Annotated in this window: 51 protein-coding genes and 1 tRNA gene (1 of these 52 running past the window's edge); 22 read left to right on the top strand and 30 right to left on the bottom strand. The window is 59.9% G+C overall.

Annotation, left to right across the window (positions count from 1 at the left end; translation table 11 throughout):
* The 10 genes from purD to IEW18_RS21825 all read right to left on the bottom strand — a co-directional run.
* Positions 1–1234: the 5' portion of a phosphoribosylamine--glycine ligase gene (gene purD / locus IEW18_RS00250; protein ID WP_229728528.1), read on the bottom strand. 50 nt of this gene lie to the left of the window's left edge; only the first 1234 of its 1284 coding nucleotides appear in the window; the start codon lies at positions 1232–1234; the stop codon falls past the left edge of the window.
* Between the two features lie 12 nt (positions 1235–1246).
* The gene (locus tag IEW18_RS00245) at positions 1247–1624 is read right to left on the bottom strand and encodes a hypothetical protein (protein ID WP_188555822.1); all 378 of its coding nucleotides are present in this window, start codon (positions 1622–1624) and stop codon (positions 1247–1249) included.
* Between the two features lie 9 nt (positions 1625–1633).
* The gene (locus IEW18_RS00240; RefSeq protein ID WP_229728525.1) at positions 1634–2017 is read right to left on the bottom strand and encodes a nuclear transport factor 2 family protein; all 384 of its coding nucleotides are present in this window, start codon (positions 2015–2017) and stop codon (positions 1634–1636) included.
* Positions 2018–2953, bottom strand: coding sequence for a phosphoribosylaminoimidazolesuccinocarboxamide synthase (locus IEW18_RS00235; protein WP_188555821.1), 936 nt, complete (start codon positions 2951–2953; stop codon positions 2018–2020).
* A gap of 48 nt (positions 2954–3001) precedes the next feature.
* Positions 3002–4105 (bottom strand): phosphoribosylformylglycinamidine synthase subunit PurQ, encoded by a 1104-nt coding sequence (locus IEW18_RS00230; RefSeq protein ID WP_188555820.1) that lies wholly within the window; start codon positions 4103–4105, stop codon positions 3002–3004.
* A gap of 2 nt (positions 4106–4107) precedes the next feature.
* Positions 4108–7221, bottom strand: coding sequence for a phosphoribosylformylglycinamidine synthase subunit PurL (locus IEW18_RS00225; protein ID WP_188555819.1), 3114 nt, complete (start codon positions 7219–7221; stop codon positions 4108–4110).
* Positions 7222–7346: 125 nt separating this feature from the next.
* Positions 7347–7961, bottom strand: coding sequence for an orotate phosphoribosyltransferase (gene pyrE, locus IEW18_RS00220; protein ID WP_188555818.1), 615 nt, complete (start codon positions 7959–7961; stop codon positions 7347–7349).
* Between the two features lie 119 nt (positions 7962–8080).
* Positions 8081–8866: an orotidine-5'-phosphate decarboxylase gene (pyrF, locus tag IEW18_RS00215; protein WP_188555817.1), complete on the bottom strand. Its 786-nt coding sequence runs from the start codon at positions 8864–8866 to the stop codon at positions 8081–8083.
* A 111-nt stretch (positions 8867–8977) separates the two neighbouring features.
* Positions 8978–9823, bottom strand: a complete 846-nt coding sequence (locus IEW18_RS00210) for a dihydroorotate dehydrogenase (RefSeq protein ID WP_188555816.1) — start codon at positions 9821–9823, stop codon at positions 8978–8980.
* A 371-nt stretch (positions 9824–10194) separates the two neighbouring features.
* Entirely contained in the window at positions 10195–10329 is a 135-nt protein-coding gene (locus IEW18_RS21825; protein ID WP_262891875.1) for a hypothetical protein, read from the bottom strand.
* Positions 10330–11055: 726 nt separating this feature from the next.
* Between IEW18_RS21825 and IEW18_RS00205 the strand changes: the two genes are divergently transcribed.
* On the top strand, positions 11056–11625 hold the full coding sequence (locus IEW18_RS00205; RefSeq protein WP_188555815.1) for a DUF4468 domain-containing protein: 570 nt from the start codon (positions 11056–11058) through the stop codon (positions 11623–11625).
* Between the two features lie 640 nt (positions 11626–12265).
* Here IEW18_RS00205 and IEW18_RS00200 read toward each other — a convergent pair.
* Positions 12266–13147 (bottom strand): DNA/RNA non-specific endonuclease, encoded by an 882-nt coding sequence (locus IEW18_RS00200; protein WP_188555814.1) that lies wholly within the window; start codon positions 13145–13147, stop codon positions 12266–12268.
* Positions 13148–13422: 275 nt separating this feature from the next.
* Positions 13423–15651, bottom strand: a complete 2229-nt coding sequence (locus tag IEW18_RS00195) for a T9SS type A sorting domain-containing protein (RefSeq protein ID WP_188555813.1) — start codon at positions 15649–15651, stop codon at positions 13423–13425.
* A 341-nt stretch (positions 15652–15992) separates the two neighbouring features.
* Between IEW18_RS00195 and IEW18_RS00190 the strand changes: the two genes are divergently transcribed.
* The 3 genes from IEW18_RS00190 to IEW18_RS00180 are packed head-to-tail and all read left to right on the top strand — an operon-like array spanning position 15993 to position 22111.
* Complete coding sequence (locus IEW18_RS00190) at positions 15993–17360, top strand: sigma-54-dependent transcriptional regulator (RefSeq protein WP_188555812.1); 1368 nt, start codon at positions 15993–15995, stop codon at positions 17358–17360.
* 23 nt (positions 17361–17383) lie between these two features.
* Positions 17384–20971, top strand: coding sequence for a PAS domain S-box protein (locus IEW18_RS00185; RefSeq protein ID WP_188555811.1), 3588 nt, complete (start codon positions 17384–17386; stop codon positions 20969–20971).
* 60 nt (positions 20972–21031) lie between these two features.
* A complete protein-coding gene (locus IEW18_RS00180) occupies positions 21032–22111 on the top strand; it encodes a flavin-containing monooxygenase (RefSeq protein WP_188555810.1) in 1080 nt (359 codons plus the stop codon).
* A 393-nt stretch (positions 22112–22504) separates the two neighbouring features.
* Here the strand turns inward: IEW18_RS00180 and IEW18_RS00175 are convergent, their stop codons facing one another.
* A complete protein-coding gene (locus IEW18_RS00175; RefSeq protein WP_188555809.1) occupies positions 22505–22822 on the bottom strand; it encodes a T9SS type A sorting domain-containing protein in 318 nt (105 codons plus the stop codon).
* Between the two features lie 237 nt (positions 22823–23059).
* On the opposite strand from IEW18_RS00175, the gene IEW18_RS00170 reads away from it, so the two are divergent.
* The 3 genes from IEW18_RS00170 to IEW18_RS00160 all read left to right on the top strand — a co-directional run bounded on the left by IEW18_RS00170 (position 23060) and on the right by IEW18_RS00160 (position 26238).
* Positions 23060–24178: an NAD(P)/FAD-dependent oxidoreductase gene (locus tag IEW18_RS00170; protein WP_188555808.1), complete on the top strand. Its 1119-nt coding sequence runs from the start codon at positions 23060–23062 to the stop codon at positions 24176–24178.
* Positions 24179–24300: 122 nt separating this feature from the next.
* On the top strand, positions 24301–25479 hold the full coding sequence (locus IEW18_RS00165; protein WP_188555807.1) for a type III polyketide synthase: 1179 nt from the start codon (positions 24301–24303) through the stop codon (positions 25477–25479).
* A gap of 48 nt (positions 25480–25527) precedes the next feature.
* Positions 25528–26238, top strand: coding sequence for a methyltransferase domain-containing protein (locus IEW18_RS00160; protein ID WP_188555806.1), 711 nt, complete (start codon positions 25528–25530; stop codon positions 26236–26238).
* 55 nt (positions 26239–26293) lie between these two features.
* Here IEW18_RS00160 and IEW18_RS00155 read toward each other — a convergent pair whose 3' ends face one another.
* Both IEW18_RS00155 and IEW18_RS00150 read right to left on the bottom strand, forming a co-directional pair.
* Positions 26294–27202 carry a histone deacetylase family protein gene (locus IEW18_RS00155; RefSeq protein ID WP_188555805.1) on the bottom strand — a complete coding sequence of 303 codons (909 nt, stop codon included), beginning with the start codon at positions 27200–27202 and terminating at the stop codon, positions 26294–26296.
* A 109-nt stretch (positions 27203–27311) separates the two neighbouring features.
* Positions 27312–27386, bottom strand: a tRNA-Val gene (locus IEW18_RS00150).
* Positions 27387–27586: 200 nt separating this feature from the next.
* Here IEW18_RS00150 and IEW18_RS00145 point away from each other — a divergent pair.
* Both IEW18_RS00145 and IEW18_RS00140 read left to right on the top strand, forming a co-directional pair.
* Positions 27587–28306 (top strand): porin family protein, encoded by a 720-nt coding sequence (locus IEW18_RS00145; protein WP_188555804.1) that lies wholly within the window; start codon positions 27587–27589, stop codon positions 28304–28306.
* Between the two features lie 94 nt (positions 28307–28400).
* Positions 28401–28910, top strand: a complete 510-nt coding sequence (locus IEW18_RS00140; RefSeq protein WP_188555803.1) for a DUF6992 family protein — start codon at positions 28401–28403, stop codon at positions 28908–28910.
* 69 nt (positions 28911–28979) lie between these two features.
* Here IEW18_RS00140 and IEW18_RS00135 read toward each other — a convergent pair whose 3' ends face one another.
* The 7 genes from IEW18_RS00135 to IEW18_RS00105 all read right to left on the bottom strand — a co-directional run bounded on the left by IEW18_RS00135 (position 28980) and on the right by IEW18_RS00105 (position 36397).
* Positions 28980–29537, bottom strand: coding sequence for a type 1 glutamine amidotransferase domain-containing protein (locus tag IEW18_RS00135; protein ID WP_188555802.1), 558 nt, complete (start codon positions 29535–29537; stop codon positions 28980–28982).
* 110 nt (positions 29538–29647) lie between these two features.
* Positions 29648–30166: an acyl-CoA thioesterase gene (locus IEW18_RS00130; protein WP_188555801.1), complete on the bottom strand. Its 519-nt coding sequence runs from the start codon at positions 30164–30166 to the stop codon at positions 29648–29650.
* 69 nt (positions 30167–30235) lie between these two features.
* Positions 30236–31351: a DUF3616 domain-containing protein gene (locus tag IEW18_RS00125; RefSeq protein WP_188555800.1), complete on the bottom strand. Its 1116-nt coding sequence runs from the start codon at positions 31349–31351 to the stop codon at positions 30236–30238.
* 66 nt (positions 31352–31417) lie between these two features.
* A complete protein-coding gene (locus IEW18_RS00120) occupies positions 31418–31933 on the bottom strand; it encodes a hypothetical protein (protein ID WP_188555799.1) in 516 nt (171 codons plus the stop codon).
* Positions 31934–32218: 285 nt separating this feature from the next.
* Complete coding sequence (locus tag IEW18_RS00115; RefSeq protein ID WP_188555798.1) at positions 32219–32635, bottom strand: hypothetical protein; 417 nt, start codon at positions 32633–32635, stop codon at positions 32219–32221.
* Positions 32636–32692: 57 nt separating this feature from the next.
* Positions 32693–34753, bottom strand: coding sequence for an FAD-dependent oxidoreductase (locus IEW18_RS00110; protein WP_188555797.1), 2061 nt, complete (start codon positions 34751–34753; stop codon positions 32693–32695).
* A gap of 180 nt (positions 34754–34933) precedes the next feature.
* Positions 34934–36397, bottom strand: coding sequence for an aldehyde dehydrogenase family protein (locus IEW18_RS00105; protein WP_188555796.1), 1464 nt, complete (start codon positions 36395–36397; stop codon positions 34934–34936).
* Between the two features lie 150 nt (positions 36398–36547).
* On the opposite strand from IEW18_RS00105, the gene IEW18_RS00100 reads away from it, so the two are divergent.
* Positions 36548–37003 carry a DinB family protein gene (locus tag IEW18_RS00100; protein WP_188555795.1) on the top strand — a complete coding sequence of 152 codons (456 nt, stop codon included), beginning with the start codon at positions 36548–36550 and terminating at the stop codon, positions 37001–37003.
* A 65-nt stretch (positions 37004–37068) separates the two neighbouring features.
* Positions 37069–37878, top strand: coding sequence for a subclass B1 metallo-beta-lactamase (gene bla / locus IEW18_RS00095; RefSeq protein WP_188555794.1), 810 nt, complete (start codon positions 37069–37071; stop codon positions 37876–37878).
* 2 nt (positions 37879–37880) lie between these two features.
* Here the strand turns inward: bla and IEW18_RS00090 are convergent, their stop codons facing one another.
* From IEW18_RS00090 to IEW18_RS00080, 3 genes are all read right to left on the bottom strand, one after another.
* Positions 37881–38381, bottom strand: a complete 501-nt coding sequence (locus IEW18_RS00090) for a hypothetical protein (protein WP_188555793.1) — start codon at positions 38379–38381, stop codon at positions 37881–37883.
* Between the two features lie 224 nt (positions 38382–38605).
* The gene (locus tag IEW18_RS00085) at positions 38606–39838 is read right to left on the bottom strand and encodes a tetratricopeptide repeat protein (RefSeq protein WP_188555792.1); all 1233 of its coding nucleotides are present in this window, start codon (positions 39836–39838) and stop codon (positions 38606–38608) included.
* 220 nt (positions 39839–40058) lie between these two features.
* Positions 40059–40460 carry a hypothetical protein gene (locus IEW18_RS00080; protein WP_188555791.1) on the bottom strand — a complete coding sequence of 134 codons (402 nt, stop codon included), beginning with the start codon at positions 40458–40460 and terminating at the stop codon, positions 40059–40061.
* 141 nt (positions 40461–40601) lie between these two features.
* Between IEW18_RS00080 and IEW18_RS00075 the strand changes: the two genes are divergently transcribed.
* Together IEW18_RS00075 and IEW18_RS00070 are read left to right on the top strand one after the other, a co-directional pair.
* Positions 40602–41471 carry a helix-turn-helix domain-containing protein gene (locus IEW18_RS00075; protein ID WP_188555790.1) on the top strand — a complete coding sequence of 290 codons (870 nt, stop codon included), beginning with the start codon at positions 40602–40604 and terminating at the stop codon, positions 41469–41471.
* Positions 41472–41773: 302 nt separating this feature from the next.
* On the top strand, positions 41774–42886 hold the full coding sequence (locus IEW18_RS00070; RefSeq protein ID WP_188555789.1) for a lytic polysaccharide monooxygenase: 1113 nt from the start codon (positions 41774–41776) through the stop codon (positions 42884–42886).
* A 77-nt stretch (positions 42887–42963) separates the two neighbouring features.
* Here the strand turns inward: IEW18_RS00070 and IEW18_RS00065 are convergent, their stop codons facing one another.
* Positions 42964–43653: a T-complex 10 C-terminal domain-containing protein gene (locus IEW18_RS00065; RefSeq protein WP_188555788.1), complete on the bottom strand. Its 690-nt coding sequence runs from the start codon at positions 43651–43653 to the stop codon at positions 42964–42966.
* Positions 43654–43881: 228 nt separating this feature from the next.
* Here IEW18_RS00065 and IEW18_RS00060 point away from each other — a divergent pair, with 228 nt between their 5' ends.
* From IEW18_RS00060 to IEW18_RS00040, 5 genes are all read left to right on the top strand, one after another.
* On the top strand, positions 43882–44547 hold the full coding sequence (locus tag IEW18_RS00060; protein ID WP_188555787.1) for a head GIN domain-containing protein: 666 nt from the start codon (positions 43882–43884) through the stop codon (positions 44545–44547).
* Positions 44548–45196: 649 nt separating this feature from the next.
* Positions 45197–46348 (top strand): MFS transporter, encoded by a 1152-nt coding sequence (locus IEW18_RS00055; RefSeq protein WP_188555786.1) that lies wholly within the window; start codon positions 45197–45199, stop codon positions 46346–46348.
* A 197-nt stretch (positions 46349–46545) separates the two neighbouring features.
* Entirely contained in the window at positions 46546–47394 is an 849-nt protein-coding gene (locus IEW18_RS00050; protein WP_188555785.1) for a hypothetical protein, read from the top strand.
* Positions 47395–47453: 59 nt separating this feature from the next.
* The gene (locus IEW18_RS00045; protein ID WP_188555784.1) at positions 47454–48062 is read left to right on the top strand and encodes a pseudouridine synthase; all 609 of its coding nucleotides are present in this window, start codon (positions 47454–47456) and stop codon (positions 48060–48062) included.
* A gap of 531 nt (positions 48063–48593) precedes the next feature.
* The gene (locus IEW18_RS00040) at positions 48594–49052 is read left to right on the top strand and encodes a cold-shock protein (protein WP_188555783.1); all 459 of its coding nucleotides are present in this window, start codon (positions 48594–48596) and stop codon (positions 49050–49052) included.
* 244 nt (positions 49053–49296) lie between these two features.
* Here the strand turns inward: IEW18_RS00040 and IEW18_RS00035 are convergent, their stop codons facing one another.
* Positions 49297–50427, bottom strand: a complete 1131-nt coding sequence (locus IEW18_RS00035; RefSeq protein ID WP_188555782.1) for a putative sensor domain DACNV-containing protein — start codon at positions 50425–50427, stop codon at positions 49297–49299.
* Positions 50428–50705: 278 nt separating this feature from the next.
* Here IEW18_RS00035 and IEW18_RS00030 point away from each other — a divergent pair, with 278 nt between their 5' ends.
* A complete protein-coding gene (locus IEW18_RS00030; protein WP_188555781.1) occupies positions 50706–51560 on the top strand; it encodes a hypothetical protein in 855 nt (284 codons plus the stop codon).
* Between the two features lie 123 nt (positions 51561–51683).
* Here the strand turns inward: IEW18_RS00030 and IEW18_RS00025 are convergent, their stop codons facing one another.
* The 3 genes from IEW18_RS00025 to IEW18_RS00015 all read right to left on the bottom strand — a co-directional run bounded on the left by IEW18_RS00025 (position 51684) and on the right by IEW18_RS00015 (position 53072).
* Positions 51684–52142, bottom strand: coding sequence for a hypothetical protein (locus IEW18_RS00025; protein ID WP_188555780.1), 459 nt, complete (start codon positions 52140–52142; stop codon positions 51684–51686).
* Between the two features lie 87 nt (positions 52143–52229).
* Entirely contained in the window at positions 52230–52502 is a 273-nt protein-coding gene (locus tag IEW18_RS00020; RefSeq protein WP_188555779.1) for a hypothetical protein, read from the bottom strand.
* Positions 52503–52640: 138 nt separating this feature from the next.
* Complete coding sequence (locus tag IEW18_RS00015; protein WP_188555778.1) at positions 52641–53072, bottom strand: hypothetical protein; 432 nt, start codon at positions 53070–53072, stop codon at positions 52641–52643.
* A 378-nt stretch (positions 53073–53450) separates the two neighbouring features.
* Between IEW18_RS00015 and IEW18_RS00010 the strand changes: the two genes are divergently transcribed.
* From IEW18_RS00010 to IEW18_RS22075, 3 genes are all read left to right on the top strand, one after another.
* Complete coding sequence (locus IEW18_RS00010) at positions 53451–55127, top strand: vWA domain-containing protein (RefSeq protein ID WP_188555777.1); 1677 nt, start codon at positions 53451–53453, stop codon at positions 55125–55127.
* A gap of 313 nt (positions 55128–55440) precedes the next feature.
* The gene (locus IEW18_RS00005; protein ID WP_188555776.1) at positions 55441–56379 is read left to right on the top strand and encodes an SMEK domain-containing protein; all 939 of its coding nucleotides are present in this window, start codon (positions 55441–55443) and stop codon (positions 56377–56379) included.
* 242 nt (positions 56380–56621) lie between these two features.
* A partial coding sequence (locus IEW18_RS22075) for a transposase-like zinc-binding domain-containing protein (RefSeq protein WP_444542863.1) occupies positions 56622–56744 on the top strand: 123 nt, incomplete at its 3' end.

Genomic DNA, 56744 nt, shown 5'->3' with positions numbered 1-56744 from the left:
GGATGTACACATCCTGGAATGTAACTTTTTCAGCTTCCCGGTACACATGCGCTACGGCGTCCTCCAGCTCCTCGCCGTGGCCGACCAGCACCATCACGCGGCCGCCACTGGTTACTAGCTCACCTTCAGCGTTCCGCTTGGTGGCTCCATGAAACGCCAGGATGCTGGGGTGTAGCTGGTCCAGGCCAGTGATAGGGAAGCCGGTAGGAAATTGCGCGGCGGGGTAGCCACCCGAGGCTAGCACTACCCCTACGTAGCAGCCGCGGCGCTGCCGCACTACTGTTTGCTGCAATGTGCCGTTCAGGGTAGCCTCTATCAACTCCAACAGGCTACTCTCCAGCGCGGGCAACAACACTTCCGCTTCCGGGTCGCCGAGACGGACGTTGTATTCCAGCAGCTTCGGGCCCTGAGGCGTGAGCATGATGCCAAAGTAGAGGAAGCCGTTGAAATCGAATTGCTCGTTCTGCAGGCCACTTAGCGTGGGGTCCACGATGCTAGTGCGGATAGCTGCTAGCACGTTGTCGTCGCAGAACGGGACGGGGCAGTAGGCGCCCATACCTCCAGTATTGGGGCCCTGGTCGCCGGCCAGCAGCTGCTTGTGGTCCTGAGAAGGAGCCAGCAGCCGCACCCGGTTACCGTCCGTTACGCCAATGATGCTGATTTCGGGGCCAGTTAGCTTTTCTTCCAGCAGGAAGCTAAACCAGCCGGTGTGCTGCTGCTGCAAATCGTCTAGCGCAGCTTGCGCTTCATCAATAGACGAGCACACATACACGCCTTTGCCAGCCGCCAGGCCGTCGTACTTCACTACTACCTGCCCATCCAACTCCGTGGCTTTGGCACGGGCCTCGTCCAGCTTATCGCTGCGGTACTGCCACGACATAGCGGTTGCTACCCCATGCCGCCGCATAAAGTCCTTCGACCACACCTTGGAGCTTTCCAGCGTGGCGCCGGCCCGGCTGGGACCAAACACCCGGATGTCGGAACCAGTGAAGTAATCCGTCACGCCCGCCGCTAACGGAGCTTCGGGACCCACCACAATCAGCTTCACGCCGTTGGCTTCGCAGAAGCTCTGGATGGCTGGAAAGTCGGTAGCGCTGATTTCGGGGTGGCTGTTCGGAATGCCGGCGTTGCCGGGCAGCACGTGCACGGTGGCCCCGTCGCGGGTCAGCTTCCACGCCATAGCGTGTTCACGGGCCCCGCCGCCGAGGAGTACTATGGTTTTAGGAGTTGCCAAGGTCGTCAATGCTTAAAATCTGTCTTGTGTTACTCCTTCATCTATTTTCACTGACTTGGCCACTATTACCAAGTTATCTTCTTCGTGAGGCTCGCCGGAGTTACCATATGGGTCTAAGGATAGATACCACCGGTCATCCTCAATTCTTTTGAAGACGATATCCGAGTAACGAGGGGAAGCGAAATCTTCATTAAGGCGCAAACTCAGAATTTCATCCAACTCAATTTGCAGCACGCAAGGCATCCATGCATTGCGTGCTCTTTTGCGAATTAGAAGCTCCACAGAAGCTTGGCGCAGCACAGGCTCACTGTTGAAAGTATAGGCCGCATTTATCTTCAGCGAGATAATCTCCCCGTCGTTTAGCGCATAATCTTTCAACAATTTTTCCATCGTACAGGCCTAGCTGATATCGTCGATGGAAACTATCAGTCCATCAGTGAACTGAAAAACGGACTTGCCCTGCAGTTGTAGTTTGTCGCCAGCTTTCAGACCATTGGGAAAGTCCATAGCGGCAACGGCTATGTAGTCCAGAAGGGCTTCCACGCGGCTGTCGGCTACTTGCCAATTCGTGACGCGCTGCTCCCGTTGGGAGAAATATCGGGTGGCTTGTTCGGCCTGAGCTTGGAACTCCGCCTTACCGTGGGTGGTCAGGCTGATTTCTCCGCTGGCTATGTTCCGAAATGTTACCTCGTCGTGCAGCGGCGCCAGCATACCGGCCACATCGAAGCGGTTGTACGCTTCGATGTAGTTGGTTACCAGATTTTTTGCCTGCAAGGGCTCCATTTAGATGGCGTCTTTCATGATGCCGGCGCGCACCAAGTTCCCCACGAGGCGGACTTGTACGTCGTCGCCGGAGTTGGTTTCGTTGCTGGTGGGCAGCGGGCTGCCCGTGATTCGCTCGTAGATATCGAGGTAGCGGCGGCTGGCTTCGGCGGAAACTTCTGGGGTAAGGGCGCGGGGATATTGGCCGTCCTGCTTGTTGGCAATCAGCCACTGGCGCACGTACTCCTTGTCCATTTGCTCCACGGTCTCGGGGTTCTTGGCGTAGTCCTCGGCGCTCCAGAACCGCGACGAGTCGGGCGTGTGGATTTCGTCAATCAGGATCAGTTCCCCATCCAGCAAACCAAACTCATACTTGGTATCCACCAGGATAATGCCGCGCTCGGCCATCCACTTGGAGGCAAAGTTGAACAGCTCCAGGGACTTCACCCGCATCTGCTCGTAGAGCTCCGCCGTCACCCACCCTTCTGCCACTAGGTTCTCCGGTGTAATTTCGCGGTCCGACTCCTCCTTGGTAGTTGGCGTTACGATGGGCGCGGGGAACTGCTGGTGCTTGCGCAGGCCATCCGGCACGGTTACGCCCGAGAAGGTGCGCTGGCCTTGCTGGTAGCCGCGCCACATCGAGCCCGTGAGGTAGTGGCGCACCACCATTTCCACCCGAATCGGCTCGGCTTCCTTGGCCAGCGTCACGTTCGGGTCGAGCAGCGAAATCACGTGGTTCGGAATGATGTGCTGGGTTTTCTCGAACCAGAAAGCCGCCAGCCCGTTCAGCACCGCGCCTTTGTGAGCCACCGGCGTTTCCAGCACCGAGTCGAAGGCCGACAGCCGGTCAGTTACTACGATGAGCCGCTCACCGGAAGGCGCGCGGTACGAGTCCCGAACTTTGCCGCGGTGCAGGAGTTCGAGCTGAGGGGTATCGAAGTGGTTGAGGGTGTTCATACGACGAGGTAGCAGCCGGCACTAGGTCAGCGGCGGCAGGCGGGGTGTCTAGGATGAAAACTGGCGGGCTTCCTGAGGAACGGCGGCGGCTTGGCCCTGCACGCGCTCCACAATGTTCCGGAACAGGCGCAGGCCGTCGCCCTCTTCGCTCAGGCCAGGATTTAGGCGCTTGCGCCGGGCCCAGTCGGGGTGATTATAGAGCGAGAGGAAGGCCTCAGGGTGAGGCATCAGCCCAAACACCTGGCCGGTGGTGTCGGTCAGGCCGGCGCAGTTGAGGTCGGCGCCGTTGGGGTTGTGCGGGTACACGTCCGTCGGCGAGCCGTCGAAATCAGTGTAGGCCAGGCAGTTCAGGGCGCGGGTTTCGATTTCGGCCAGGGTTTCTTCGCCTTTGATAATCAGGCGGCCTTCGCCGTGGCGCACGGGTACCTCCAGCGTGTCGATGCCTTTGAGGAAAGGCGAGTTCGACTTGGGGTTGACTTTCAGGCGCACCCACCGGTCTTCGTAGCGGCCCGAGGCGTTGTGCGTGAGGGTTACTTCGGGCGTCACGTCGCCGCTCAGGTTGGGGAGCAGGCCGAGCTTCACCAGCACCTGGAAGCCGTTGCAAATGCCCATCACGAACTTGCCATTGGCCACGAACTGCTTGATTTCATCAAGCAAGGTGCGGCCCGCGGCGTTTTTGCGGTAGCGCAGTTTGTTGGCCAGTACTACGCCGGAGCCCAGGTCGTCGCCGAAGCTGAAGCCGCCGGGGAAGTTCAGGATGTCGTAGTCGTGGATGCTGACGTGGCCGTGCAGCACCTGGTTCAGGTGCACGATGGTGGGCTCGGCGCCGGCTAACTGGTAGGCGGCGGCAAACTCCTCTTCGCAGTTAATACCGAAGCCCGTCAGGATGAGCGCCTTGACTGATGATTGATTGGTGGTTGCTAGTTGTTGGCTGCTACCTTCCTGTGGCTGCTCCTCGTCCGCCTCTGCGTGTTCGGCTCCGGTTTGCTCCGCCGCGTGGCCTTTCAGGGGCTCGGTGGTTTCGTGGCCAGCGTCCACGCTTTTAAAGCCCAGCACGATGAGGTTGCCGTTGGCATCCGTGATGGGGCCGCCGTGGTCGAGCTGGGGCCGCGGGGGCGTATTCAGGTCTGGCAGTTTGGGTTGTTCGTCCATGCTTATTGTACGGTTTCGTGCTGGCCGAAGCCGATGATGCGGTTCACCGGGCCGTTGGTCCACTCGTAACGCAGGGCGGCGGTGCTGGCCGAAATGATGGTTTTGCCAGACTGCCGCACATGCAATTGACCGTTTTGCGTTACCCAACCGAGGCGGGTAGCACGAGTGCCAAAGTGCTGCTCAAACGCCACTACATCCTCAGGCGCCACCGTAGCCACGAACCGGGAGTGTGACTCCGAGAACAGCTGCACGTGCACTGGCAGGCCTTCCGGCAGCTCTACCTCCGCCCCAAAGCCGTGACCAAACGTGGCTTCGGCCAGGGCCACGGCCAAACCGCCATCCGACAAGTCGTGGCAGGATTGGATGAGGCCCTGGTCGTTGGCCTGGCCCATCAGCGTGTAGAGGGCTTTGGCTTCTTCGAACCGCACCTTGGGTACGTTGGCGCCCAGCTCGCCGAAGAGCTGGTAGAACTCCGAGCCGCCCAGCTCGTCGTAGGTTTCGCCCAGCAGGTACACCACGTCGTCGGCTTGCTTGAAGTCGGAGGTGATGGTGCGGCGGACGTCTTCGATTTTGGCGGTCATCGAGTACAAGACCGTCGGTGGAACGGAAATCTTCACGCCGTCGGCCTTGAAGTCGTTCTTCATCGAGTCCTTGCCCGAGGTGAGCGGGATGCAGTAGGCCGCCGTGGCATCGCGCAGGGCCTGGCACATGCGCACCAGCTTGGCCAGCTTGAGCTTGCCGTCGGGGTTGGTAGCGGGGTCGTACACCGAGTCGGGCACGCAGAAGTTGTCGTTCACGGACCAGAAGTTGCCGTCGCCGTAGCTGAGGTTGGGCAGCTTCCCCCCCACCGCTACAATCTGGCGCACGGCCTCGTCAAACGCCCCAGCCGACATATCATAGGCGTCCAGGTCGCCGAAGCGGGGCAGAATGCCATTGCTCACGGCTACCCCTTCCCAGCTCTCAAAGTTGAAACGCACCACGGCGGCATCCTGCGGGGCCTGCCCGGTAGCGCCCATGAGCGGCTTGATGATGGTGCGGCCCTTCACCTCGTGGTCGTACTGCCGAATTACCGACTCGCGGGAGCAGATGTTGAGGCTACCCAGCAGGCGGCTCAGCACGTCCGTTGTAGAGACGCAATATTTTGCGTCTTCCGTCTGCTGATAGTGTTTAAGTGAGTCGTTCAATGGGGAGACGCAAAATATTGCGTCTCTACCTTCCCAACGGAGCTCCACCTTGGGCTCCTGGGCCGCAGGCTTCTGCCACTCGGCTTCCAGCACTTTGCGCGGTACGCCGTTGTGCAGGAATTCCATGTCGAGGCGCGCCACCGACTCACCGTCGAAGCGCACGTCGAGGCTGCCATCGGAGGTGAAGTAGCCGATATCCGTCAACTCCACTTCCATTTCCTGGCCCAGGGCCATTAACTCGGTCATCTTGCTCGGTTCCACGGCCAGCGAAAACCGCTCCTGCGACTCCGACACGAAGATTTCCCAGGGGCGCAGACCGGGGTACTTTAGCGGCACTTTTTCCAGCTCCACCACGGCCCCGCCGCTGATAGTAGCCAGCTCCCCGATGCTCGACGACAAGCCGCCCGCGCCGTTATCGGTGCTGCACTTGATCAGGCCGCGGCGGGTAGCCAGGATCAGGAAGTCCATGGCCAGCTTCTGGGTGATGGGCGAGCCAATCTGCACGGCCGTGGCGGGTGAAGTTTCGTCCAGCTCAATGCTGGAGAAGGTAGCGCCGTGGATGCCGTCCTTGCCCACCCGGCCCCCGGCCATGATGATGCGGTCCTGGGCGTCAATGTTCTTTTCCCAGGAGTCGAGGCCGGCCAGCTGCATGGGCATCACGGCGCCGGTGCCGCAGTACACGAGCGGCTTACCCGCGTACCGGTCATCGAACACAATGGCCCCGTTCACTGTCGGCACGCCCGACTTGTTACCGCCATCCTCAATGCCTTTGCGGACTCCTTCAAAAATGCGGCGTGGGTGGAGCTGGTTGCTCAGCAAGGTGCCGTTGAACTCGGGGTTGCCGAAGCAGAGCACGTTGGTATTGAACAGCAGCTTCGCGCCCCCGATGCCAGTCGCCAGCGGGTCGCGGTTGTTGCCCAGGATGCCGGTAATGGCGCCGCCGTAGGGGTCGATGGCCGAGGGCGAATTGTGGGTTTCCACCTTCCACACGAACAACGACTCGGGGTTGATGCGCACGGCCCCGGCATTGTCGCTGAATACCTTAATCAGCCAGTCGTTGCCGTTGGCGCGCAGCTGGCGGTCTACCTCGGCGGTAGCGTTTTTGATGTAGGTCTTAAACAAGGAGTCGACTTCAAACTCCTCGCCCGTGTCTGCATCCCGATACTTAATAACGGCGCTGAACTCCTTGTGCTTGCAGTGCTCCGACCAGGTCTGGGCAATGATTTCCAGCTCGCAGTCGGTGGGGTCCGGGGGTAGGCCGGCGGCCCGGCGCTCCTCGGCCATGCTGGTGTAATGGTCGCGCACGGCGCGCATTTCCTCCAGGTTCAGGGCGTAGAGGTTGTCTTTCGACAGCTTCACCAGCTCTTCATCCGAGAGGCCAACGAGGCGCACGGTGTCCGTAATGGATTCGGCCCCACCGCCCGGCCGCGGCGTGTAGTCGCGAATCTGGGCGATGGGGCCGACCTCGAAGCGGTTAATCATTTTGTTGCCGAGCAGCTCTTCGGCCAGCTGGCGCAGACTACTCTCGGGCAGCTCGTGCTCCAGGAAGTAGAGCCGTTTGCTGAAGATGTGCTGGGTATGCGTATCCAGCGGCTGGTTCAGGAAGTCGCCGAGGGCGTTCTGCGCCGAAATGCCTTCGTCGTCGGTGACCCCGGGCAGCTTAGCGACGAGGATGTAGCTTTTGTAGTCGGCGCCGTGGCGGAACTCGTCGAGGGCCACGTCGTGCAGTACCGGATCCTGAAGGCAATGGGTGGCGAAGTCGCGCAGTTGCTCGCCCGTTACGGGGTAGCGCACCGTGTAGAGAGCGGTGCTTTGCACCCGGCCCGTGGTCAGGCCGAGGTGGCGGTGGGCAGCTTCGGCTACACGGTGGCCCTCACCATCATGTTGGCCGGGCTTGAGCAGAAGCTGAAAGGTTCTTTGGGTAGCGTCCAAAAGATGAGTGGTTATCTATTTTTCGGGTTCCCACGCCTAAGCCAGTCGCCTGCGTGAGGAAGCACACCTCGCGCGGAGGTACGCCGAAAATGCCTTGCCGCGGGCCGATTGCCACTGCGGTAGGTTTAAGAAAACGCTTTTTCCGGCCGAGAGCCGGGTTTCACCACCGGAATACCTGACCGGCAAAGCGGACAATCATCGGGTGCGTAGGTGGCCGCCGTAACCGGCAGCAGGGCAAAGTTCGGAAAACTTAGCTCAGCTTGGGCACCCGTGCGGTCAATTAAACTGGCCACGGCCAAAACTTTTGCGCCCAGCCCCTCCAACACCCGCGCTACTTCCTTGGTGCTCTTGCCAGTAGTCACGACGTCTTCGGCAATAACAATTTTCTGGCCCGGCTCCACCGTAAAGCCCCGCCGCAGGGTCATCTGCCCCGCATCGTCGCGCTCCGTGAAGATGCCGGGCACACCCAGCTGCCGGGCCAGCTCGTAGCCAATCACCACGCCGCCCATGGCCGGGCCTACCACTACGTCGGGCTGTAATCCGGCCTCCTGAATTAGTCGGGCCAACTCCGCCGCAGCCGGGGCCGCCAGGTCGGGGCGGCACAGGAACCGGGCGCATTGCACGTAGGTGTCGGAGTGCAGGCCGGAGGACAGGCGGAAGTGCCCGCGCAGCAGCGCGTCCTCCTGCAACAATTGCTGCTCCAGGGTTTCGGGGGTGAAGGTGGGTTGGGGGGAAGTCAAGGGTCTACTCTAGTATATAAGGTGTGAACGGAACGCTGTAGAGACGCAATATTTTGCGTCTCGTCGTTGCTGAGGTTGCTCTCTTAGGTAGAGCAGGTCCTGTTGTTCTAGCCGGCCGTTCAACGAGGAGACGCAATATGTTGCGTCTCTACGACCGGGCGGAATTGGTTGATCTGCTTGACTAGCTCCCGCGCGGCGGCGCCGGCGTCGGTTGCTTGCCACAGGGCGCGCGAGGTATTAATGAGAAGGCCGGAGCCGTCGGGCCGCAGGCCGGCTTTCAACGTGGCCTGCAGGTCGCCGCCCTGGGCGCCGACGCCGGGCACCAGGAACCACTGCTCCGGCGTAAGGCTGCGGATGCGCGCTACGGCTTCGGGGTTAGTGGCCCCTACGACCAGCCCGATGCCGCCGTGCTGCTCATCAAGCTTCCGGGTCACGCGGGCAGCGCAGTCTGAGAGGGTGCCGCCGCGGGTGAGGGCCACATCTTGCAGGGAATGCGCCGGTTTGTTGCTGGTTTTGGCCAGTACGAACACCAGCTTGCCGGGCCGGGCGAAAGGCACAATGGCATCGTCGCCCATGTAGGGATTCACCGTCACGCCGTCGGCCCCGATAACGTCGTAGGCGAAACGGGCGTAGTGGTCGGCGGTGTTGGCAATGTCGCCGAACTTACCGTCCAGAATCACCGGAATGCTTTCGGGAATGCGCTGCACGGTGTCCCGCAGCAGCTTCACCCCGTCTTCCCGACTCAGGAAAAACGCCAGGTTGGGTTTGAAAGCGGCGGCGTACTCGCTGGTCTGGTCGATGACCTCGGCCAGGCGGCGCGCCACCTGCGCGTCCTCCCCTACCGGGTCAAGCCCGACGCAAAGCAGGGAGTTGGCAGCTTGGGTGCGGGAAATAAGCTTTTGCATGGGGTGGGCAGGTGTAACGCGAAGTTGCACTTCGCGAGCGTAAGAACGACTACTCTATATACAGTGGCAGGTGCCGGTTAGCGCAAGTAATTCGCGAAGTACTGTTTCGTGTTACAAACTCGCTGGCACCAAGTGGCCGCACTCGGCGGCCAGCCGGGCTGAAATGCCGGGTTCCAGCCACTCGCCACTGGCAATTTGCACGGCACTGGCCCCGCAGCGCAAGTAGTCCGTCACATGGCTGGCCGTGAACACCCCGCCCGTCCCGAAGATGGGCAGCGTAATGCGCGCGTCGTGCGCCAGCTCCCACACGCAGCGCAGGGCCACGGGCCGGAGCGCCTCGCCGGAGAGGCCACCGGCTATAGGCGCGGCCGTGGCATCGTCGGGTAGGTGCAGGGCTTTGAGCAGGTTGGTAGCCGCCAGGGCGGTAGCGCCGCCTTCCTGGGCACCCAGGGCTAAGCCCCTGATGTGCTCCGGCCAGGGCGGCAGCTTCACAATAACGGCGGCCTCGGGCCCCAGTTCGTTGCGTACGGCCTGGGTGGCTTCGCGCACAAACTTGGCGTTCAGTTCCTCGCCTTTCTCCGTGTCGGGCTGGGCCATGTACACTTCTACCCCAGCTATCAGCTCAGCCGCTTCGCGGGCCAGAAAGCGCGCAATTTTGCGAAAACCCGGAATACCGGGAGCCGTGATGCTCACAAACACCGGCACCCCGTGGCGCCGCAGGGTGGGCAGGTGTTCCTGCACCAGAATCTCGGCGCTTTCGGTGCGCATGTGAGTGGCGTTGAGCAGGGTCTGGTCGGCGACTTGCCAGATACCTTCCTCGTAGAGGCCGGGCTTCGGCTCCATCGTGACGGTGCGGGTGAAAATGGCCCCTAGCCGCTCGTAGCCCGTGCCATCCAGCTGCCAAGAGGCAGCCGCCAGGCACACCGGATTCTGTAGCGTGATTTTGCCGAGTTGCATAGGTTGAAAATGTTATGATGTTGCCGGCCGCGCCCCGCCAAAGCCAGGTGCGGCCGGCAATATCGGATGAGTACGCTACCCCCGGCCGAGGCCCGAGGCAGCCAAACCACTAGCTTAGTACTGCCCCGAAAACACGGGGTGGCCAATTCGCGGACCGACATACGTCAGAATCCCCCCTGATTTACTATCACCCCGCAGCCTTGCGCCACCCCGCCCCGTTGCCGCTGTTGGGTAGGTAACGGGTTATTTCAGGATGTAATCGGACCATCCTGCTGCACTTGGCAAAGCATCTTTACTGTTTCGTTGTAACGATTGAGTTACTCACGATACAGATGCTTCGCAGAGCTCAGCAGGACGTACTTTTTATTAAATCAATCAGCCAACAAAAGCAAAGCGCCCGGCCGACAACCGGGTGCTATCCGCTTGGGGTCCTTGCCCAGGTTTACGTGGCGGCTGGCAACAGGAGCGGTTACCATCTGCTGGGCCAGGGTAGTGGTGTCGTTCATGAGTTTACCGGTAGGGGTGTAAAGGCCTTGAAAATGAGAGAAAACGTGCTGATTTCGAGCAGCTTATCCGCACCTAGGGGCACAAAAAAACCGCTTCGAAAACCGAAGCGGTAAAAGCGGCAAAACCAGTGAAAACGAAGGAATTAACGGGGGAAACAACCTTCCGGTCATCTCGCAGGACGCTTTCCTGAAGGGTCCCGCGCTTCTTCAATGGATATTGATTGAGGTGAAGCACGTCGCAAAAGTACTACTTCACTTATACCCGACAAGAGAAGCCAGGTTAACTTTATGTTACCAAACTGTTAAGTAGCTCGTTTTCCACGTACCGTGACCACTTTACTAATCCTACCTATATCCCCTTGCCTATCAACTGGTTCCAAACAAGACAAGTAGACTATTACTACCTATGCGCCCTCCTTATGCATCTTCTGCGTATTCGCCAACAGCAGCGGTTCATAATGAGTTAATAGGTGCCATTATTAGAAATGTTCAACTTGCGGAACTTACGCTAATTCTACAGTGTACACAGGCGGCTTAAACCGATGAAACATGCATTCTTTCATCAGCAACGCTAGCAAAAATGCTGTTTGTACATACAAAAATTATTTCCGACCAGTATCTTAACAAAATTATAATGGCATAGTTTTTATATCTACCAATAGGTTGCTGTTATCTTTGTCTCACAGGCTTTTTTCCTTGATTTTCTCATTTTCTTCTCAGTTCCATATGAAAAAAGTGCTACTAGGTTTGTTGGTGAGTGGGATGCTTGCACTAGCGCCGGAAGTAAAAGCTCAAGCCGATGCTCCGGCCCCCATCGAGTACAGTGAGCGGGTGCCCGCTGATGGCGCTGGCAAAACCGCTCTGTACCGCCGGGCGTTGGACTGGACTCAAAACAAGTTTGCGTACGGTCCTAAATCTGGAATGAAAGCCGATGAAGGAACCGGAACAGTGCGGGTAACCGGCACCAGCAAGGTTAAGCGAGTTGACAATAAAGGCAAAGACCAAGAGGTTACTGTGCTGTTCGACTTTGTGTTCCGGGCCAACGATAACGGGTACGAATACACCGTAGGCTCTTTCCGGGTAGTGCCGGATCCCAAGCAGCCGTCTCAGATTATTACGTTTGATGAGTATCGAACTGAGCTTCGGGCCGATAAAAACAATGAAAAAACCCACAACGAACGTCGCCTAACGGCCCAGACGTCGTCGCTGGCCTCGGAAGCAGCTATGTCGTTTCGTTCTTACATGAACAGCACGCCGGCCGAAGGACATGTTGGGGTAGCAGGCGGCGAACACTAAGCAACCCGTACCCTCAAAATTGTTTTCACGCATGCCACTGGTCTGGAACGCAAGAGTTCCGGGCCGGTGGCATGTGTGTTTTCCGACGGTTCGAACAGTTCTCACTCGAGACGTCGGCCAATCAACCGTCTTAATTGCTTAGAGCGCTACCTAGCTCCCTTAGAGTTGACTTGTCAGTTACTGACTAGGATGCGTGCAAGGCAGGTTGTAAGTTAAGTGGCCCTCACGCGCAGAACGCCGTGCAGAACGGGCTTGCCTGAATCAGAGGCACTTCCTACTCACTGAGCCTAGTTCAACGTAGTGCCCCTTGGGCTGCTACAGGTGTTACCGCAGCTATTGCCTGCTGAGTCAGTTTTGGGTGCTGCCTTACAATGCGAAAAGCCGCGTTGCAGCGCGGCTTCTCCTATTATCTTCCCCTCAATTGCTTCTTCACTTCACTCATGGCAAAGGTAGAGCGAGCCATCTGAAATACCTGCTCAATTTAGACTAATAACGCATTCTTAAAGATGGATGTCAGGCTTTAGCCGACGAATGTTTCCGGCTTTCTGACGAAGGACTATCCGGGGGGTAGCGCATTAAAAACCAACCGCCTAGCTCCGGCGGAACTAGGCGGTTGGTTTCAGTAATCAAGAAGCGCTGATCAGCTCGTTGGGCCGTTATCAACGCGGGCTTCTACTACGCTCTGCACGGAAGCCGATACGGCTGACAGGATATCGTAGCCCGTGGCGGCTTCAATGGCATCAACGGTGGTGCGGTAAGAGCCCCAGGTGGTCAGCAGGCCGTTGTCGTTGGGAGTGTTGATGGCAATAACGCGGGTGCCAGTGGTTACGCGGGCAGCGTCGCTGGTACCTTCAGGCAGCACCACAATTACTTTCCATACCTGAGCGGGTACTGTTACGCGACCGGCATCGAGGGTAGTAGCGTAGCCATTGGAACCGGTACCGCCTTTGCCGTAGCTTCCGCAAATAATGTAGAGCTCGTTGCCCGCATTCACCAGCGTGCGGCAGTAGTTTTCTAGGTTGGCCCAAGTGCGCTGGTTGTTGTTGGGCGCCTGCGGAATCATGTTGGTCATCAGGAAGGTAGCCGAGTTGTCGGCCACGGACCCGGTGCGGTCGGCGGAGGGGCAGTTATGGCCCCGATCGAAGCCGGAACCCGTGTAGCTGGTGCTGCTAACGCGGTACCAACCCGTGGGCAGCGTGTTATCGGGGGCGAAATTGTCCTGACGCGGAGTGGAGCCCAGCCACGCGCTGCTCAAGTGCCAGCTTACCCAGTTTGGCGTACCCCGGTCGCGGTGATACGACATAGCGAACTGCGACTTCGAGACCAAGTAGTTCCAATAGTTAGCCGAGTTAGCCGTAGCGCCACTGGGGTTGCCCATTGTCAGGTGGTTGTCGCGGGTAGCGTCGGCGCTTTGGGTTACTGCAGCTGGAGTAACCGAAGGAGCTACTTCATTTTTGGAGCACGATACAACGCAGCTGGTAAGCAAGGCCAGGCCCAGAACGCGGGAAAAGGTACGGTACATGTAAACAGGGTTTGGTTGGTGGGAAGGGTAAGCAGGAGCGAAGTGGGCTCTGTGCAGGCAAAGTTGGTGAGCAAGAGTTAGCCCAATGTTACCTAAATATTATTATTTTCTTGTAATAATACAATTGTTATATTCTGGGTATATTCTTGACCCTAAGAAGTTTGCACTCTTGATGGTCCTAAAACGAACAGAGCCCCGCTGACCTGCAACAGCGGGGCTCCCAGTCCGATAATGATAAAGCGAAAAAGATAGAGTAGGGATAAAAAGTAGAAGGCTTATTGACCCCGTATGACCAACCGTTGTGTAGCCAGGCGCTGCCCGGTGGCATCGGCAAGTACCAGCTGGTAAAGGCCGGCGCGCAGGCGCAATGCCGAGATTTCCAGGAGTTGGCCAGTAACTTTTTGCTGGCTAACCAGCCCACCCTGCATGTTGTAAATAGCCAGGTGGTAGCTTCCTTCCGGCAGCACCGGCACCGTAGCCTGGATATGGTCGGCGGCGGAAGCAGGGTTTGGGTACACCGTGAAGGCCAGGTTGACTGTTTTAAGGCTCACAGGCACCACCGCCGAGTAGGTTTCTTTCCCGTCCAGGTCTACCTGGCGCAGGCGGTAGTACAGCATTGGTACCTGCTGGGCGCCGGCTTCGGCATCGCGCAAGGTGTATTGCCGAGCCGTGGCTGAAGTACCAGCCGCCGCTACCTGGCCTACTGGCTCGAAGTCAGCAGAAGCCCGCACGGAACGCTCGACTACAAAGAGGCTGCTGTTCAGCTCGCTAGCTGTTTGCCACACTAGATTCACGGCGCTGCCGCTGGCCCGGGCGCTGAAGCCCACTAGCTGCACGGGCAAAGGGGCTGGGGCCGTAATGCTGGAGGGGAAACCCATGGGCCGGTCCTCGGCAAAGCCGTAGTACACCTGCGTGTTATCGAGCAATGCCACCCCGTTGGTCAGTTCAATTTCAACCCAGTCGAAGTCGCGCGTGGTGCGGAAAGAAACTTCCTGACGGCCATCGGCCAGCACTTCTACGCTTAGCAGTGAGCTACCTACGGCGCTTTCGACCAGTTCCGCTCCGGTAGTACCACTTCCCGTAGCGTTCTGGGTACCGGTATAGGTGTTGATGCGGATGTTGGAAAGCAGATTGGCATCGAGCAGACCGGTGCCCAAGCCCAGCACGACACCTGCCACGTTACCGGCGCGGCCAGGCCCATCCAAGCGGAGCTTCAGGCGGGTAGTTCCGCCCACGCTCAGCCCCGTGCGCACGGTAGCGTAGTTGTTGGTCTTGTCACGGTCGGCGGCGTTTTGCGGGTTCATCACCGAGCAGTTCACGCACACCAGGCTGCCATTCACCTGGTAGTTACCGGCCGGCTCCACGAACTCCGACACGCGCGGCTGCAAGTCGCGGAATACGCGGGGTTCCAGCCCGAATCCGTAGTATACTCGCAAATCATCCAACACGCTCAGCAGCTTGGTCTGCTGAATCTCTACCCGGTCGTAGGGCTTGGTAGTTGGGAAGCTGACGTTGTACTGCTGATTGCCCAGCACTTCCAGGTTCAGCAGGTTGGCGCCAGTCGCCGATTCCTGCGGCACCCCGCCCAAGTAAGTAGTCACGCGCAGGCCATCGAGCACCGTAGCGTCGAGCAGGCTCCCACTGCCCAGCACGAACCCAGCCTGGTAGCCTGCCGGCGCCGTGCCCTCCAACTGGGTTTGTAAGGTAGGGGGGCAGCTCACATCCACCACCGACTTCATGGTAGCGAAGTTGGTCAGGCTTTTGTCAACCGCGTTGAGTGGATTCGTAACCGCGGAGTTCACACAAACGGTAATACCGTCCTTGATGACGCCGGTGCTATAGTTGGCAGTCCCGGCATTCTCAAAACGGGAAGCGTAGCCTTTTGCCGAAGTAATTACGTTGGCGTCAATGGCGTAGGCGTAGTACACCTTTAAGTCGTAACCCAGGCTCAGGGCCGAAGCTGCTTCTACCTCAATCTGGTTGAATGACTTGGTGGCCAGAAATTCCAGCCGGATTTTGCCCGTGTTGCTGCCCAGTAGCGCGGAAGCCACGGAGGCGTCTACTGCTCTTTCCTCCTGCAAGGTAGAGGTCGTGCCGTTGCGCAGATACGTGCGGACAATTATCAGATTGGCCGTGTTTAATGACAAGAGGTTCAGGGCGGTACCGCTGCGCTCTACCACCACACCGGCCCGGTAGTTGGCTGGAGCCGTAGCCGACAAATTCATCCGCAGCCGCACGGAACTGGCCAGCAAAGAGGCGGGAACATTCATTACCGCCGCCGAGTTGAAGTCATTGTCGGTAGCTAATTCGGGGTTGGTAATTTCGCCGAAGCACGTGGTAGCACCCAGGAAAGTAGTGCAGGTTCGGGTCACGCGGGCCCCGTCGCTGCCCGTGTTGGAATAGATGGGGGCACTAGCTGCCCATGTAGTTTGGACCCCAGTACCGAGGAGTGCTACTGCTGCCAGCAGCAGCGGACGGATAAGGTGTGCGTAGAGGAGCTTCATACAGGGGGCAATGAATTGATAATCACTAGGATTGAAGAACCAATCATCCTATACCAATTCTGCCGCCAAACCCCAGTTTTAGTATCAAAAACCTGATTATCAGAATGTTGATATGAAATGAAAAATGCTATATTGTTTCATTCCGGGATTTGGTTTCTAAAATTGAGAAAGTTTGCTATACCCGTTTCTCCCGCTTATACTCGCAGCATTGCGCGATTTTCCCCCTTCTGAGCTATTGAGAACCTTGCCGCAGGAATTGAATAATCCCAATGTGTCTGCTTTCCCGAAAAGGGAGTATACAAGGGTGCTGCAGTTCTTGTGTTATTCCCTTCCCCCTTCCCATGAGCGTACCTTTACCTGTTTCCATCTTTATTGTCGAGGACAATGCATGGTATGGTGAGCTACTTGAGTACAAGCTGGCTCAGAACCCGGATTACGTTATCCGACGGTTCACCACCGCGCAGGCTTGCTTGGATAACTTAAGCGACAAGCCCGATATCATCACCCTCGATTATTCCTTACCCGATGGCCAGGGCGACCAGGTGCTCCGCCAGATCAAGGAGCGCCTGCCTGAGGTAGCGGTTATTGCCATTTCCGGCCAGGAGGATGTGCGCACGGCCATTGGGCTGCTGCGGCAAGGCGCCTTCGACTACCTAGTGAAGGACGAGGAAACCGCCGACCGACTCTGGAACACCGTAGGCAACATCCGCAAGCAGCTGGAGCTGCGCCAGGAAAACACCCGCCTGAAGGAGCAGATTGGACAGAAGTACGATCCGCAGCGCGCCATTCTGGGCGAAAGTCCCCAAATCAAGCAGCTCTACACCCTCATCGATAAGGCTGCCCGCACAAACATCACGGTTTCCATCAGCGGCGAAACGGGCACGGGCAAGGAGCTGGTCGCCAAGGCCATTCATTTCCGCTCCGACCGGCGCGACGGGGCTTTTGTGGCCGTGAACGTGGCAGCCATTCCGCGCGACTTGCTGGAGAGCGAGCTGTTTGGGCACGAGAAAGGCTCGTTTACCGGGGCCATCAGCCGCCGGATCGGGCGGTTTGAGGAAGCTCACAAGGGCACGCTGTTCTTGGACGAAATTTCCGAAATGGACCTGGGCCTGCAGGCCAAGCTGCTGCGGGTGCTGCAGGAGCGGGAGGTTTCGCGCGTGGGCGGCAACACCCGCGTACCCTTCGATGCCCGCCTGATGGTGGCTACCCACCGCGACCTGGGCCAGGAAGTGAAGGAGGGCCGCTTCCGCGAAGACCTGTACTACCGGCTGCTGGGCCTGCCCATTGTGTTGTCGCCGCTACGGGAGCGGGGCGACGATATTCTGCTGCTGGCTGATGCCTTTCTTAAGGATTTCTGCTCCCAGAATAACATGGCTACCTGCACGCTCTCCGGCGCGGCGCAGCAGAAGCTGCTGCACTACAACTTCCCGGGCAACGTACGCGAGCTAAAGGCGGTGGTGGAGCTGGCCGCCGTGCTGGCCGAAGACGACCAGATTCAGCCCCAGGATTTGCCCCTGCGCCACGGCGCTACCGATGCGGCGGCCCCCGACATCATGCCCAATGAGTCGTTGCGGACGCAGATGGCGGCCATCGTGCAGCGCTACCTCGATGTACACAACGGAAATATTCTGCAGGTAGCGGCCAAACTGCAAATCGGAAAGTCTACCATTTATCGTATGGTTCAGAACAACGAGATCCGTATTCGCTGACCTCGGCTGTTAACTGCCATCCTATGAGTTCTATTGGTATCCGTCATGTGGCGCGCCAACTGCGTGTAACCCGAAAAGCGTGGCAACAAGCCCAGCACGAAACCGCGGAGGCCCGGCGCCAGGTAGCGGAGCTTAAGGCCCGGTCGCTGGCGGCCACAGAACAGGCCACGGCCCTGCTGGAAACCATGAGCACGGCTATCCTGGCCGAAGACCAGGACCACGGGATTACGCTGCTCAACCAGCGCCTCTGCGACTTATTCAGCCTGCCCCACCCACCCCGGTACTACCTGGGCAAGCACTCCTCTCTGCTGTATCAGGAAAGCCGGGCCCAGTTGCAGGATGAGCAGGCCGTACGCCTCAGAAACCAGCAGCTGCAGGCAGAACAGGAGCGGGTCAGCGGCGAGACGTTCCGGTTGCGCAACGGCATCATTGTGCAGCAGGACTACCTGCCCGTAGTGCAGAACGGCGTGACCATGCTCCACATTTGGAGCTACGAAGACGTGACGGTGCGCCAGCAAGCCCAGGAACGGGTGCAGGAGCTTTCCCGCCTGGCCGAGCAAAGCCCCCAGCCCATTATCCGGTTTAACCGCGAAGCGGTGGCCCAGTACGCCAACCCCGCCGCCAACCCCGCCCTTACGGCCCTCTACCAGCCCGCAGGGGCGGAAATCGTGCGGCTGCTCCGGCAGGAAATTGCGCTGGCCCTTAGCAACGGCCAGCTGCGCACGGTGGAAAAACGCCTCGGCGACGAGTTTTACCTCTGGACCATTGCCCCGCTGCTGCAGGAGCAGGAAGCCAACGTGTACCTGACCACCATTACAGCCCGGCGGCGGGCGGAGGCGGAGCTGGTGCGCAACCAGCTGTTCACGGCCCGCATCAACGACACGGTGCCCAACATCGTGTTCCTGTTCGATATGGACACCCAGGCCGTACTCTACAGCAACCGCCAAACCGAGCAAATGTTGGGCTATACGGAAGCCGAAATTCGGGAAATGGGGCCGCAGTTGGCTACCCTGCTGGTGCACCCGGAAGACTTGCCGGACTTGCGGCAAAAGCAGGAAGAAATGCTGCGGATGGAAGAAGGGGAAGTGGCTTCCTCGGAGTACCGGTTTAAGCACCGCAACGGGGAGTGGCGCTGGCTGAGCCTGAAAAGCACCTGCTTTACCCGCCACCCCGACGGCACCGTGTGGCAAGCCGTCGGCTCGGCGGCCGACGTGACGGAGCGCCGCACCACGGAAGAGGAGCTGCGCCAGAGCCGCTTGTTTGTGGAGCGCATCACCAACACCACGCCCAACCTGATTTACATCTATGATGTAGAAACCCGGTCGAACGTGTACTGCAACCGCTTCGTGGAGTCGATGCTGGGGTACTCGCCGGCTGATTTAATGAACATGGGCATTAGCCTGCTGGCAGGTCTAATGCCCATTGCCGAAGCCCGCCGGGTACAGCAGCACTTCGAGGAGGTAACCCGGGTGGCGGACGGGGTGATTCTGCACCTGGAGTTTTTCCTTTCCCACCGCAACGGCTCCATCCGCTGGCTGCGCATCAGCAGCACGCCGTTTGAGCGGGATGAGGCTGGCCGTGTCCATAAAATTGTAGGGTCGGCGGAAGACATTACCCGCTGGAAAATAGCCGACGAGCAACGACGCTCCGCTAACCGGCGGCTGGCCGAGCAAAACCGGCTATTCCGGCAGGTGATTGATACGGTGCCCAACCTCATCTACCTGAAAGACGGTAGCGGCAACTACATCCTGGCCAACCAATCGACGGCCCACCTCTACGGCCTCAGCAACGATGCCCTGCTGCAAACGCCGGCCGCCTGGCTGCAGGAGCAGTTTCCCGACCTGATCCGCCACCAGGCTCAGGATGAACTCGTTATCCAGTCGCGCCAGGAGGTAGCCCACGAGGACACATTTACCGATGCCCAAGGCGAGGTACACTGGTTTAACTCCGTCAAACGCCCATTCATTCTGGCCGATGGCACCGTTCAGGTGCTCGGGGTTGACAATGATATTACCGAGCTGAAGCGGACAGGCCAGGCCTTGCAACAGGCCAAAGAGGCCGCGGAGCAGAATGCCCAGTCGCGCCAGACCTTCCTGACCAACATGAGCCACGAAATCCGTACGCCCATGAACGGCATCATGGGCCTGGCGGAGCTGCTATCCAAGACCGAACTCGACGAAGAGCAGCGGCAATACCTGCACCATATCCGGCATTCAGCTGAAAACCTGCTGGTTATCATCAACGACATTCTGGACATGGCCCAGCTCGGTGCCGGTCGGGTCCGGCTGGAATCAATGCCTTTCGACTTGCAGGAAGTGCTGAAAGCCAGCTGCCAGGCCCTCATGCCCAAGGCGGCCGAAAAAGGCATCAGCCTGCGCCTGCAGCTGCCCCCGGGCCTGACGTCTGCCTGGGTGCAGGGCGACCCCTACCGGCTCCGGCAGATTCTGCTCAACCTGCTTAGCAACGCCATTAAGTTTACGGATAAGGGCCATGTGCTGCTTACCTGCCGCCGCGTAAGTGCCCCCACGGCCGAGCCGGAATATCAGTTTTCGGTGCTTGACACCGGCATTGGCATTTCCGAAGACCAGTTGCAGCAGCTGTTCGAGCCCTTCACGCAGGCCGAGGCCAGCACGGCCCGCGAATACGGCGGGTCGGGGCTGGGCCTGAGCATTTCGCGGGGCCTGGTTGAGCTGCTGGGCGGCGAGTTAACGGCCGAAAGCCGCCTGCATCATGGCAGCACATTTCGGTTTACGCTGCGCTTCGGAGCTGCTACTCCCCCCACCGCCAGCAGTGCCGCCCCCACCCCCGACTACCAGCGCCTGCGTGGCCGCCGGGTGCTGCTCACCGAAGACAACCGGGTCAACCAACTGCTGGTGCAAGTAATGCTCCGCGGCTGGGGCCTGCACGTCGATACGGCGTCCTCCGGCTCGGAGGCCCTGACCCTGTTTCGACAGCACCCCTACGACGTGGTGCTGATGGATATTCAGATGCCCGGCATGGATGGCGTAGCAACCACCCACCTGCTGCGGGAGCACCCTGACCCAGTTCGGGCTGCTACCCCCGTGGTGGCCCTTACAGCCCACGCCATGCACGGCGAGGCGGAGCGCTACCAGAAGGCCGGCCTCGACGCCTACCTTTCCAAACCCTTCAAGCAGGAAGCCCTGTTTCACACCATTGCCCGCGTGCTTAATATAGATGATGCTGCCAGTCAGCCCCCCCCCGCAACGGTAGTGGAGGAAACACCCCCCGCCTTTCCCCCCGGCAAGCTCTACGACATGAGCAGCCTGCGCCAGTTCACCAACAACGACGAAACCTTTATCCGGCGCTTGGCTAACCTGTTTATCAGCACTACCCCACCGGTAGTGGAGGAGCTGGAACACCACTTACAGGAGCAAAGCCTGACCAAGCTTGGGGCAGCGGCCCACCACCTGAAAAGCTCCGTTGATGGCCTGCAGATTCAGTCCTTACGCACTATCCTGCGCGATTTGGAAGCCGCGGCCCACGCGCCCGCTACTGCCGACTGGCAAAGATTGGCGCACGGCGTGCAGCAGGTGCGCCAGATTACCGACGAAGTTATCCGCCAGCTCCAGCAGGAATTCTCGGCCGATTGAGTACCGCCACCAAAGCGGCGCGCCCCAGCCTGATCCGCCACGCCTGTCGTATTATGCGGCATGATTTCTTCTCCTGAACCGGCGGGCTCATCCCCTGCTCTGCACACGCTTGTTATTGGGGCGGGGCAGGCGGGGCTGGCCGCTGCTTACTACCTCCGCCAAGCCGGTGTACCCTTCGTAGTCCTGGATGAGCGGGCCGCCGTGGGAGAAGTGTGGGCCACGCGCTACGACTCGCTTCGGCTGTTTTCTCCGGCCTGGGCCAGCCGCCTGCCGGGCCTGGCGTGGCCGGGCGCCGCCCGCCGCTACCCCAGCAAGCACGAAGCCGCGGCCTACCTGCAGCAGTACGCCCGCCACTTCCAGCTTCCCATTGAAACCGGCCAGCGCGTGGAAGCCGTGCGGCCGGTGCCGGTTGGGTTTGAAGTCATAACTGCTACCGGCCGCCGCTTGCAGGCTCAGCACGTTATAGTGTGTACCGGGCCCTACTCTACTCCTAAAGTCCCCGAATTTAGCCGTGACCTTCCGGCCTCGGTGCAGCAGCTGCACAGCAGCGCGTACCAGCGGCCCGCTCAGCTCGGGGGCACGGGGGCGGTGGCCGTAGTAGGCAGCGGCAACTCGGCCCTGCAGATTGCCGCCGACCTGGCAGCTACCGGCCGGCCCGTATGGGTAGCGTTTGATGAAAGCACACCGGCCATGCCCAACAACACGGCCATGTGGGCACTTCTGCTGAGCACCCGCCTGCTGCAGGCCAGCCGAAACTCCCCGGTTGGCCGCCTGATGCGCAGTCAGCCCGAGCCGGTGGTTAGCGCCGACCTGGGGCGGCTGCGGCAGTTTCCGAACGTGCGGTTTATGGGCCGGGCCTTGGCAGCTACCTCCCAGGCTACCATCCGCGGCAAGCTGGCTACTACCCCCGCTCTGGACGCAGTTATCTGGGCTACTGGCTTCCGGCCCGACTACCACTGGCTGCAGGTGCCGGGGGCGCTTAGCCCCGAGGGGGAGCCCCGGCACGAGCGGGGGCTGAGTCCGGTGCCGGGACTGGCTTTTTTGGGGCTCCCCTGGCTGCACAGCCGGCGCTCGGCGCTTATGGGCGGGGCCGGAGCCGACGCGCAGTTTGTGGTAGACTACCTCGTGAAAAAGACATAATTATGCTGCAACTACCTGGCACACTTTTAGGTTATACTTGTATGAACTCAGCCGCAGGTCACGGGTTGTCTTTTGCCGGGGGCTGAGTTTTTCATTTTCCCTTAATTCTTTGTTGTATGATGTTGCTGATTTTCTTCGGGATTGCGCTAGCGACTGCCCTGCTCGCTCTCGACACGGTAAACAAACTGAAAGCTACGCTGAAGCCTGTTCCGGTGCGCGCGCAGAACGGCCGCTAATTCGGCGGTCCGAGCCTTGCTATACCTGACGCCCCTGCTGGTAGCAGGGGCGTTTTTTTATCCGTCTGTTCGCCGCCCTTGAAGCCGGAAACAGCAAGAGCAGCCCCGGAAGGCTGCTCTTTCTGTTTATCCTAGGAAGTAGGCGGCAGGGGTAGCGTTAGCGAATCACGAGCTTGCGCATTTCGCTGGCATTCTCCGATTCCAGCCGTACGTAGTAGAGTCCGTTGGCGAACTTGGTTAGATCTAGGGTTCGGGTTTCCCGGTCGTTTAGCTCGCTGAGCACCTCGCGGTACATAAGTGTCCCGATTACATTCAGTACCCGCAGCTCCACCTTACGGCCTTCAAAACCATTGATGGCCACGTGTACAATGCCGGTGCTAGGGTTCGGATACACCAGCAACGCCTTTTCCTCGCTAACGGGGCGGGCGGCGGGCGCTGGCCGCGGCGTGACAGGCTGGGCTGTGGCGGATTGCATGCTACTACGGAGCCCTCCGATCAGTAGAACGAATAAAACTAAACAGCGTAAGGGTTGCATCATATACGGTAGTGGGAGCGACGGAAAGTGCCTGAGCGGAATGGGTATTAACGACGGACACCGATTTAGGTTAGCAAAAGTAACAGAGGTTTTATCTTCTCAGGGCAGAATATAACTCATCTTCGATAAAAGAACCCTCTTTATCTTCGTTCTCACCTCTTTACCCGATGAAATAAGTTGGACGTTGTCATTATTGGGGGTGGCCTGGGCGGGCTTTGTGCGGCCCTGGACTTGCGCCAGCGCGGGCACGCCGTAACGCTGGTGGAGCGGCAACGCTACCCGTTTCACCGGGTGTGCGGCGAGTACATTTCCAACGAGGTGCTACCCTACCTGCGCCGCCTCGGCATCGACCTTTCGCAGCTGGCCCCCGCTCAGCTTACCCGCTTTCAGCTTAGCTCACCGGCGGGCCGCCTGCTTTCCATACCGCTTGATCTGGGCGGCTTTGGTATTAGCCGGTATCAGCTGGATGCCTTTTTGTGCGAGGCCGCCGAGGCCGCCGGCGTTACGGTGCTTCAGCAAACGACCGCCATGGCCGTGGAGTACGAGGAAGCAGCGGGCCGGCATACCGTAACCTTGGCGGGCGGGCAGGTGCTCACGGCCCGGGTGGTACTGGGGGCGTACGGCAAGCGCAGCAGCCTCGACCGGCAGCTGCAACGGCCGTTTTTCAGCCAACGCTCGCCTTATCTGGGGGTGAAGTACCACCTGCACTACCCCTCCATGCCCCGCAACCTGATTGCCCTGCACAACTTTGCGGATGGGTACGCGGGCATCTCGGCCGTGGAGCAGGACCGGTATTGCTTTTGCTACCTCACCACCCGCCGCAACCTGAAAGCCCACGGCAGCATTCCGCACATGGAGGCCGAGGTGCTGGCCCGCAACCCCCACCTGCGGCACATTCTGGAGCACGCGGAGTTTCTATACCCCCAGCCGGAGGTTATCAACGAAATTTCCTTCGCCCCCAAAACCTGCGTGGAAAACCACGTGCTGCTGCTTGGTGATGCGGCCGGGCTTATCACGCCCCTGTGCGGCAACGGCATGGCCATGGCCATCCACGGGGCCCAGCTGGCCGCCGCCCGCACCGACGCGTTTCTGCGGGGCGGACTCCCGCGCCCGGCCCTGGAAGCGGCCTACCACCACGACTGGCAGCAGCACTTTGGGCCGCGCCTGCGCGTGGGGCGGGCGGTGCAGCGCCTGTTTGGGCAGCCGCTGCTGAGCGAGGCCGCCGTGGCGGGCCTGCGACTCTGGCCCGCGGCAGTACGGGCCCTTATGCGCCGCACCCACGGCCAGGAGTTTTAGCCAAGGGCTACCCTGGCTACATCCCCTGAAGCCGGCATATGCGTACACCTTTCTCACTCAACTCTCACTCAACCCCAAAATAACGAACAGCACCCGGGGGGTATTTTGCGTAAACTGCACTGATGAGTAGCTACCTGTGTGCCATTGGCACGGCCAATCCGCCCCACCGCATCCCTCAACTTCAAATTGCTGACTTCATGGCGGGCGCCTTGCAGCTCGACGAGGCCGGCACGCGCAAACTGCGGGCCCTGTACCGCGTTTCGGGCATTGGCCAGCGCTACACCGTACTTCCCGACTACGGCCGCGCCAACGGCAGCTATGAGTTTTTCGCCAATACGCCTGACCTGGAGCCCTTTCCCTCAGTAGGGCAGCGCATGGCCGAGTACCGGCGGCACGCGCTTCCACTTTCGGTGCAGGCCGCCCAGGACTGCCTCAGCCAGGTACCGGAGGTGGCCGTGGGCAGTATCACCCACCTGATTACCGTGAGCTGCACCGGCATGTACGCGCCAGGATTGGATATTGAGTTGGTAGCGGCCCTGCAGTTGCCTTCGCATGTGCAGCGCACCTGCGTCAACTTTATGGGGTGCTACGCCGCCGTAAATGCCCTCAAGCTGGCCGATGCCTTCTGCCGGGCCAACCCCGTGGCGCGGGTATTGGTGGTGTGCACCGAGCTCTGCACCCTGCATTTTCAGAAAAGCACCGAGGAGGACCACTTAGTATCCAATGCTTTGTTCGGGGATGGCTCGGCGGCGGTACTAGTGCAGGCCCAGCCCCGGGTAGTAGGCCCCAGCCTGGCCCTCACGGCTTTCCACTGCGGACTGGAGCCCGATGGACACGCCGATATGGCTTGGCACATCAATGACTTCGGCTTCGAAATGACCCTGTCTTCCTACGTGCCCCGCATGATTAAGCAGGGCATTGGGCGGCTTACGGCGGGCTTGCTGGCCGATTTGCCAGTGCAGCTGGCCGACATTCGGGCGTTTGCCATTCACCCGGGCGGCCGGAAAATTCTGGAGTCGATTGAGCAGGCGCTGGGGCTGACTGCCGATGACAACCGCTTTGCCTATCAGGTGCTGCGCGACTACGGCAACATGTCCTCAGCAACGGTACTATTCGTGATGCGGGAGTTGCTGCGCGCTCTTACGCCCGCCGATACCGGCGCCCCGGTACTGAGCTTCGCCTTTGGCCCCGGCCTGACGCTGGAAGCCATGCTCCTGACAGTAGCCTGGGACACAACTTCCCCGCTGGCAACCGAGCGTAGCGCCCAGCAATTGGAAACCGTGGCCGTTCTGCCGGCCTAGCACCCGCTGCCCGGCCCTACCCTTCTGTTCCTTGCCCTTACCCCTGCTATGCCTGATTTCCGCGTCCGCGCCCCGGAAGAAGAGCTCATGGATGACCTGACCCTGGCCACCGAGGAGCTTCGGCAAAACCTGGACGAGCTGGAAACCATCAACACGTGGTTGGGTGGCTACGCGCCGGTTCTGAATGCCCTGGCCCGGCTGCGGCCTCACTTCCCCCCGGGCCGCCCCCTGCGCCTAGCCGACGTAGGCAGCGGCGGCGGCGACACCCTGCGCCATATTGCGCGCTGGGCCCGCCGGCGAGGCATAGCCGTAGAGCTGACCGGCGTGGATGCCAACCCGTTTATGCTGAACTACGCCGCTACCCGCAGCACCCAGTTCCCGGAAATCAGGTATCAGCAGGCCGACATTTTTTCCGCTGAGTTCCAAGCGCAGCCCTTCGACGTAGTAACGGCCAGCCTCTTCTGCCACCACTTCTCCAACGAGCAGCTCACCCAGCTCCTGCGGCAGTGGCAGCAGCAGGCCAGTCTGGCCGTCATCATCAACGACCTGCACCGCCACCCGCTGGCTTACTACAGCATCCGGTGGCTTACACGTCTGCTGGGCGGCTCCCGTCTGGTGCGCCACGATGCGCCCCTTTCCGTCGCCCGGGCCTTCACCCGCCCCGACTGGGAGCAGCTACTTGCCCAAGCCGGCATCATGCACTACCACCTGCGCTGGCGCTGGGCCTTCCGCTGGCAGGTGCTGATAGGAAAATGGTGATTGAGTAATTGAGTGAACTAGTGATTCACTCAATTACTCAATCACTAGTTCACCACTACCCCCACAGGTTAGCGGCGGCCCGAAAGGTGTTGGCGTGGGCATCCAGAATGTCAGCAATGCGGGGAGAATAGCCGCCGCCCATGCAAACCACGACCGGCAGGCCGTGGGCGTGGCACAAGCCCAGCACGTATTCGTCGCGGTGGCGGCATCCGTCGGGGGTGAGGGCCAGGTGGCCGAGCTTGTCGGTGGCCAGCACATCGACGCCGCTGAGGTAAAACACGAAATCGGGTTGGTGCTGGTCTAGCAGGCGGGGCAAGGTAGCGCGCAGCTGCCCGAGGTAGGCGGCATCGTCGGTGCCATCGGGCAGGGCCAGGTCCAGGTCCGACTGCTCTTTGCGGTGGGGGTAGTTGCGGGCTCCGTGCATGCTGAAAGTGAACACGCGCGCCTCCTGCTGAAAGATGCGGGCCGTGCCGTTGCCTTGGTGCACGTCTAGGTCCACGATGAGCACACGCCGCACGCCTAGTTCGGGGTGGGCCAGCAGGTAGGCGGCCGCCGCAGCCTGGTCGTTGAGCAGGCAAAACCCCTCGCCCCGATCCTGGAAGGCATGGTGAGTGCCGCCGGCAATGTTCAAGGCCACCCCGTGCTGCAAGGCCCGCCGGGCACACTCCAGCGTGCCGCTCAGAATGGTGGTTTCGCGGGCAACCAGCGCCGGGCTCCAGGGAAAACCGGTGGCGCGCTCTTCCTGCCGCGTCAGCTGCCCGGCCTGCAGCCGGTGGTAGTACTCAGGAGTATGCACCCGCAGCACATCCTCGTCGGGCGGGGATGAAGGCTGGAAGAAAGCACTTTCCGGGGCTATGCCTTCCCGGAGCAGCTGCTCCGGCAGGAGCTCGTACTTGAGCATCGGAAAGCGGTGGTTGGCGGGCAGCGGGTGGGCGTACAGGGGAGCCCAGGCAATAGAAATCATACGCTGCGAACCTACGCCTCCCGCCCCAGAAACGGGCAGACCAGGGCCGGACTAACACAAAAATAACCGCCCTTGCAAGCGGTTATCTTCGGATTCGGGGGTTTTGACGTGGGGCGTACTGGGCTCGAACCAGTGACCCCTACCTTGTCGAGGTAGTGCTCTGAACCAACTGAGCTAACGCCCCGGCAAAACCTATTGGCGGCGGCCGTAAAAAGTCAAAGGTAGGTTTTTGTAAAAGATAATCTCTCCCGGATGCGTACAAAATTTCTGCTTCCGCTACGCAGGGGCTGTAACCTTCTGGGCTTTCGTAAGTATAGCGGCTTACTGATGTTGCTTTGACTATGGTCAGCAACGCTTCCTTCTGCCATACTCCCTCTCCACCCCATGAAAAAACTTACACTCCTTGCCGCCGGCTGCGCCCTGAGCGCCTCTGCTCTGGCCCAGACTCCTACTGAAGCTCCCCGGGTAAGCGGCCTGCGCTCCTCCACTGACTACGCTCCCGGTACGGGCAGCGACTCGCGCAACAACGGCTTCGGCATCAAGGCCGGCCTGAACTCGGCGCACGTGCGCGGCGACGACAAAAAGAACTACGGCGACGTTGGTACTTACCAGAACTTCCACGCCGGGGCTTACGCTCAGTTTGGTTTCACTGATAAATTCTCGGTGCAGCCGGAAATCCTGTATACCCGTCAGGGTTTCGAGGGTAGCTCCATGGCCCGTAACAACACCGGCAAGTACTTCACGCGCCTTGATTACGTGCAGGTACCGGTGCTGCTGGTGTACAACTTCCTCGATAACGTGAGCGTGCACGTAGGCCCCCAGGTTTCCCTGCTGACGAAAGTACGTGAGGGAGGTCAGGAGCGGAAAATTGCCGATGAAAACGACGCCAGCGGCAACCCCATTTATGGCTACAGCTACAGCAGCCTCGACTACGGTCTGGCCGCGGGCCTGGAAGCACGGGTAGGTCCGGCCCGCGTAGGCGGCCGCTACGTAGCCGGCTTCAATGACATTATTAAAGACCCCACCAGAACGGGCACGCAGGCCATTGACAACATCAAGAACGGCGCCTTCCAGGTGTACGTGGGCATTGGTATTGCAAACTAGTGTACCGGTTTAGTGCTCATAACAAAAGAGGAAGCCTCCGCGAGGCTTCCTCTTTTGTTATGAGGGCCCGCCAGGACCGTTATTTCCGCCAGGGATGATACTACTTGCTGCTACCGCGGCGCTGCCCGCCATTAATCAGGCCCGTGAGCTGCTCGCGGAACGCGGCATGGCCGTGCTCGGCACCTGGGCGCTGCTGAACTTGGTGGTGAGCGGCTACCACGTTTCCCGCACCGATACTCGCTCAGAGGCCCACCATTTCCACCTCATGAACGTGGCCTGGAACGTAGTGAATGCGCTGCTGGCCGTGTGGGGAATTCTGCAGGCCCACCCGCAGCAGGTGGCAGACCTTACCCTTCCGAACAGCTTGAGCGCGCAGTTTGGCTTCGAGAAAATCCTGCTGTTCAATGCGGGCCTCGACGTGGCCTACCTCTGCTGTGGCAGCTGGCTGCGCGCCCGGTCCGCCGCGGCCAACGCAATTCGGCCCGAGCGTTTGGCGGGGTTTGGCCGCTCCTTGTGGCTGCAGGGCGGTTTTCTGCTGCTCTTCGATACCGGGTTCTACTTCATCTACCACCAGTACGCCGCCGATTTGCTCCGGCTTCTATAAAACAGCCCCACCGGCCACTAGAGCTGGTGGGGCTGTTGCTTGGGCTAGTGGTTAAGGAGGCTACGGCCGCTACTTTTTACCAACCAGCGCTTCCTTGATTTTGTCGTTGAAGTTGGGAATGTCCTGGGGGTTGCGGCTGGTGATGATGTTGCCATCCACAACTACCGTTTCATCGACCCAGCGGCCGCCGGCATTTTTGATGTCGGTTTTCAGGCTGGGCCAGCTGGTAAGCTGCTTGCCCCGTACTACGTCGGCCTCAATCAGGGTCCAGGGGCCGTGGCAGATGGCGGCTACGGGCTTGCCGGAGCGCACAAATTCGCCAATAAAGCTGATTACCTCGGGCTCGGTGCGAAGCACATCGGGGTTTATCTGGCCGCCGGGCAGCACCAGGGCGTCATAGTCGGCCACCTTCACGTCGCCGATAACTTTGTCCACGTCCACTTTGTTGCCCCAGTCCTTCTCGTCCCAGCCCTTAATCGAGCCGCTTTTCAGCGAAATGACGTGGGTTTCGGCGCCTTCGCCTTCCAGAAACTTCTTGGGCTTCTCCAGCTCCGACTGCTCGAAGCCATCGGTGGCGACAATTGCTATTTTCTTACCTTTCAGGTCGTTGCTTCCAAAAATACTCATCGTAGTAGCAGGGTTATAAGATTGAAAAGCCCGCGCTACGCGAAGTAGTGCGGGCTTTGGTTTAACGGGCCGACCACGGGAGAGTTAGCGCATTATTTTGGCCTTACGGCTCAGTCGTGCTCGTTTCGCTCACGCTTGAGCTGCTTGCGCAGGCGCCGCACCCGCTCATCAAAGCCATCCGGGTCGTAGCTGGCGTCTTCCACGTCCAGCTCTTCCAGCAGGTCCATGAGGCGGTCGGGGTGCTCGGTGCGGGTGCCGCCGGGAACCTTCACAAACGCCATCTCTGACCACAGCACGGCCTTTAGGCGCAGGCCATCCTCGCTGAGCATCTGCATTTCCACTACCAGGTTGGAGTTGTCGTAGTGAATCAGCTGGGTCTTGATGCGCACCAGCTCGGCGTGGTTGGCAGGCCGCAGGTAAGCCAGGTAGTGTTTCGTGATAACCCAGCCGGCGCCCAATTCGCGGGTTACCTGCCCCAGATTCAGGGCGTAGTGCTGCAGGGTGTGCTGCTCGCGGGCATTCAGGAAGTAGTCGAGGTAGCGGGCGTTGTTGAGGTGACCCAGCATATCACAGTCCTGAAACTGAATGCGGTGGGTAGTTTCGGGCGTTTGAACCAGGGAAGAAGCCATGAGGGGAAATAGCAGGTTAGCGGGCGCAAGGTAAAAGGCACTCTGGCAAGGCCGGTTGGGGCCCCGGCTTTAGGTAGCTTGGGCCTGCACCTTTACGTGGTCGGCCAGCACGTGGTCGGCAGCTGGCTTGCGGGCGTCGGTGGGGCTGTCGAACACAAGTAGTACGTGCTCCGGGTCCAGCAGCGCCATTCCTTCTGCCTTGTCCTGGCCGGCGGTGGGGCCAAAGCCGTGGGGCACATCGAACAGGCGCTCCAGCTTATCGGGCCCTACGAGGCTGTCCTGGGAGCAGCGCAGGGCTTCGGGCCAGCGGTACACGGCAATGGTGCCATCCAGGTCCATGGTGGGTCCGGCCAGCAGCAGCAAATCGGGGCCGCACTGGCGCAGCTCCCGCACGCCCATGCCGCCCAAGGCCAGGAAGTGCTTTTTATAGTATACCTCCGTGGCCCCGGGCAGCTCACTCAGGCGCAGGCGGCCGTGCTTATCCTCGCGGGGTAGCAGTTCCAGCACCATGGCCCAGCCGCGCAATACCGGCCCGCGCAGTCCCACGAACAGCCGCCCGTCGGGCGCTGCAGCCAAGCCTTCAATGTCGAACCCGTTGTCTTTACCCGGAATGTTGAGGAAGGGCTTCAGGTGACAATCTTTGGCAAGCAGGTCGCGCAGGTCGTTGGAGTTGTCGGAGGAGCGAAGCTGGGCGGCCCGGAGCGTTTGGGTTGGATCGGTAGGGTGCGGGGCCTCGCGGAACAGCTCGTAGTTGCCGGTGGCGGGGTTGAGCAACAGGGGCACCCGGGCCAGCAGGTAGCGGTTTGCCTCCGACTTTAGCTGCGTGAGGCGGGCAATTTCCTTGGCTTGGTCTTCGCCATCGGCATCGGGCTTTTTGCGCGCCAGGCTGTGGGAACCCACTATCCAGAGGTAATGCTGGCCCTCGGCCAGGCCTTCAATATCAATTTCTTCTGTTTTGGCCGAGGGCAAATCCAGCAACTCCGACAGCTGATAGGAGCAGTGCTCACCAAACTCCCGGGGGCCGGTCCGGCGCAGGCGCTCAATGGAGGTTCGCTCGTCGCAGCTAAGCCAGAGGTTGTCGCCGGTGCACAAGGCGGAGGACAGCCCGTCGCGGACGTGCTTGCCGGAGGCGTTCAGGCTGTGCTTCGGGTTGAAATGCAGGGTATAAGGCTGACGGCGGACCATGAAGGCGGGGTTAGGAAGCGAATGCTTGTGGCAAACGCACCAGGCCGCGTAAGGTTGAGCCAGCTCCTACTCCCCGCACTGGCGGCGTACTTGCTCTAACTGCTGCACCACGTCGCGGGCCACCCTCTCGTCGGTGGTGTACAAAGGCAATTCCAGCGTGGTGCTGTTGGTCCCGGAGCCGTCCTTGCTTGGTCGTTCCCGCCGGATTTTCACTTCGTAGTAGCGCTGCTGGGTTTTCTCATCCTGGGCTGGCGCGTACGTCAGGGACGTTACCTGGCTCCACTCCACCCCTAGCTTCAACTCAAACTCTACCTTTTCATCCGACTTCACGGCCCAGTCGGCGCCGTTTTTGCGGTGACTTACCTGGAAGGCCGTAGCCTCCTGCTTGCCGTCCAGCCGATGTTTGCGGATTATCTGGGTGAAGTGGCAGCCTTCCAGCACCGCCCTGATTTCCGTGTCGGTTTCCCCGGGCCGATGCATCAGGTGGTTTAGCCGCTTGGTTAGGGCAGCAGCGGTAGGGGTAGTTTGGGCCGAAGCCGCCGAAGCCAGTAGCAGCCCGGCGACAAGGAGTAGCGTTTTCATCGGAAGAAGAGGTAAGATTATTTACTACCCGCTGACCTTCAGCAGGTTCTTACCCAGCCAGATGAGGCCTACCCCCCCAAGGGTTGCCTGATGATGAGCTAGTGACTTAGTACGTTGTGTAGCGAGGATGCCGGACAAGGCCATGCGTGCCCGCTTACGCAACAAGCCCCTAATGCCAGCACGGGCGCCAAGGGCTTGTTACTTCATTCGGGCGCTGGCACAGGAGTGGAAGGATGGCCTCGGCTCCACCTCGCCCTGACATTTCACTAACTTACTGACTTACTGCTACTGCGCTTTGCGGGCCTGCATCTGGGCTTGCACTTGGCGCTGCTTGGCTTTGAGCTGCTTGTATTGCGTGACGGTGAGGATGGTTTGCAGCTCCTGGTCGGAGGCGGCGTTGATGCGCTTGAGTTCGGTCAGGAGGGCCGGGCGGTTGCTGCTGAGCCGTTGCTGGGCGGCGTTGGCCTGCTCGGCGGTATTGGTAAAAACGGCCCTCACCTTGCGGCGCTGCTCCCCGGTCAGGTTCAGCTCTTCGGTGAGGACGTCGGTCAGGTCGCGGGCAGCGGAAGAGGCCACTACCGGGGCAGGAGCTGCTACCGGCGCCGATTTAGCCGTAGGAATGGTAGCGTTGCGGCGGCGGGCGCAACCGGCCAGCAGGCTGGCGGCCAGCGCCAGGGAAAGGGTGAAGCGGGAGGCGTACATAAGCGCGAGAGAAAGGCGTGTGCTCTCCCTACGCGAAAAATGGGCCGATGGCTATATTCAGGCCATTCCGGCGGCCAGGGCGGCCGGCCGCCGGGCCGTTTCCGCCCGCAAACTTTCCTTCAGGTGCTGGGCCGTATGATGAGCCAAGGCCATGATGGTCAGCATGGGATTTACGCCGCTGCAAGCCGGAAAGGCCGAGGCATCGGCTACAAACAGGTGGGCCACTTCGTATAGCTCTCCGCTGGGGCTGGTAGGATGCGTGGCGGCCGGCCCACCCATGCGGCACGTGCTCATCTGGTGGGCACTGTAGAGGCCAAACTGGTTGGGCTTCCAGCTTAGGTAAGGTAAGCCGGCCAGCACCTCAGGGTTGCGCAGGCGGCCGTTCTCAGCGTGCAGGGTGGGTAGGGTACTGTGGGGCAGCAGAACTGTGTGCGCCCCAGCGGCTACGTGAACGTCGGCGGCGGCGCGCACGCCTTGCAGCAGGTGGTTCCGGTCATACTCGCTCAGGGTGTAGTCAATCAGGGGTGTGCCGTGCTTGTCGATGGACACCCGGCCCCCGTCCCGGTCGCGCGTGAGCACAATGAAGGAGCCCAGGTGGGCGGCCTGTTGCATCAAGGCTTTGTGCTGCCGACCCGAGCACCAGGGCAACACCATGGCCATTAAGCCCGGGTGAGCCGGCGGGGTTTCCAGCTTCACCCCAAAGTTGCTACCCTCCAGGCGCGTGAAGCTGTCGTTTACCACCGACATCATGGGGCCGTGCCAGGGCGCTATGGCCTGGGCGTACAGGCCCGAAACGGCCACCGTGGGATGCAAATGCAGGTGCTGCCCCAGGTGAGGATGGCGCAGGCCGCTACGCAGCAGCAGGGCGGGCGTCTGAACGGAGCCCCCGGCCACTACCACCCGCTTGGCGCGCACCGTCACCCGAATAGTGCGACCATCGGCAGTGGTGTGCGTGGCCTCCGCGCCGGTAGCACGCCCCTGGGTTATGGTTATCCTCGACACGCAGGTTTGGCAGAGCAGCCGGGCCCCGTGCTCGAAAGCCGTTTGCAGGTAGGTGTTCAGGGTGCCCTGCTTGATGCCGTGCCGGTCGCCGAAGCCGCTGTACCCAAGGCCGCAGAAGTGCACCTCCGACTCGCTCAGGCCCTTCTCATTGCGCGGAATCAGCTTCACATCGTGCCCTAGGGCCCGGGAGCCGTTCCACAGCGCCTGGTTCTGGCCGTTGTGGCGCACGTAGTCCGTGTTAACGCTCAGCGCCGCGCTCACGGCATCCAGGCTGCGGGCGAAATCGGGGCTGGTGAAGTGGGGTACCTGGTGTTCCCGGGCCCATTCCTCCAGCACATACTCCGGCGTGCGGAACGCGCCGGCCCAGTTCACAGTAGTGCCCCCGCCCAGGCAAGAGCCAGCCAGCAGGGCCAGGCCACCGTCCTGGGTACTCAGGGCCCCGCGGGCATCGTACAAGGCCCCGAGCATATCTACTTCGCGCTGGGTGAAGTCGGGCCCGTGGAAGTACGGGCCTTTCTCCAGCACCAGCACCTCGTGCCCCGCCGCGGCCAGCTCGCCGGCCACTACCCCACCGCCGGCTCCGCTACCAATTACCAGCACCTCGCAGTCATAGTGCTCGTCGTCGTGGGTGGGTTGCAGGAGCTGGATGGGTTTTTCGGCCGTCACTGCGGGGTCGGGCACCTGCGGACCGGGGTAGCCAATATGCTCCCACACGAAGTTGCCCTGCTCGGCCGTGGAGCCGCCGTAAAACAGAAACACGAACATCTTGCGCAGGGCGTGAAAGCCTTTGCGCAATTGGGGCACATTGCTGGCCGCCCAGCTTTGCAGCAGCTTTTCGCGCTGCTCCGGGGCCAGCCGGGCAAATGGCCGTAAGGGTCCAAACCACGTCAGGCCCAGTGTGGGGGTGTTTAGCAGCTGCAACAGATGCAGAAATTCCTGGCGGGCCCCGGCGGGCTGGGCCTCCAGCACCAAGGCTATTTTGGTCAGGTCGACTCCGGCGGCGCCGCTTCGCTCCCAATACGCCGCATCAGCCGACGGCGCCGGCGCCGGCAAACCAGGAACAAACGTATCGGCAAGGGCACGCAGGGTAGCGCACTGGGCATCGGTGAACTGCATAGCGAGGTAAAAACAATCGGGCGGCCACGGCTAAAAGGGATAATCCGGGGCCCTAAAAGTTCGTCATTTTTCCGCAGAAATACTCGGCTTGCATACGAATAGTGAAGCAGTGATTCAGTGAATGAGTGAGTTGTCAAGGCCAGCACGCAGCATGAATTACGCCGTGGCTCAACTACTCTCTTACAGCCACTTCACCAGCCAGTTCACCAACTTTTTAACCTGCGGCGTGTAAGGCGGATAGATGGGTTTGAGGCCCGTGCGGCCTACGCGCTGCTTTAGCACTGATTTTTCGTTGCTGAAGGCCTGGAAGCCGGCCAGGCCGTGCGCCCGACCCAGGCCGCTGTTGCCCAGCCCGCCGAAGGGTAGCTCGGGGTGGCCCAAGTGCAGAATTGTTTCATTGACGCAGGCGCCGCCGGCAGGAATGTTCTGCAGCAGATAGCGCTGATGCTCGGCATTTTGGGTAAACACGTACAGGGCCAGCGGGTGCGGGCGGGAGTTCACCTCGTCCACGGCTTCCATGAGGGTGCGGAAGGTGCGCACCGGCAGCAGGGGCCCGAAAATTTCCTCCTGCATGGCCCGGCTGGTGGTTGGCACGTCAACCAGCACGGTGGGCTCTAGGAAGCGTTGCGCAGCATCCAGCTGGCCGCCCAGCGCCACGGTAGCCCCTTGCTCCTGGGCCTCAGCCAGCAACCCCGCCACCCGGGCAAAGTGGTGGTCATTTACAATGCGGGCAAACGAGTTAGAGGCGGCCACCCCCTCACCATTGGGGTTGTAGAAGCGCTGCACTACCCCGCGGATTTCCTCAATCAGCTGGTCGCGGACGGCTTCGTGCACCAGCAGGTAGTCGGGGGCCACGCAGGTCTGGCCGGCGTTGATGCCCTTGCCCCACACGATTTTCTCGGCGGCATCGCGCAGGTCGGCCGTGTCGTCTACCACAACCGGACTTTTGCCGCCCAGCTCCAGCGTCACGCTGGTCAGGTGTTCGGCGGCGGCGCGCATCACTACTTTTCCTACCTGCGGGCTGCCCGTGAAAAAGATGTGGTTGAAGGGAAGCTTCAGCAGCTCGGTAGCTACCTGCTTGTCGCCTTCGACCACCGTTACTTCGGCCGGGTCGAACAGCTCTTGGCACATGCGCGCCAGCAGGGCCGCAACCGTCGGCGTCATTTCGGAAGGCTTGATAATGCAGCAGTTACCCGCCGCCAGCGCCGATACCAGCGGATCCAGGGCCAGGTAGAAGGGGTAGTTCCAGGGCGCTATAATCAGGCACACGCCCTTGGGTTCATACTGCACCCAGCCGCGCGTACCCACCAAGGACAGTGGCGTCCCGACTTTGCGGGGCTGGGCCCAGTGCCGCAAGTGGCGCAGCGTGTGCTTCAGCTCGGTTTGCGTCGACCAGATTTCGGTAACGTCGGTTTCGGCGGCGGGCTTGCGAAAATCGGCGTAGAGCGCCTGCTGAATGGCAGTACGGTTTTCCGTTATCCAGGCGCTGAGCTTGCGCAACCGTCCGGCGCGGGTTTCCACGGCCTCGCGGCGCAAAGCCTCCGCGCGGGCCTGCTGCCGCCTGAACAGCTCCGCCACGGGCGGACGTTCGGGGGCCGGTGAGGGAGTAGGCGCAAGCGGATCAGTGGCAGCAAGGGTAGTCATGGCAGGGCGAAATAAGCGACGAGGCGGCGAAAGAAATTAAAAGTCTCTGATACTCACCATAGTTCCAATCTTATCCTGCCATCTTTGCGCCAGTATCCCAGCACGGAAAGTGTAAGCACTTGGTTTCCTTCCCCTTACTCCGCCCTGACTATGGAAGCAGTTTGTGAACGTTTGCGCGAGCTTTTGGAGGTAACAAGTCATCATCTTTCCACCTGCTCCGAGCAGGAACTGGCCGAGGCCCCGTCGCCGGGTCGCTGGTCGCGCAAGGAGATTTTAGGACACCTGATTGATTCGGCCGCCAACAACCACCGCCGTTTCGTGCTGGCCCTCAGCACCCCCGAGCCCCTGCTGGTGCAGTCCTATGACCAGGACGCCTGGGTACGGGCCGCTGACTACCAGAACACGCCCACGGAGGAGCTACTGAGCCTGTGGACCAGCTACAATCGGCTGCTAATCCGGCTACTAGAGCGGGTGCCCGCCACGGCCCACGATTTTCGGTGCCAGCTCGATGATGGCTACACCGTAACCTTGGGCTGGCTGATTGAGGACTACGCGGTTCATTTAGAGCACCACGTTCAACAGATTCTGGACCTGACTCCCAGGTAGCAAATAGGGGCGGGCACTTTTTCCGGGCGCAAGGGCGTTAGCGGAACTTGTCTTCTCCGTTTTTGATGTTTTCAGCTTCTTTTTTCGCCTCTGCTTGCCGCTTTCGGCAGTTGCTACCGCTGCTTTTCCTGGTTGCCGGCGCTGTTCACGCAAGTCCTAAGCGCCCTTCACCCACCTTGCGGGTGCGCGCCGTGGCGCCCCACGTGTACGTACACACTTCCTACCATACCTACCCGGGCACTACTGCCCCAGTGCCCTCCAACGGCCTGATTGTACAAACCAGCAAAGGCGCCGTACTGATTGACACGGCCTGGGACCCGGAGCAAACCCTGCGGTTGCTGCGTTGGATTGCCGACAGCCTGCACCAGCGGGTGCGCCTAGCCATTGTTACGCACGCCCACGATGACCGTACCGGTGGGCTAGCCGTGCTGCAAGCCAACGGCATCAAGGTGTACAGCACTCCGCTTACGGCCCGGCGCTTCCGGCAGCTGCACCCGCAGGCCCTACCTCCTACCGCCGCGCTGAAACCTTACACCCTGATTCGGGCCGGCCGTACGCGCCTGGAGCTTTTCTTCCCGGGCCCGGCCCATGCTCCCGATAACTTGGTGGCCTGGTTGCCCCGCCAGAAGGTGCTGTTCGGGGGCTGTATGGTTCGGGAACAGGCGGCTACCGCCCTAGGCAACCTCGATGATGCGCAGCCCGCCCGCTGGCCTGCCTCACTGCGCACCGTGGCCACGCGCTACCCCAAAGCCCGGGTGGTAGTGCCCGGGCACGGGCAATGGGGCGGGACCGAGCTACTAACTCACACCGCAAAGCTGCTCCGCGAGGCAGCCGGCCGCAAGCCGCCTACTGCCCTGCGCGAAACCAAGCTCTAAGGTTACAGATGTACTAGGCCCCGGGAAGGGCAGTTACGCCGCCGGACGCGCAAGTGCATGGGCTGCTGCTTCCAGCATGGCCAGTCGGCATCAGAGGTAGCTACTTCGGAATTAGTAAGCCAATCCAAGGCGGCGGGGAGCTCGGCAAAGTATTGCACTTCGTAGGGCAGGTGTTCCTGGGCCGAAGTCCACAGGATGCTTTCCACCACTAGCATGTTGTAGGTGTTGGTAGGCAGCAGCAGCGCCAGCCGCTGCAGGCCGCACTGCCGCAGCCGGGGTAGCCAACTGGTTTGCAGCCACTGCTGCACCTGTGGGTTCAGGGGGGGCATGGGTCGCAGGTCCAGCAGCAACTGACGAGCTTGGTAGTGCCGTACGGCCTTCAGGAGCCGGGTCAGCAAGTGCGGCAGGGCCTCCGTATCGGAGGTCTGCTGCCACCAGAACCGGAGCAGCGAGAAACGAACGTTGTAGCGAAATGTTAAGTGGGGAGCGTCCTCCTTTTCCATGATGGGGTAAGCCTAGCTAATCGAAATGGTACTGTATGGAAGATACGAGGCTTCCCCAGGTGCCCGATTTACCTTTTCGCTCACAACCCTCATTTACCCGATGAACCCCCAGGCAGCTTTCTACCAGTGCCTACCTTTTCTCGACCAAATTCAAGCCCTTCCACTCAGCCCTACCTTTTAGGTAAGCAACCGCCTCTGCGGCCCATTATGGGAATTAAGCCGGATTACTTACGCTTCTTTTTGAGGTAGGCCCGCGCCTCGTTAAAGGCCTCCGACTTGCGCTCCGCCTTTTGCTGTACTTCCTTGTAGTAGCGCGTGGCCGCTGCCACATCCTTTTGCTTGTCGGAAATACGCCCCAAATTGAGCAAGGCGTACAAGTAAAAGCCTTGTTTGGTGTCGTTCGTGCTTTCGGCAAACACAATGCAGCGCTGGTAGTATTCCTTGGCCTTGGTCAGGTCCTTGTACTGGTTCTGCATCAGGCTGCCGAGAAAGAACGTGGCGTAGCGCCCACTGATGCCCTCGTAGCCGGGCTGGCCCCGGTTAATCTTGTCCAGAATATCCCGGCTTACCCGCTCGCACTCGTTTAGGTCCCCTACCTGGTAGCTCATCAGGGCGTAGAAGCGCTGGAAATAGCCGTTATCCGGGAAGGCCGTGGCCATGGTGCGGGCCAGCGCCAGGGCTTCGTCGGGCTTGTTTTCCTGGTTTTGCAGAATCTTCATCAGGAAAACCCGCGCCTCGGTGCCCGTGTAGAAGCCGTTGGCGGCCACGCTGCGCAACTGAGCCAAGCCCAGCTTTTTGTTGCCCTTCGGGAAGAACAGCAGCACGGGCCGCAGCAGCGGGTAGTTGTCCGAAATCCAGGGGGCGTAGTAGTTGATCAGGGCCTGCCCGAACAGGAATTCCGGGCTCAGACCGTTGGCTTCCTGGCTTTTCTCGAGGTAGGCCAGGGCATTTTTACTGGCGAACGTGGCCTTGCGCCAGTTGTGCCGCTCGGCATTCAGGCGGGCCGAAAACCCGTACGCCGCCGACAGGAAAAAGCAGGCCTCGTAGTTGTTCCGGTCCCGCTTGTAAAGCGCTTCGCCCTTGGTAATGGCCGTGTCCATATAGGCCAGAAACACCTTGTCGTACTGCTCGGAGGTGATGTTGGAGGGCATGATCTTCCACCAGGTCGTCAGGCCCAGCAGAAAGTAGGGCATGGGGTGCTGGGGGTAGCGCCGGCGCAGGCTGCGGAACTGCCGCTCGGCCCGGTCGTGCTTGAAGTTGTAAATGTTCTGCACGGCCCCGTCCAGCTCCGTCTGGATATCCTTGTCGAGCAGCAGCCAGCCGGAAATATCAACGGCGGCGGGAGCTACATCTACGTTGGACAAATTGATCTGACGGGCCGGGCGAGTGGTGTCGGGCCGCTGCGCCCACGCTCCCAAGGAGAGCAGCAGCAGGCAGCCAAGCAAGTATAGGCGCATAAAGGACAACTTGGAACCCTAAGTATAGGGAAAAAGAGCGGAGCCTGACTGTCGGGCCCCACGTTCCGGCACCCTCATACGTGCAGAAACAAAAAAAAGAGGCTGAAGCTCCCACAGCCTCAACCTCTTTTTGCGTTTTCCGGGTGCCAAAGGTGCCCGGGAAACGGCCAGCGGCTAAAATTCCCACCCAAAGCCGCTGGATGTCTGATGTGAAAGAAGCCTAGCGGCTGCCTTCGGGCTGGTGCTCCCGCAGCCAGCTATATGCCGAGTACTGACCGGGCGTGAACACCCGGGCCAGCGCGGTATCGTATTCGTTTTCAACTTCAGTTATTGACTTGCCTTCCAGCAAACGCCCCTCACTTACCGCCGCCACCAGTCCGGGCTTTACGGCCAGTCGGTCAAGTTGTTGCAGGTAATTGCGGGTGCTTTTTTCAACTATTTTCCGTTGCGGGCGGCTAAGGTGCAGCTCGCGGGTGAGGTAGTTGGTCAGGTTGCGGGTGCGCTGCTCCACTGAGCCGTGCCCGGCGGGCAACGACAGCCGGGCCGCCTGCGCGAAGTGGGCACCCACAACCAACAGGAGCAGCATGGCAAACGTCAGAGCGAAGGTGTGCAGAGCCTTCATGGAAAAGGTAGCGTGATTTGAGCCTGCAAGTTCGGGACGGCGTGGGGGGCTGGCTACTGCCAGGTTCGCCAGTTTTGATGCTATATTGACCGCAAGTATTAACTTCACGTTCCCACTCCGCCATCCTGGCACCACCGCCCCGTGAAGCTACAATTCGAACCCATTCATCCTACGGTAGATAGCTCGTTCACCCTGCTGCACTACACCGAAGTAGGCAAAGCCGAGCTACTCTGGCACTACCACCCCGAGTACGAACTGGTGTACATTCCGCGGGGCCACGGCCGGCGGCACATCGGCCAGCACATTTCCCGCTTCGAAGACGGCGAGCTGGTGCTGATTGGCCCGGACCTACCCCACCTCACTTTTAGCTACGGCCACCCAGCGGGCACTCCCTTCGAGGAAATTGTGGTGCAGCTGCGGGGCGACTTTCTGGGGGCTGATTTCTGGGACAAGCCCGAAATGGCGGCCATCCGCCAGCTGCTGGCCCGCTCCCACGAGGGCCTATCGTTCCGGGGCAGCACCCGCACGGCCGTGGGCCCAGCCCTGCGCCAGCTCCTGAACGCGCCCCCCTTCATGCGCCTGCTGCTCTTGCTGCAGGTGCTGCAAGAGCTGGCCCAGGCGCCCGCCAACGACTGTTTGCCCCTGCACGCGGGCACCGGCGGCCAGGGCCTGAGCGGCAAGGAGCAGCAGCGCCTGAGCCGGGTGTACCAGTTTGTGGAGCAGCACTACCAGCGCGCCAGCCTCTCGGTGCAGGAAGTGGCCGACGTGGCCCACCTTTCGGTGCCGGCTTTCTGCCGCTACTTCAAGAAGATGACCCGCCACACCCTCACCGACTTTCTGCAGGAATACCGCGTAGGCCAGGCCTGCCGCCTGTTGCTCGACGATGACCTGGCCGTAACGGAAGTGTGTTACTCCTGCGGCTTCAACAACCTCTCCCACTTCAACAAAACCTTCCGTAAGTACACCGGCCAAAGCCCCACCGAGTACCGCCGCCAGCGCATGGGCAAGTAGCAAGTAGTGAAAGGGTGAGTTGTCGTTCTGGGTTAAGTCAATGGTCAGGGCTTGTAAGTTACATGCTGCCGTCAGGCAGAGCACTCTGCGCATGAAGCAGAGACGAAGCATCTCGCGGGCTTCGTTGAATTAGTCCAGCAACGTCAGCCCGCGAGATGCTTCGCCTCCGGCTCTGCAGGACGTTCTCCTGATTTACAGTCCACGCAGCCTAGAACGACAACTCGCCATCTCGCCATTTCACCACTGGGGAACGCACGGCGGGGGCAGAATTGTCTAGCAGGTGAATGGCTGCTTTGATGAATATGAATGCGTTACGCGCGCGGGGTTGGGGGCAGCTGGCCGGGGTGCTGCTCGCGCTATTGCTGCTCATGGGTGCCCAACCGCCTACCTCCGAGAAGCCCCTGGTACTGCTGCCGGCTACTCCCGCCTTTACTCCTACCCTGTTCACCATCAAGCAGGTGCGCGATGAGCGCCCCGGCCGGCCGGCGGTGGCGTGGCTGCTGCCCGCTACCCCGCCGGTGGCGGCCAGCCCGGCCCGGGCAGTGGAGCTGCAGGGAGGCACCGAGGCTGCCCTGCGCCAGTTTGTGGCCCGAACGCTGCCCGCCCGCCCGGCGCGCTACGGAGTAACGATGCGGGTGCGCGAGTGCCGGGTGCAGGAAACCGCCGTCGGCACCAACCAGGCCGCCGGCCAGATCAGCCTGCACTTGGCCTTCGACTGGGTAAACCCGGAGGGCCGCACGATTACGCTGACCGAGTACCGCGGTGGGGCCCGCTACCTGCGCCCCCTGGCCAACCGGGCCGTGGTGGAGCCAACCCTGCGGCAGGCCCTGGTAGGGAGCCTCGCTTACTTTAACACCTGGCTGACCCGCGCGGCCGCGCACGATGTGCGGCTGGCCACGGCCGTGCATCCTACCTTCCGCTACTACACCCGCCAAACGGAACCTGATACGGTGTTTTATGACCCGGCCCGGCCCCTGACTTGGGCTGACTTCACGGGCCAACCCCGGCCCAAAGGCCGCTACGCAGCTTCCGTGTTTCCGAGCTTTGCTTACCAGGGCCGGCCGCGGGTAGTAAATGGGGTAATAGAGCTGGACATGATTCTGAAAATTTTCGTGGTGCGCAGTTCGTCCTGGGTTGATGCCGGCCAGCAAACGGCCGAGCACCTGAACCACGAGCAGCGCCACTTTGATATTGTGCGGCTGGTAGCCGAGCGGTTTCGCCGCAAGGCTACCCCCGACAGCCTCACGGTAGAAGATTACAACAGCATCCTACAGCTGCAGTACCTGAAATCTTTCACCGAGATGAACCACATCCAGGAGCAGTACGACGCCGAAACGCACGGCAGCCCCCTGGCACAGGAGCGCTGGAACCGCCGCATCGACGAGGAACTGCGCCAGTACGGAATCATACCGTAAGCCGCCGGCCTTTCTCACCACAAAAAAGCCCACTTCCGAGGCAGGAAGCGGGCTTTGATGCGTTGGGGGGTAGCGGCTTAGCGCTTTACTTTTACCTCGCCATCGTCGGCGTCGCGCTTTACTTTGGTGCCGTTGCGGTACTCTACTTTGGTGTCGCCGTCCTTATCGACTTTCACCGTTTTGCCATTGGAGTACACGATTTTGGTTTCGCCATTGGCCTTCTTGTCGTATTTCACGATGGAAGGGCCACGGCGCCGGGCCGGGGCCTCCTCCCGCTCCGTGGTGGTCGTGATGGTGGCGTTGCTGTAGGGCGTGCCGGCGTAGTAGCTGTTGCGGTTTTCCTGGTAAGTGCGGTACTGAGCAGGGTCCGTAATGTAGGTGCGCACCTCCCGGTCGGTGTCGTCGTTTACCTGGCGCAGGGCGGCGTAGCGACCAGTGGTATCGGTGGTGTAGCGGGTGTTCACCTCGTTGAGGCGGCGGCCACGGGTGTAGTAAGTTTTCTCGACGCGGGTTACCACCACGGTATCGGTCAGGCGCAGGTCCTGGGCAATCCGGTCGGCGAGGCGGTCGGCTTCGGTGCGGTAGGCCGCCGTGTCGCCGTCAGCCGTAGCCGTGGCGTCGGTAGCCATCGTTTCGTCGCGCACCACCACGGCGGTGTCGGCGGAGGGAGTCGTGGCCGCATCGGCGGCGGCCTGTTTGTCGCGGTTGCAGGAGGATGCCACCAGTAGGCTGGCCGCCGCGGAAAGGAAAAGCAAGGACTTATTCATATGGGGAGAGGTTCAGTCAGAAATTTATCCTGACAAGGAAGATGGGGCGCTTACGCAGCCTGCCGCCCGGATGTTACCTGCGCCGTACGGAGCTATATAGCAATTATGGTTTATACGCAGTAACTTATTCAAGCTGAGCGCTTCTAAAAAAGCCGAAACCCTGAGGCAACGGCTGCGGAGCGCCGCGCATCTACCCGCTTGTCCTTCCACTTTCCCTACCTGCCTTCCATGAAACCAACTACCCTCCTTCGTTCCCTGGCCCTGGCGGCCCTTTGCAGTGCTGCGACTACTAGCGGAGTTTTGGCTCAGCAAACCCGCTCAGTCAGTGGATTCCAGACCATCCGGGCCAGCGGTGCCATCAACGTATTTCTGAAGCAGGGCGCCAGCACTGAGGTGAAAGTAGATGCCCCCGCGGAGCTGCTGGACCGCATCAAGACCGAAGTGCAGGGTTCTACGCTCAGCATTTATCGGGAGAAAGGCCTTTCTATGCTGCTCAGCAACCAGAAGGTAAACGTGTACATCACTTGCCCCACGCTCACGGGGGTTGAAGTCAGCGGGGCCAGCGACGTGAAAAGCACTACCCCCTTCACGGCCGACGAGTTTACCATCCGGGCCAGCGGCGCGTCCGACGTGACCATGACCATCAACGCCAAAACCCTGACGGCCACCGCCTCCGGAGCCAGCGACCTGCGCTTGACCGGCCGCGTGGAGCGCCAGCAGGTGCAAGTAAGTGGCAGCAGCGACTACCAGGGCTACAACCTGCAGAGCCGCACGGCCACGGTGCAGGCCAGCGGCGCCTCCGATGCGTACGTGGCCGTCACTGATGAGCTGTCCTCGCACGCCTCCGGCTCCAGCGACATTCATTACAAAGGCAAGCCGCGCGTAACCAAGTAGTCGGCTCGTTTCACTTCTTATAAGAACACCCAGCGGCAGCTCCTTGGTCAGGAGCTGCCGCCACTTTTACCGGCTACTCTCATGGAATTCACGTTCATTCCGTATGCTGCGCCGCGTTCAACCAGTAACTGTCATTCCGAGTGAAGCGAGGAATCTGGGTTAAGCCGTTGAAATGGTAGACCCGGATTCCTCGTTTCGCTCGGAATGACAGTTTAATGTCACTTACTCTTCTAGGCTGTGTGGACATTAACTTAACAGGCCGTTATGCCGAGCGGGAGCGAAGCATCTCGCTTGGCTGACGACTGCAACAACACTACGCGAGCTGCTTCGCTCCCGCTCGGCATGACCATCTTTCCTGAACTAAAAGCTGTTACTGTCCACACAGCCTAGTGCCGTTTAACTGATTGTGGGAACTACCGAAGAAGCGAGGTAGCGGCCGTGCTGAGGTGCACGAAGAGCAAAGCGTACTAGGCAGCGCTGCATTTCCTGGCTAGGTTGAAAGCCCACCAAAACACCCGGCGCTAACGCAAGCTCCGCCGAACCTTAGCCCCGCCGGCCGCCGTAGCACCCCGAAGCGGCAACTCGTTGTGCGCCCGCTGGCGCGGGGCGGGTTGTAGTTTTGCCACGGAACAGAGGGTAGCACCAGCACATGACACAGGTAGTTGAGGAGAAGGCTACGCCCCGGCAGGCGCGGTGGGCCATTGCGCTGTTTTTCTTTGTTTCGGGCTTTGGGTACTCCACCTGGGCCTCCCGGATTCCGGTGATTCAGCAACAGCTGCACCTGAGCGAGGCCCAATTGGGGGCTGTGCTGTTTGCCTTGCCGGCCGGTCTGATGCTGACTTTGCCCATCACGGCGGGGCTGCTCCAGCGCTTCAGCAGCCGGCAGGTGATGCTGGTGGGGGCCATCCTCTACAACGTAGCCCTGGCCCTGCTGGGGCTGGTGGAACACACCTGGCAGCTGGTGGGCCTGCTGTTTTGCTTCGGCTCCTCGCGCAACCTGCTCAACCTGTCCATGAATGCCCAGTCGGTGGGCGTGCAGGCCCGCTACGACACGTCCATTATTGCTACTTTCCACGGGGTCTGGAGCGTGGCTGGTTTTGCGGCAGCAGCCCTCGGCACCTTGCTTATTGGCCGGCAAGTACCGACCTCCCTGCACTTTGCCACCGTGGCAGTGCTGCTGACCGGGGTAGCCCTGTTCACGTATCGCCACAGCCTGGTGCTGCCGCCCGCTCCGGAAGCCCGCCGCAGTGGCTTTTCCTGGCCCGATAAAACCCTGCTGAAATTCGGTCTGATTGCCTTTGCCTCCATGGCCTGTGAGGGCACCATGTATGACTGGAGCGGCATCTACTTTCAGAAGGCGGTGCTGGTGCCCAAGGAATCGGCGGCCCTGGGCTTCACGATCTACATGGTAGCCATGACGGCCGGCCGTTTCAGCGGCGACCCGCTGGCCAACCGCTTCGGGGTGAAGTCCATTCTGCACTACAGCGGCCTGCTGATGCTGAGCGGGCTGCTGCTGGCGGCCCTGCTGCCGGTGCCACTGGCCGCCGGGCTGGGGTTTGCGCTGGTGGGCCTGGGCGTGTCGTGCGTTATTCCAATGGTGTTTGGCCTGGCCGGGCGCACGGCCGCGCTCAGCTCTGGCTCGGCCATTGCGGCGGTATCTATGGTGGGGTACGTGGGGTTTTTGCTGGTGCCGCCGGTGGTAGGCTTTATTGCCGAAGCAGCCGGGTTGCGGTGGTCGTTCGGACTAATGGCGGTGCTGGGTGCAGTAGTGGTGCTGCTGGTGCGCCGCCTGCCGGATTAGCGCTTCTTGCCGCTGTCATGCTGCGCTGCGCTACTGTCGCCCGGGTTGAATTCTTGAGGCTGCCCTAGATTCCTGCCTCCCGCCGGGAATGACAACATAAGCTACCCGTAGGAGGCTCAATCTCATGGGCTTTCTGCGTACCTTAGAGGTTCGGCGGCCGCGCCCGGGTGGGAAAAGCGGGCAGCTGAGGTCTGCTGATGAAGTATGTTTTTGCCTTTGTGCTGGGGTGGCTCCCGCTGCTGGTTGGGGCCGCGCCGTTGCTGGAGCCCCTGCAAATTGCCCGGCAGTTTGTGGCCCCCACCGGCTGGCCCGACATGAAAAGCTACCTCAGTGGCGAAGCCGCCGGCCAGGCCCGCCGCCAGAGCCTGGGCCAGCAGATTCCGGCTACCCTACAGCGCCGCTGCGAGCTGGTGCAGCAGGGCCCCGCCACGGCCGTAGTAGCGGTGGAGTTGCGCGACTCCGTGAGCCGCAACGACATTTACCTGCACTTTCGCCGCGACTCTACCACGGCCGCTACCCCTTGGAAATTGGCCGCCGTGCGCAGCCTGTCCATGACCCAGCTCGGGCCGCCCATGCTCAAGCTGCTCGCCGAAATGGCACCCGCGGAAGTAGCGCAGTACAACCAGAAGCACCCCGAGGCCAGCCACGAGTTTATGCTGGGCAACATTCGCCTGTGGGTGGGTTCCGATGAAACCATCCGCCAGCATTTCACCCGCAACCGACCTGCTTTTCAGCGCGCCCTTCGCCTAATTCAGAGCCGCCGCTACTTTGCAGCCCCCGCTGCCGATACGACTGGGGCCGGGGAGCAGGCCGCCAACGCCGATACGGCCGTGCTGGCCCTGCTCCGGCCCCTATATATCAGCCGGGTAACCCAGCGCACCCTGGGCTGCAGCACGTGCCTGGAATTCGTTATTGGGGGCGTGAAAAGTAACACGGTGGGCCTGCTTTACCAGCCGGAGGCTACGCACGTTCCGGCCATGAGCCCGGACCGGATTATCGTGATGAAACCGCTGGGCAATGGCTGGTACCTGTACAAAACCACTTAGGGCCACCAGCCGGTTGTACCTTCGCCCCAGGCCGCCGTTCCGGCCAGCTTTCCGCCCGTATGACCTCTTCCGTTGCCCACCGTCACTTTCTGCTTTACAAACCCTACGGCTACCTCAGCCAGTTTACCAGCGAGTTTCCGCGGGAGATGCGCAAGAAATTTCTCGGCGCCCTGCACGATTTCCCGGCCGGTACCATGGCCATTGGTCGCCTCGACGAGCCCAGCGAAGGCCTGTTGCTGCTCACGACCGATGGCCGGGTAAGTGAGCGAATCCGTCGCAAGGATGTGGAAAAGGAGTACTACGCCCAGGTTGATGGCTTGATTACCGATGAGGCCGTAGCCCAGCTCCAGACCGGCATCGGCATTGCCCACCGCAGCCAGGTGTACCACACGCTGCCGGCCCGCGTGCGGCGCCTGGAAACCGCGCCCGAGCTGCCGCCCCGCGGCCGCAACATTCGCTCCGACCGCCACGGCCCCACCAGCTGGGTTTCCATCATCGTCAGGGAAGGCAAATTTCGGCAGGTGCGCAAGATGACGGCCGCCGCCGGCTTTCCTACCCTGCGCCTAGTGCGCGTGCGGGTAGGAACCATCTGGCTCGGCAACCTGACTCCCGGGGAAGTGCGGGAAGTAGCCGACCTGGGCATCCCTACTGAGGATCAGCCTGAGTAACCGTATCGGCTACTTCCGGTGGGCGGTTTAAATCCGGGGCGGCACGCGAGGAGGCGCCCGGTGGGTAGGACCTTCACGGCCAAGTGCTTCGGGCGTTGCGGCGCTGCCTCGGCTACCGTATATTCCAGAAGTTTTCCCCGACTGAACCGGCCGCGGGAAAGAAATGCTTCTAGGATAAAGTATATTTGTGAGAACGGGCTCCTGCCTACGGTGCCGCCACTTCCGCGGGCGGGCTGAACCTGCCTTTTAGTAGGGCAGTTCGGCAACTGGCAAGGGGCGCTCCTCGGCCTGCTCCCACAATTAGGGGCAGCGGCAAGGCCCCGGTTTTTACGAGCCGTAGCCCTTCCTTACCCATCTTCTTGTTGCCCACGTATTTTGGGTAATAATGAAATTTATTAGCCGCGGCGCTAGTTATCATATGCTAGCCCGCAGCAAGTGCTTGGTCAGCTTCATCAGGGCCAGCTACTAGCTAGGAGTTCCTAGTGCGCTTACGCTTTCATCACCGATACCTCACACAAAACGACATACGCCATGGGCAGATCACAAGCCACTTTTGGAAAAAAGGAAAACGAGAAAAAACGACTGAAAAAGCGCAACGACAAAGCCGAGCGCAAGGAAGAGCGTCAGGCCAACGCCAAAAACGGCAGCAACCTGGACGAGATGCTGGCCTACGTAGATGAGGATGGCAACATCACCTCTACCCCGCCAGACCCGACTAAGAAGAAAAAGGAAATCAAGATTGAGGATATCACCTTGGGCGCGCGCAAGCAGGAGGAAGAAGATCCGGCCGACGCTATCCGCCAGGGCACGGTATCGTTTTTCAACGATTCCAAGGGCTACGGCTTCATCAAGGATCAGAAAACCCAGGAAAGCATTTTCGTGCACGCCAACGGGTTGATCAACCAGATCAAGGAGAACGACAAAGTATCCTTCGAGATTGAGATGGGCCAGAAGGGCCCGAACGCAGTACGCGTGCGTCTGGCCGTATAACTGCCACTGCATGCAGATACTGGTACGTATTCTGCCCGCCTTGCGCGGCGGCTTCGGGGCTGAGGAGCGCCTTTCCGTAGGCTTTACCTCGCGCTGAAGCCCGCCCCGCCGGACATGGGTAACCTGGTACGCAACACGCCACGCGGCGCCCGCTCTTTCGGAAAGAACGGGCGCCGCGTGGCGTTTCTAGGTATTGTTTTGCTACTCAGCACATAGTCCGTGCGGGCCTTGTGGCGGAGTTACCTCAGAGCAGCAGCACGTCGATGCGGTGGGCGTGCACCATTTGCTGGGTTTGTGACCAGGCAAACAGGGTAAAGAAGCCATCCTGGGAAGCTACCAGGGCCAGGGAGTCACGCTGGTCGTGCACGAACTGAGCGGCGGCCAGGTGGCGGGTGCCGCCGTTCTGGGCCGGGTGCAGGTAGCGGGCCGGGCTGTCTACCACGGGCTCCGTCAGCACCATCTTATCAACCGGCACGCTGGATTCGGCCCGGGATACTTTGGCCCCGAAGGCCAGCAGGTGGTAGTCGCGGGTGATGATGGTGGCCCCATCCACGGCCGTGAAACCGCCTACCACGTGAATGGCGCGCTGAATTTCCTCGCGCCACTGCCACTTGGCCTGCTCCCGCTGCCGCCCCTCGGCAATGCCCATGTACACGGGCAGCACCGGGTAGGTCATGGGTTGCACAATAGATTCCTGCCACTGAGTTGAGTTGGGCGGCACCACCAGCACCAGCCCGCCCCGCCCGTGGGCCCGCATGGCGGCGGCCAGCTCTACCAGCACGTTGTCGGTGGCGCCGGTGGCGGAGGGCAGGCCTTCGCCGGGCAGAAACATGCGTAGGGCGGGGCAGTCATCCACGGCTACGTTTTCCGCATCCACCAACTGCAGCTGGTCGCCGCGCAGGATGGCCACGTTCACGAACTTGCCGAACCCATCGGCGCGGCGGTGCTTTATCACCAGCAGGCCCGGCTCTACCACTTCCAGCACAAAGCACAGGGGCGGAATTTCGGTGGCCGTGCCCCACACGTACAGGCCCTCGGCATCATACCACACGCCCAGGTGAATGCCGGGCTGCTCCACAGCCGGGGCCAGCTTCAGCAGGTTGTAGGGCGTAAGGCGGCGCTTCCCGAACACTACCGGCTGCCCGGCCTGCGCAGGCTCCAGCAACGCCAAGGATATGCGGGGCGGGTGGCCTTCCTCGCGCCGCAAACTGGCCCAAAAGGCGGCGTCAATGATAACCTCTACCCACTGGGCGGGCGGGGGAGCCGATAAATGGGCAATATCCCAGGCATTGGCCGCCGCCCGGTGGCGGGCAAAGTGAGTTTCAACCATGGGGGCTACCATGCGGGCCGCCAAGTAAGTAGGTTCAGAAAGCATGAAAGGCAAGTACGGAGCTTTTGGGATAGGATGCTAGCAGGCCCGAGCGTTGCGCCCACACGCGAGCGAAACCGCCCAACGGACCCTGAAACGCCGGAGGGAAACAACCACCAAGGCGGCCCTATGGTTTAGCTTCTGAGCTCTGCGCTAGGGTTTGAAAGGTGTTTTCCAGAACTTTACGGCCGGGCCTGTAAACCGTGGTAGTAACTGGCTGCATAGGCCGTTTCACTTGGTTTAACTGCCACGCTCCTGGCGCCTGATTTCTGGTTATCCTTCCTATGAAATATACGTTTGCCGTTGCCTGCCTGGGCCTGGCCTTCGCTTCCTGCTCGCCGAAAATAGTGGTCCGTAGCACCCAGGCGGCAGCGCCAGTAGCCGTGCACGAGGGCTTTCTGGTAGTGAAGGAAACCGAGACGTTTGCCGCACCCGCCCAGGAGGTAGGCGACATCCAGATTCGGGATGCGGGCCTGACCCTGGATTGTGACTATGACAAGGTAGTGGAGCTGGCCGCCGAGAAAGCCCGGCAGATGGGCGCCAACGTGCTCCGGATTTATGACCACCGCCTACCCAGCCTCTACGGCAGCAGCTGCCACCGCATCCGGGCCAAGGCCTTGCGGATAGCCGACATTACCCCCTACGAAAAGGAAATTATTTGGCATCCGGCCCGCCGGCTAAAGCAGGCCGACTTTAAAGGCAGCACCGATAACCGCCCTTTCGCGGCTGCTACCAGCAGCAACATTCGCTACCATTACGCGGGCACTCCCTTGCAGGGCACAGTGCAGTTCACCATCGAAACCTACTTCGACTGCCAGGAATCTTACTTCAAGCCCACTTCCCAGGCGGCCTATACCCTGGCCCACGAGCAGGTACACTTTGATATTACCGAGCTGTACTCGCGGCGTCTGGCCAAGGCCCTTCAGGAGCAGGTAGCCAACACCCAGGAGCTGGAGCGCAAGCAGCAGGAAATTTACCGCCAGCTTATATCGGAAGCCCAGCTCCTACAGGATAAGTACGACAGCGAAGTGTACGCCGATAACGACAAGTTGCCCGCCTGGCAAACTAAAATAGCGCAGGACCTCACGGCCCTGGAACCCTACGCAGCCAAGCAGTTCACTATCAAGTTCAAGCTGTAAGCAGGGAAAAGACCTTCTGTCAGCTAGCCCATACCCCACGTTTTTAGTCGGCAAGCGCCTACCCAGTACAGTAAGAAAGGAACACGTTTAGGGAGCTTGTGGCGGAAGCCAGGCCAGTAGTGCCTAGGAGTGCAGGTCGGGCCCCAACCAGGTAGCTGGGACAGCACCGCGCGGCGGGTGCCACTTGCGCCACATCCGGCACGCCAGCACGAAGATGACCACGGCCAATGCCAGTACTACGGCCAGCCCCCACTTCAGAACCAGGGGCCACTGTCCAGGCACCGGCTGCACCTGTTTGGTTTGCAGGAAGTTTACCGAGAACGTCAGCAGCCGAAACGACCAGTATTCCAGGTATAGGAAGATGGTGGTGCAGAGCGCGAACAGGGCCGCTACCACTTGCTTGCGGCGGTACAGGGCGGCCACCAGAATCATAAAAAAAGCGTACATGCCCAGGCCAATAGCCACGCCGCCTACCCCTCCGGTCAGCAGAAAGGCGTACTTTTCCTCCCGCTCCCCGGCCACGGCCAGTACCGGCCAGAGCAGGCAGCCACCGGTCAGCAACCCTCGGATCAGCTTCTTCATCCCTTAAAGATAAAAAAGGCCCCAAGCCGCATCCAAGCTGCTCGGGGCCTTTTCTGTTACTTAGCTGGGCTATGCTCCGCCAACAGGCTAGATGGCGCCTCCGTCCAGTGAGGCCAAGTTCTGTTCCGCGGCCTCGGCCTCGGGGCTAGGTGGGGTAGCGGGCGTGCTGCTACGGCGTTTGCCCAGGTAGCCCAGCCCCACGGCAACCAGGGCGGCCCCGCCCAGCACTTTTTGGGTAGTGCTCAGGCGGCCTAAGCCAGAACCCTTGCCCAGCTTTTTCAGCGACTTAGCCGCGCCCCCGAACAGGGACTTTTTCTTGTCGGCTTTATTCTTCTTGACTTTGGTTTTATTCTTTTTCATGACGCATTCTGGAAAGTGAAAGAAACTGAGTAGCAAACGGAAAGGCCCGACGGAAGATGGTATTCGCAATCGGCTCCGGAAGGTTGTTGTGTAGCTGGGCGGGTCCAGGTAGCCCGCGCCCAACCCGCCGCCTGTTGACTACGCTACTTCATCGGTGGCCAGCGGCTTCCGACTGCCGGCGCCGTGCGACTTTCCGGCCTTGGAACTCTTGTGGCTTTTCCGAGGAGGCGCGGGCGTTACGGGCGAAGCAGCTACTTCGTCCTCATCTGCTGCCTCGGTAGCGGTGGTTTCTTGCGCTTCGCCCAGCCGGGGCCACTCAAACGTGGGGGGGTGCGGGGGCTTCTCGCCGCTACCCTTGCGCTGGTCCAGGTAAATGAGGCCGGCGGCCAGCAAGGCCACGCTGCCAGCCAGTTTCTGGCCCAGGCTTAGCTTGGCAATTTCATTGGTCACCTTCCGAAACTTGCGGATGGACAAGGCCGCCGCATCGAGCACGTCGTCTGGTACGGCATCCTTGATCTTGTCCTTTACCTTGTCCTTCTTCTTGGAGTGCTTTTTCTTGTGCTTAGCCATTGACATGCTGAATAGAGCCCACGGGTCCGGCTCCAGGCCGGCGGGCCGGCGGGTACCAGCCCATTCCCTACTCCGGTATTCGCAGGGGCCAGCCCGAAGGTTTCCGTATGCGCCTCATAATCAGGGCTACAGTTCTGCTTACGAGCAGCCGGAAGGAATACCCCTACCTGTCAGCGAAGGCACCATCCACGTTTTTCAGTCTACTGGAAAATAATGCCCCTACCCTCAAAAAAGGCTGAGGCGTAGTCAACTGGCCGTACGGGCGCCCCCTAAGTGCACTACCCTTAGCGCAGTTCTGCTTTCCTGCTTTGCCGTTACCAGTTGGCTCTGCCCGGCAAAGCTGTATTTTGCACTTCTTTGCCCCAGCTACCCTATTCTATGTTTTCAGTGTCAGTCCGGACATTTGTCAGTGGTATTATTCTCCTGCTATTCTCTGTTGCTGCCAAGGCCCAAACCAAGCCACCAGCCGAGGCGGAGCTCACCACCTTCTACGACCAGCTCAACGCCTACCGCACTGCCCGCTACCAGCCCCTGCCCGACCTGGAGGCGCTACAGCTGCCTTCCACCTTCTCGGGTGCCGATTTACGCGCCCTGCACCTGCAAGACCGCCACATCGTGCGCGTTGATTTGGTATACACCGCTTTTCGCCTGAACCCCACGTTCAATCAGCGTCAGCTCAACCTCAGCCGCATCCGCAACCTAGCGGCGGGCGTGCCGGGCCTGCTCCAGGATGAGTCCGTGACCTGGACGCTGGTAGAGCAAACCGGCTGCAACAGCCCCACCGAGTGCCAGCCGTTTTTCCACGGATTTGTGGTGTACGTGGCCCGGCACGCCACTGCCGCCACCTCCCGCGCCGACCTCGACAGCCTCACGCGCAAGCTGCGCATCCTGGAAAAGAAGCGCCCTAAAGCCGCTAAAAAGTCTCCGGGCAAAAAGGTGGCCTGCAACCTACCTATCAGCCGCTTTAGCAACCGCCAGATGGCCCGCAGCCTGCGCCGCTACTACCACTGCTCCCAGCGCGACGTCCAACTGGTGAAGTTTGACCTAACGGTAGCCGCCGATGGCACTATTAAAACCGTGAAAGTGCTACCCTCCGCCCGGCCCGTATGCACGGCCGAGTTGGAAGAAGCCATCCGGCGGAGCGTGGCGTTTAATTCAGGCTTCCCGGTGGCGGGCAAGATGTTTCCGTTTAGCGCCAAAGGCGTAGTGCGCCTGCCCATCGGGCCCTTGCAACTGCTAGGCGAAGCAGACATGGGCTTCACCACCTTCGCCCTCCCCGATTCGGCGGCCCGGCTCTACCGCGTCTTCCTGAAAAAGAAGAACAAGCAGCACAAAAACGACTACTGCGAAGCGCGCATCACGAAAGCCGGCGAGTTGCTGGCCGCTTCGGATACCGCCGCCGTTGAGCTGCCTCTGCCACCCGATGCAGGCGTAGTAACCCGCGTGATGCAGCGCCACCCCGAGTGGAGCAAGGAGGTAGTAGTTACCGACGCCACCGGCAGCATGTTCCCCTACACCTACGACCTGCTGGCCTGGCTGCAGCTCAGCGCCCTCGAAGAACCCAAAACCTTTGTGTTCTTCAACGACGGTAACGACCAGCCCGACAAAGACAAGCGCGTGGGCAAAACCGGCGGCTTCCACCATGTAAAAACCGACAGCTACGAGGCCATCAAAAACAAGCTGATTGAAACCATGAAGGCCGGCGGGGGCGGCGACGCGCCCGAAAACGACGCCGAAGCCTTGCTCTACGCCCAGCAGCTTGCCGGCCCCGATGCCTCCCCCGACCTCATCCTGATTGCCGACAACTACACCTTCCCCCGCGACGCCAAGCTCCTCAAAAACACCACGGCCCAGGTCCGTATCATCCTCTGCGGCGTCCACGACTACATCAACCCCAAGTACCTGGCCCTGGCCCGCAAGCACGGCTTCACCCTGCACACCATCGAGGGCGACATTGAGAACCTAAGCAAACTGCTGGAAGGCGAAACCATTACCATCCAGGGCCAGCAGTACCAAGTGACCAAGGACGGGTTCAAGCTGATGCAGAAGACGTGAAGTCCATTCTCTTACCTTGCACTGCATGTAATCTTAGTAGTCTAACTCAGATAGCATCGCTACGTACCACGCTAAACTGCCCGTCTGACCCCGCTGTTATAAGCTGCTCTAAACTAGTGATGCTAAGTAGCAGACTTACTTGAAGTACTATAGAGGTTATGATACATCAACTTTGGCTACTAATACATTATCTATACCGAGTACATTTGTGCATCCTGTAGCAACACCATCTATTAATATTCTACAATAGAAATCTCATTTTTTTAGAAAGTAGCTCATTTCAAGAATTTAAGTTCACCTTAATGTGTTAATAATGGATGTCAGACAAGAAAGCATGAATAATATAATCAAGAAACTTTCTTACTTAAAAACAGAAATCACTTTAGCAGGATCCCTCAACCTAACTAGCTCAAATATTTATGCAGAAAATTTTTACCGAGACTTTCTCAATCTACTTGGCTACAGTTATATAAACACTAATTTCTCCCAACAAAACGCAGCACACATTGATTTAGTAGATCATAATAAGAAACAAGCAATACAGGTAACATCAGAAAATACAAATACAAAAATATCTGAATCAATAAATGGCTTTTACAAAAACGACGAGTACAAAGATTACAACCTAAAAATATTACTTATATCGAAAGAAGCTAAAGATTATAAAACCGATTTCACAGATGGCGGCAACTTTAATTTTGATCACACAAAAGATGTGATCGACATAACAAGATTGACAGCTATAATTAACAACGAAGAAACCCCTAAATTAATACAACTATCAAATTTTCTAACACAAGAAATAATACCACCCAGAACTGAGACTGAATGCAATGAAGTAGAAACAATAATGACCCTCATTGCTTATCTAAGTAATGACAGCAATAGAGAGTTCATTCAAAGAAAGGAGGTTGCAGATCCTGAAAAAAAGATCTACAATAGATTCTCTGAACACTCATCTTTTCTTATAGAGAGATATCAAAACCTAGCACCTGTATATTACAAGACTCTAGAGCTAGGCAGAGCGAACATGGACTCAATCCAAGCAACCATTATATCAAGTTACTTACAGGATGAAAGCGACGAAATGCTTACTAAGCACAATAATAACCCCAAAGCTGCATTAAGAGAATTAGTTAATTATTTCGCAGATAAGTTATCAAAAAACGGATTCGCAAGTTATGATAAACAAGCAATACATTTCTACTTATTAGATGAAATGATAAAATGCAACGTCTTTCCAATGACATAGCCATGCTAATTTCAAAAGATGAAAATTTCCGCACCTCATCGGTTTACATAGCATCATTGATACTAAAGCATTTTAACAAAAAGAAGACAAATAAGTTAAACATATTTGACATTGCCCAAGAACTTAAAAAGCATAATATTGTAAAATACAGACAAATTATATCAGGCCTATTCTTCTTGTACACTACTGGAATAATAGATTTTTGGCAGTGGTAAAATAGCAGGTGAATGTTATCTTGATGGATGCTTCAGACGACTCTCACCTGCCAGAAGTGCGGCAGCACGGCCCTGCGCAAGAACAGCAGCCTGAAAGGCCAGCCGAAGTACCAATGTACGGCCTGCCGCTACCAGGCCGTGTTCACGCCC

Origin of the sequence: Hymenobacter glacieicola, from assembly GCF_014640315.1 — a bacterium.
Taxonomy (GTDB): domain Bacteria; phylum Bacteroidota; class Bacteroidia; order Cytophagales; family Hymenobacteraceae; genus Hymenobacter; species Hymenobacter glacieicola.
The sequence above is the reverse complement of the archived record's forward strand: the minus strand, read 5'-3'. Positions and strand labels throughout refer to the sequence as shown.

Excerpts from the sequence above, each read along its gene's own strand:
- IEW18_RS00245 (WP_188555822.1), bottom strand. The coding sequence starts at position 1,624 with ATGGAAAAATTGTTGAAAGATTATGCGCTAAACGACGGGGAGATTATC.
- IEW18_RS00240 (WP_229728525.1), bottom strand. The coding sequence starts at position 2,017 with ATGGAGCCCTTGCAGGCAAAAAATCTGGTAACCAACTACATCGAAGCG.
- IEW18_RS00235 (WP_188555821.1), bottom strand. The coding sequence starts at position 2,953 with ATGAACACCCTCAACCACTTCGATACCCCTCAGCTCGAACTCCTGCAC.
- IEW18_RS00230 (WP_188555820.1), bottom strand. The coding sequence starts at position 4,105 with ATGGACGAACAACCCAAACTGCCAGACCTGAATACGCCCCCGCGGCCC.
- pyrF (WP_188555817.1), bottom strand. The coding sequence starts at position 8,866 with ATGCAAAAGCTTATTTCCCGCACCCAAGCTGCCAACTCCCTGCTTTGC.
- IEW18_RS00210 (WP_188555816.1), bottom strand. The coding sequence starts at position 9,823 with ATGCAACTCGGCAAAATCACGCTACAGAATCCGGTGTGCCTGGCGGCT.
- IEW18_RS21825 (WP_262891875.1), bottom strand. The coding sequence starts at position 10,329 with ATGAACGACACCACTACCCTGGCCCAGCAGATGGTAACCGCTCCTGTT.
- IEW18_RS00205 (WP_188555815.1), top strand. The coding sequence starts at position 11,056 with ATGAAAAAAGTGCTACTAGGTTTGTTGGTGAGTGGGATGCTTGCACTA.
- IEW18_RS00200 (WP_188555814.1), bottom strand. The coding sequence starts at position 13,147 with ATGTACCGTACCTTTTCCCGCGTTCTGGGCCTGGCCTTGCTTACCAGC.
- IEW18_RS00195 (WP_188555813.1), bottom strand. The coding sequence starts at position 15,651 with ATGAAGCTCCTCTACGCACACCTTATCCGTCCGCTGCTGCTGGCAGCA.
- IEW18_RS00190 (WP_188555812.1), top strand. The coding sequence starts at position 15,993 with ATGAGCGTACCTTTACCTGTTTCCATCTTTATTGTCGAGGACAATGCA.
- IEW18_RS00185 (WP_188555811.1), top strand. The coding sequence starts at position 17,384 with ATGAGTTCTATTGGTATCCGTCATGTGGCGCGCCAACTGCGTGTAACC.
- IEW18_RS00180 (WP_188555810.1), top strand. The coding sequence starts at position 21,032 with ATGATTTCTTCTCCTGAACCGGCGGGCTCATCCCCTGCTCTGCACACG.
- IEW18_RS00175 (WP_188555809.1), bottom strand. The coding sequence starts at position 22,822 with ATGCAATCCGCCACAGCCCAGCCTGTCACGCCGCGGCCAGCGCCCGCC.
- IEW18_RS00165 (WP_188555807.1), top strand. The coding sequence starts at position 24,301 with ATGAGTAGCTACCTGTGTGCCATTGGCACGGCCAATCCGCCCCACCGC.
- IEW18_RS00160 (WP_188555806.1), top strand. The coding sequence starts at position 25,528 with ATGCCTGATTTCCGCGTCCGCGCCCCGGAAGAAGAGCTCATGGATGAC.
- IEW18_RS00155 (WP_188555805.1), bottom strand. The coding sequence starts at position 27,202 with ATGATTTCTATTGCCTGGGCTCCCCTGTACGCCCACCCGCTGCCCGCC.
- IEW18_RS00145 (WP_188555804.1), top strand. The coding sequence starts at position 27,587 with ATGAAAAAACTTACACTCCTTGCCGCCGGCTGCGCCCTGAGCGCCTCT.
- IEW18_RS00140 (WP_188555803.1), top strand. The coding sequence starts at position 28,401 with ATGATACTACTTGCTGCTACCGCGGCGCTGCCCGCCATTAATCAGGCC.
- IEW18_RS00135 (WP_188555802.1), bottom strand. The coding sequence starts at position 29,537 with ATGAGTATTTTTGGAAGCAACGACCTGAAAGGTAAGAAAATAGCAATT.
- IEW18_RS00130 (WP_188555801.1), bottom strand. The coding sequence starts at position 30,166 with ATGGCTTCTTCCCTGGTTCAAACGCCCGAAACTACCCACCGCATTCAG.
- IEW18_RS00125 (WP_188555800.1), bottom strand. The coding sequence starts at position 31,351 with ATGGTCCGCCGTCAGCCTTATACCCTGCATTTCAACCCGAAGCACAGC.
- IEW18_RS00120 (WP_188555799.1), bottom strand. The coding sequence starts at position 31,933 with ATGAAAACGCTACTCCTTGTCGCCGGGCTGCTACTGGCTTCGGCGGCT.
- IEW18_RS00115 (WP_188555798.1), bottom strand. The coding sequence starts at position 32,635 with ATGTACGCCTCCCGCTTCACCCTTTCCCTGGCGCTGGCCGCCAGCCTG.
- IEW18_RS00110 (WP_188555797.1), bottom strand. The coding sequence starts at position 34,753 with ATGCAGTTCACCGATGCCCAGTGCGCTACCCTGCGTGCCCTTGCCGAT.
- IEW18_RS00105 (WP_188555796.1), bottom strand. The coding sequence starts at position 36,397 with ATGACTACCCTTGCTGCCACTGATCCGCTTGCGCCTACTCCCTCACCG.
- IEW18_RS00100 (WP_188555795.1), top strand. The coding sequence starts at position 36,548 with ATGGAAGCAGTTTGTGAACGTTTGCGCGAGCTTTTGGAGGTAACAAGT.
- bla (WP_188555794.1), top strand. The coding sequence starts at position 37,069 with ATGTTTTCAGCTTCTTTTTTCGCCTCTGCTTGCCGCTTTCGGCAGTTG.
- IEW18_RS00090 (WP_188555793.1), bottom strand. The coding sequence starts at position 38,381 with ATGGAAAAGGAGGACGCTCCCCACTTAACATTTCGCTACAACGTTCGT.
- IEW18_RS00085 (WP_188555792.1), bottom strand. The coding sequence starts at position 39,838 with ATGCGCCTATACTTGCTTGGCTGCCTGCTGCTGCTCTCCTTGGGAGCG.
- IEW18_RS00080 (WP_188555791.1), bottom strand. The coding sequence starts at position 40,460 with ATGAAGGCTCTGCACACCTTCGCTCTGACGTTTGCCATGCTGCTCCTG.
- IEW18_RS00070 (WP_188555789.1), top strand. The coding sequence starts at position 41,774 with ATGAATGCGTTACGCGCGCGGGGTTGGGGGCAGCTGGCCGGGGTGCTG.
- IEW18_RS00065 (WP_188555788.1), bottom strand. The coding sequence starts at position 43,653 with ATGAATAAGTCCTTGCTTTTCCTTTCCGCGGCGGCCAGCCTACTGGTG.
- IEW18_RS00060 (WP_188555787.1), top strand. The coding sequence starts at position 43,882 with ATGAAACCAACTACCCTCCTTCGTTCCCTGGCCCTGGCGGCCCTTTGC.
- IEW18_RS00055 (WP_188555786.1), top strand. The coding sequence starts at position 45,197 with ATGACACAGGTAGTTGAGGAGAAGGCTACGCCCCGGCAGGCGCGGTGG.
- IEW18_RS00050 (WP_188555785.1), top strand. The coding sequence starts at position 46,546 with ATGAAGTATGTTTTTGCCTTTGTGCTGGGGTGGCTCCCGCTGCTGGTT.
- IEW18_RS00045 (WP_188555784.1), top strand. The coding sequence starts at position 47,454 with ATGACCTCTTCCGTTGCCCACCGTCACTTTCTGCTTTACAAACCCTAC.
- IEW18_RS00040 (WP_188555783.1), top strand. The coding sequence starts at position 48,594 with ATGGGCAGATCACAAGCCACTTTTGGAAAAAAGGAAAACGAGAAAAAA.
- IEW18_RS00035 (WP_188555782.1), bottom strand. The coding sequence starts at position 50,427 with ATGCTTTCTGAACCTACTTACTTGGCGGCCCGCATGGTAGCCCCCATG.
- IEW18_RS00030 (WP_188555781.1), top strand. The coding sequence starts at position 50,706 with ATGAAATATACGTTTGCCGTTGCCTGCCTGGGCCTGGCCTTCGCTTCC.
- IEW18_RS00025 (WP_188555780.1), bottom strand. The coding sequence starts at position 52,142 with ATGAAGAAGCTGATCCGAGGGTTGCTGACCGGTGGCTGCCTGCTCTGG.
- IEW18_RS00020 (WP_188555779.1), bottom strand. The coding sequence starts at position 52,502 with ATGAAAAAGAATAAAACCAAAGTCAAGAAGAATAAAGCCGACAAGAAA.
- IEW18_RS00015 (WP_188555778.1), bottom strand. The coding sequence starts at position 53,072 with ATGGCTAAGCACAAGAAAAAGCACTCCAAGAAGAAGGACAAGGTAAAG.
- IEW18_RS00010 (WP_188555777.1), top strand. The coding sequence starts at position 53,451 with ATGTTTTCAGTGTCAGTCCGGACATTTGTCAGTGGTATTATTCTCCTG.
- IEW18_RS00005 (WP_188555776.1), top strand. The coding sequence starts at position 55,441 with ATGGATGTCAGACAAGAAAGCATGAATAATATAATCAAGAAACTTTCT.